The organism is Exiguobacterium sp. KKBO11 (genome assembly GCF_001644945.1).
Lineage (GTDB): Bacteria > Bacillota > Bacilli > Exiguobacteriales > Exiguobacteriaceae > Exiguobacterium_A > Exiguobacterium_A abrahamii.
In genome coordinates, this window is the sequence record NZ_LUCU01000060.1 from 1 (window position 1) to 41,990 (window position 41,990).

The 41,990-nt window shown below is 48.5% G+C and carries 43 protein-coding genes, 2 tRNA genes and 3 rRNA genes; 47 read left to right on the forward strand and 1 reads right to left on the reverse strand.

The window, feature by feature from the left end; translation table 11 throughout:
- The 11 genes from AYO36_RS16340 to rsmI all read left to right on the forward strand — a co-directional run.
- Positions 1-173, forward strand: a 23S ribosomal RNA gene (locus AYO36_RS16340); the annotation flags it as partial.
- Between the two features lie 47 nt (positions 174-220).
- A 5S ribosomal RNA gene (gene rrf / locus AYO36_RS16345) occupies positions 221-336 on the forward strand.
- Positions 337-405: 69 nt separating this feature from the next.
- Positions 406-1,824, forward strand: a complete 1,419-nt coding sequence (locus AYO36_RS16350; RefSeq protein WP_064301039.1) for an aminotransferase class I/II-fold pyridoxal phosphate-dependent enzyme — start codon at positions 406-408, stop codon at positions 1,822-1,824.
- Entirely contained in the window at positions 1,821-2,459 is a 639-nt protein-coding gene (gene tmk, locus AYO36_RS16355; RefSeq protein ID WP_064301040.1) for a dTMP kinase, read from the forward strand. Before AYO36_RS16350 ends, tmk begins: the two co-directional genes overlap by 4 nt.
- Positions 2,456-2,785 (forward strand): cyclic-di-AMP receptor, encoded by a 330-nt coding sequence (locus tag AYO36_RS16360; protein WP_023466519.1) that lies wholly within the window; start codon positions 2,456-2,458, stop codon positions 2,783-2,785. The genes tmk and AYO36_RS16360 overlap by 4 nt, the downstream gene beginning before the upstream one ends.
- Positions 2,785-3,777: a DNA polymerase gene (locus AYO36_RS16365; RefSeq protein ID WP_050677360.1), complete on the forward strand. Its 993-nt coding sequence runs from the start codon at positions 2,785-2,787 to the stop codon at positions 3,775-3,777. The genes AYO36_RS16360 and AYO36_RS16365 overlap by 1 nt, the downstream gene beginning before the upstream one ends.
- Before the next feature lie 6 nt (positions 3,778-3,783).
- Positions 3,784-4,614, forward strand: a complete 831-nt coding sequence (locus AYO36_RS16370; RefSeq protein WP_029343044.1) for a PSP1 domain-containing protein — start codon at positions 3,784-3,786, stop codon at positions 4,612-4,614.
- Between the two features lie 8 nt (positions 4,615-4,622).
- The gene (gene yabA, locus AYO36_RS16375; protein WP_119182633.1) at positions 4,623-4,973 is read left to right on the forward strand and encodes a DNA replication initiation control protein YabA; all 351 of its coding nucleotides are present in this window, start codon (positions 4,623-4,625) and stop codon (positions 4,971-4,973) included.
- 51 nt (positions 4,974-5,024) lie between these two features.
- Positions 5,025-5,762, forward strand: coding sequence for a tRNA1(Val) (adenine(37)-N6)-methyltransferase (locus tag AYO36_RS16380; RefSeq protein ID WP_064301041.1), 738 nt, complete (start codon positions 5,025-5,027; stop codon positions 5,760-5,762).
- Positions 5,755-6,009: a GIY-YIG nuclease family protein gene (locus AYO36_RS16385; protein WP_023466528.1), complete on the forward strand. Its 255-nt coding sequence runs from the start codon at positions 5,755-5,757 to the stop codon at positions 6,007-6,009. Before AYO36_RS16380 ends, AYO36_RS16385 begins: the two co-directional genes overlap by 8 nt.
- The gene (gene rsmI / locus AYO36_RS16390) at positions 6,006-6,863 is read left to right on the forward strand and encodes a 16S rRNA (cytidine(1402)-2'-O)-methyltransferase (protein WP_064301042.1); all 858 of its coding nucleotides are present in this window, start codon (positions 6,006-6,008) and stop codon (positions 6,861-6,863) included. Before AYO36_RS16385 ends, rsmI begins: the two co-directional genes overlap by 4 nt.
- 35 nt (positions 6,864-6,898) lie before the next feature.
- On the opposite strand, the gene AYO36_RS16395 is transcribed toward rsmI, so the two are convergent.
- Positions 6,899-7,195 (reverse strand): transition state genes transcriptional regulator AbrB, encoded by a 297-nt coding sequence (locus tag AYO36_RS16395; protein ID WP_023466531.1) that lies wholly within the window; start codon positions 7,193-7,195, stop codon positions 6,899-6,901.
- Between the two features lie 324 nt (positions 7,196-7,519).
- Here AYO36_RS16395 and metG point away from each other — a divergent pair, with 324 nt between their 5' ends.
- From metG to AYO36_RS16575, 36 genes are all read left to right on the forward strand, one after another.
- Positions 7,520-9,499 carry a methionine--tRNA ligase gene (metG, locus tag AYO36_RS16400; RefSeq protein WP_255359393.1) on the forward strand — a complete coding sequence of 660 codons (1,980 nt, stop codon included), beginning with the start codon at positions 7,520-7,522 and terminating at the stop codon, positions 9,497-9,499.
- Positions 9,500-9,558: 59 nt separating this feature from the next.
- On the forward strand, positions 9,559-10,326 hold the full coding sequence (locus AYO36_RS16405; protein ID WP_023466535.1) for a TatD family hydrolase: 768 nt from the start codon (positions 9,559-9,561) through the stop codon (positions 10,324-10,326).
- Positions 10,323-11,594: a 3D domain-containing protein gene (locus AYO36_RS17160; protein WP_064301044.1), complete on the forward strand. Its 1,272-nt coding sequence runs from the start codon at positions 10,323-10,325 to the stop codon at positions 11,592-11,594. Before AYO36_RS16405 ends, AYO36_RS17160 begins: the two co-directional genes overlap by 4 nt.
- Before the next feature lie 66 nt (positions 11,595-11,660).
- A complete protein-coding gene (rnmV, locus tag AYO36_RS16415) occupies positions 11,661-12,218 on the forward strand; it encodes a ribonuclease M5 (protein WP_064301045.1) in 558 nt (185 codons plus the stop codon).
- Complete coding sequence (gene rsmA, locus AYO36_RS16420) at positions 12,215-13,093, forward strand: 16S rRNA (adenine(1518)-N(6)/adenine(1519)-N(6))-dimethyltransferase RsmA (protein ID WP_023466540.1); 879 nt, start codon at positions 12,215-12,217, stop codon at positions 13,091-13,093. The genes rnmV and rsmA overlap by 4 nt, the downstream gene beginning before the upstream one ends.
- Positions 13,094-13,177: 84 nt before the next feature.
- Positions 13,178-13,417 carry a Veg family protein gene (locus tag AYO36_RS16425; protein WP_012368950.1) on the forward strand — a complete coding sequence of 80 codons (240 nt, stop codon included), beginning with the start codon at positions 13,178-13,180 and terminating at the stop codon, positions 13,415-13,417.
- Between the two features lie 95 nt (positions 13,418-13,512).
- The gene (gene ispE, locus AYO36_RS16430) at positions 13,513-14,373 is read left to right on the forward strand and encodes a 4-(cytidine 5'-diphospho)-2-C-methyl-D-erythritol kinase (RefSeq protein ID WP_023466542.1); all 861 of its coding nucleotides are present in this window, start codon (positions 13,513-13,515) and stop codon (positions 14,371-14,373) included.
- 69 nt (positions 14,374-14,442) lie between these two features.
- Positions 14,443-15,282 carry a pur operon repressor gene (gene purR, locus AYO36_RS16435; protein ID WP_023466544.1) on the forward strand — a complete coding sequence of 280 codons (840 nt, stop codon included), beginning with the start codon at positions 14,443-14,445 and terminating at the stop codon, positions 15,280-15,282.
- 158 nt (positions 15,283-15,440) lie between these two features.
- Positions 15,441-15,752 (forward strand): septation regulator SpoVG, encoded by a 312-nt coding sequence (gene spoVG / locus AYO36_RS16440; protein WP_064301046.1) that lies wholly within the window; start codon positions 15,441-15,443, stop codon positions 15,750-15,752.
- A 167-nt stretch (positions 15,753-15,919) separates the two neighbouring features.
- Positions 15,920-17,269, forward strand: coding sequence for a bifunctional UDP-N-acetylglucosamine diphosphorylase/glucosamine-1-phosphate N-acetyltransferase GlmU (gene glmU / locus AYO36_RS16445; RefSeq protein WP_064301047.1), 1,350 nt, complete (start codon positions 15,920-15,922; stop codon positions 17,267-17,269).
- Between the two features lie 55 nt (positions 17,270-17,324).
- Positions 17,325-18,281 (forward strand): ribose-phosphate diphosphokinase, encoded by a 957-nt coding sequence (locus AYO36_RS16450; protein ID WP_012368955.1) that lies wholly within the window; start codon positions 17,325-17,327, stop codon positions 18,279-18,281.
- Positions 18,282-18,369: 88 nt separating this feature from the next.
- A complete protein-coding gene (pth, locus tag AYO36_RS16455; RefSeq protein WP_023466549.1) occupies positions 18,370-18,927 on the forward strand; it encodes an aminoacyl-tRNA hydrolase in 558 nt (185 codons plus the stop codon).
- 56 nt (positions 18,928-18,983) lie between these two features.
- A complete protein-coding gene (gene mfd / locus AYO36_RS16460; RefSeq protein WP_064301048.1) occupies positions 18,984-22,499 on the forward strand; it encodes a transcription-repair coupling factor in 3,516 nt (1,171 codons plus the stop codon).
- Positions 22,496-24,043, forward strand: a complete 1,548-nt coding sequence (locus AYO36_RS16465; RefSeq protein ID WP_064301049.1) for a putative polysaccharide biosynthesis protein — start codon at positions 22,496-22,498, stop codon at positions 24,041-24,043. Before mfd ends, AYO36_RS16465 begins: the two co-directional genes overlap by 4 nt.
- A complete protein-coding gene (gene yabN, locus AYO36_RS16470) occupies positions 24,040-25,470 on the forward strand; it encodes a bifunctional methyltransferase/pyrophosphohydrolase YabN (protein WP_064301050.1) in 1,431 nt (476 codons plus the stop codon). Before AYO36_RS16465 ends, yabN begins: the two co-directional genes overlap by 4 nt.
- A complete protein-coding gene (locus AYO36_RS16475; RefSeq protein WP_023466556.1) occupies positions 25,467-25,739 on the forward strand; it encodes an RNA-binding S4 domain-containing protein in 273 nt (90 codons plus the stop codon). Before yabN ends, AYO36_RS16475 begins: the two co-directional genes overlap by 4 nt.
- Before the next feature lie 66 nt (positions 25,740-25,805).
- Positions 25,806-26,183, forward strand: coding sequence for an FtsB family cell division protein (locus AYO36_RS16480; RefSeq protein ID WP_023466557.1), 378 nt, complete (start codon positions 25,806-25,808; stop codon positions 26,181-26,183).
- Between the two features lie 83 nt (positions 26,184-26,266).
- Positions 26,267-26,782, forward strand: a complete 516-nt coding sequence (locus AYO36_RS16485; RefSeq protein WP_023466558.1) for a S1 domain-containing RNA-binding protein — start codon at positions 26,267-26,269, stop codon at positions 26,780-26,782.
- Positions 26,783-26,935: 153 nt separating this feature from the next.
- A tRNA-Met gene (locus AYO36_RS16490) sits at positions 26,936-27,012 on the forward strand.
- Positions 27,013-27,022: 10 nt separating this feature from the next.
- Positions 27,023-27,094: transfer RNA gene (locus tag AYO36_RS16495), tRNA-Glu, on the forward strand.
- A gap of 70 nt (positions 27,095-27,164) precedes the next feature.
- The gene (gene tilS, locus AYO36_RS16500) at positions 27,165-28,397 is read left to right on the forward strand and encodes a tRNA lysidine(34) synthetase TilS (RefSeq protein ID WP_064301051.1); all 1,233 of its coding nucleotides are present in this window, start codon (positions 27,165-27,167) and stop codon (positions 28,395-28,397) included.
- 33 nt (positions 28,398-28,430) lie between these two features.
- A complete protein-coding gene (gene hpt / locus AYO36_RS16505; RefSeq protein ID WP_023466560.1) occupies positions 28,431-28,976 on the forward strand; it encodes a hypoxanthine phosphoribosyltransferase in 546 nt (181 codons plus the stop codon).
- Between the two features lie 120 nt (positions 28,977-29,096).
- Positions 29,097-31,100 carry an ATP-dependent zinc metalloprotease FtsH gene (ftsH, locus tag AYO36_RS16510; RefSeq protein WP_050677371.1) on the forward strand — a complete coding sequence of 668 codons (2,004 nt, stop codon included), beginning with the start codon at positions 29,097-29,099 and terminating at the stop codon, positions 31,098-31,100.
- Positions 31,101-31,278: 178 nt separating this feature from the next.
- Positions 31,279-32,040: a type III pantothenate kinase gene (locus AYO36_RS16515; protein WP_029343061.1), complete on the forward strand. Its 762-nt coding sequence runs from the start codon at positions 31,279-31,281 to the stop codon at positions 32,038-32,040.
- 10 nt (positions 32,041-32,050) lie between these two features.
- Positions 32,051-32,974: an Hsp33 family molecular chaperone HslO gene (hslO, locus tag AYO36_RS16520; RefSeq protein ID WP_058266108.1), complete on the forward strand. Its 924-nt coding sequence runs from the start codon at positions 32,051-32,053 to the stop codon at positions 32,972-32,974.
- A gap of 12 nt (positions 32,975-32,986) precedes the next feature.
- Complete coding sequence (locus AYO36_RS16525; RefSeq protein WP_023466564.1) at positions 32,987-33,298, forward strand: SurA N-terminal domain-containing protein; 312 nt, start codon at positions 32,987-32,989, stop codon at positions 33,296-33,298.
- 80 nt (positions 33,299-33,378) lie between these two features.
- A complete protein-coding gene (cysK, locus tag AYO36_RS16530; RefSeq protein ID WP_064301052.1) occupies positions 33,379-34,323 on the forward strand; it encodes a cysteine synthase A in 945 nt (314 codons plus the stop codon).
- A gap of 87 nt (positions 34,324-34,410) precedes the next feature.
- On the forward strand, positions 34,411-35,796 hold the full coding sequence (locus AYO36_RS16535; RefSeq protein WP_064301053.1) for an anthranilate synthase component I family protein: 1,386 nt from the start codon (positions 34,411-34,413) through the stop codon (positions 35,794-35,796).
- The gene (locus tag AYO36_RS16540; protein ID WP_029343065.1) at positions 35,793-36,374 is read left to right on the forward strand and encodes an anthranilate synthase component II; all 582 of its coding nucleotides are present in this window, start codon (positions 35,793-35,795) and stop codon (positions 36,372-36,374) included. Before AYO36_RS16535 ends, AYO36_RS16540 begins: the two co-directional genes overlap by 4 nt.
- Positions 36,358-37,197 (forward strand): aminotransferase class IV, encoded by an 840-nt coding sequence (locus AYO36_RS16545; RefSeq protein WP_064301054.1) that lies wholly within the window; start codon positions 36,358-36,360, stop codon positions 37,195-37,197. The genes AYO36_RS16540 and AYO36_RS16545 overlap by 17 nt, the downstream gene beginning before the upstream one ends.
- Positions 37,194-37,979, forward strand: a complete 786-nt coding sequence (gene folP / locus AYO36_RS16550; RefSeq protein ID WP_064301055.1) for a dihydropteroate synthase — start codon at positions 37,194-37,196, stop codon at positions 37,977-37,979. Before AYO36_RS16545 ends, folP begins: the two co-directional genes overlap by 4 nt.
- Positions 37,980-37,981: 2 nt before the next feature.
- Positions 37,982-38,353 (forward strand): dihydroneopterin aldolase, encoded by a 372-nt coding sequence (folB, locus tag AYO36_RS16555; protein WP_064301056.1) that lies wholly within the window; start codon positions 37,982-37,984, stop codon positions 38,351-38,353.
- Positions 38,350-38,865, forward strand: a complete 516-nt coding sequence (gene folK, locus AYO36_RS16560) for a 2-amino-4-hydroxy-6-hydroxymethyldihydropteridine diphosphokinase (protein ID WP_064301057.1) — start codon at positions 38,350-38,352, stop codon at positions 38,863-38,865. The genes folB and folK overlap by 4 nt, the downstream gene beginning before the upstream one ends.
- The gene (gene dusB, locus AYO36_RS16565; RefSeq protein ID WP_064301058.1) at positions 38,865-39,857 is read left to right on the forward strand and encodes a tRNA dihydrouridine synthase DusB; all 993 of its coding nucleotides are present in this window, start codon (positions 38,865-38,867) and stop codon (positions 39,855-39,857) included. Before folK ends, dusB begins: the two co-directional genes overlap by 1 nt.
- Before the next feature lie 162 nt (positions 39,858-40,019).
- A complete protein-coding gene (gene lysS, locus AYO36_RS16570) occupies positions 40,020-41,501 on the forward strand; it encodes a lysine--tRNA ligase (protein WP_156501879.1) in 1,482 nt (493 codons plus the stop codon).
- A 380-nt stretch (positions 41,502-41,881) separates the two neighbouring features.
- Positions 41,882-41,990 (forward strand): 16S ribosomal RNA (locus tag AYO36_RS16575); the annotation flags it as partial.

Genomic DNA, 41,990 nt, shown 5'->3' on the forward strand with positions numbered 1-41,990 from the left:
GTGCGGACGGGATAAATGCTGAAAGCATCTAAGCATGAAGCCCCCTCCAAGATGAGATTTCCCTTTGAGTAATCAAGAAAGACCCCTCAGAGACGATGAGGTAGATAGGTCACGGGTGGAAGCATGGCGACATGTGGAGCTGAGTGATACTAATCGGTCGAGGCCTTGTTCTAGCAGATGCTTGTTGATGACTTCAGTTTTGAGGGCGCGAGCCCAATCGTCTGGTGACGATAGCCAAGTGGTCACACCCGTTCCCATGCCGAACACGGAAGTTAAGCACTTGAACGCCGAAAGTAGTTGGGGGCTTCCCCCTGTGAGGATAGGACGTTGCCAGGCACTTGACCGATCTGCAAATTGCAGGTCGGTCTTTTTGTGTAATCATTTTAGAGGAAAAGGAGTTTTTTCATGAAACACGAACTTCCTATTGTACATGCACTTCAACGCCATTTAGATCGAACGCCCATCTCATGGCATGTTCCTGGTCATAAGAATGGAACATTGACACATCTTCCTGACTTCTTTAAATGGGACGTCACAGAATTACCTGGTCTAGATGATTTTCATCATCCGGAAGAGGCCATTGCAGACGCGATAGCTTTGCTACAAAAAGTCTACGGTGCAAAAGCGAGTCATTTCCTTGTGAATGGTTCGACCGTTGGGAACTGGGCGATGCTTGCCGCTACAGCAACAAGAGGAGAGCGTGTTTATGTACAGCGTAATTCCCATAAATCGGTGTTCAATGCGTTAGAATGGCTGAGGATCGAACCGATCTTTCTAGAACCAGACATCCATGAGGAAACGGGAATCAGTGGACATGTTTCACGTGAAACATTAAAGGAAGCGTTTACGAAATACCCAGGAGGAGTCGGCGTGTTTATCACTTCACCGACCTATTACGGGGAAGCAGCTGATATCACGTCACTCGTTCAGCTCACAGCATCGCACGGGCTCCCTTTATTAGTGGATGAAGCACATGGCGCACACTTCGGTGAAGCATTTGGTGTACGCTCTGCATTTGAATTAGGAGCAACCGCTGTTGTCCAGTCTGCTCATAAAACACTTCCAGCACTGACGATGGGAGCATGGATGCATGAGCGATTTTCGGAAAAGATGAGAAGGAAGTTACAGCGAGCGCTTCAAGCGTTTCAGACTTCGAGTCCTTCATATTTACTGCTGGCTTCATTAGATTACGCCCGTTCCTATCGTGAACAATGGACAGTTAGAGGTATGTCAGAAGTTCAAGCTAGTCATAATGCATTCATCGAAGCACTTCAACGGTTTGATCATATGACGGTTCTGCGATTCGATGATTGGTCACGGATGACATTAACGTATGAGGGATATTCAGGAGATTCGTTGCTGCACGCGTTACGAGCTGTTCAACTCGATGCAGAATTTGCTTTAGGAGATCACGTCGTCTGTATTTTGCCACTTCGTCCGCTAGCAAAGTCTGAGCAGAATGACTGGGTCCACCGTGTCGAACGAGCCATTCAAATGATGAAATCAGAAGGAATTCCTTTGAAAAGGTATATCGAGCAACCAATTATGGGTAAAATACAGGTATCTGCTTTAGCTTGTTCTTATGAACAGTTAGAACAAGCAACAGGTATGTTCCGTCAGCTGGATGAGTGTATCGGTCATGTTTCACTCGAAACGATTATTCCGTACCCGCCCGGCATTCCGTTGATCGTCAGAGGCGAACGCATTACGGCGGAACAGGTACTACGTTTACGACATTATCAAACCGTAGCCGTTCATTTGCAAGGGGGCGAACAATTGCAACGAGGAGCGTTACGCGTCATAGAGGAAGGGTTTGAAGGATGAAAGGTACGTTCATTACTGTCGAAGGACCAGATGGTGCCGGTAAAACGACACAACTACAATTGCTTAGTGATGTGTTAAAAGAAAAAGGCTATAACGTCATGACGACCCGTGAGCCAGGTGGCACACGCGTTGGGAACGAAATTCGTTCGTTGATTTTGAATCCTGATTTTGAAGAGATGAAAGAGATGACAGAAATTCTGTTGTATGCAGCGTCTCGTGCCCAGCATGTCGAGGAATTGATTCGACCGGCGTTAGAGGCAGGCACAATCGTTTTATGTGACCGATTCGTTGATGCGTCACTTGCGTATCAAGGGTATGGTCTTGGACATCCGATTGATCTCGTGCGTCAAATCAATGATTCTGCAACAGGTGGGTTAGCGCCAGACCGAACGTATTTATTTGATTTAACGGTAACGGATTCTAAAAAACGAATGATGGACCGGGGAGCACTTGATCGAATCGAGCAGCGAGATGATGCGTTTCGTGCCCGCGTCTATGAAGGTTTCCAACAGATTGCAATATCGGATCCGGAACGGGTGCAGATCGTACAAGCCAATCGATCGATTGAAGCGATTCATCAGGACTTAGTGGAAGATGTCATTACGTATTTAGAAGAAAAGGAGAGATTCTCATGAAAATGGTCATTACGATCGTTCAAGATAAAGATAGCTTACGTTTGGCGGAAGCACTTGTCGAGCATGATTTCCGAGCAACGAAACTAGCAACGACAGGTGGTTTTCTTAAAGAAGGGAACACGACGTTCATGATTGGTGTACAGAGTGAGCGTCTCGATGATTTGTTGCGATTGATCAAAAAGAACTGTTCAAGCCGCGAACAGATGGTTTCTCCAATCTCACCAATGGGTGGTCATGCCGATTCGTATATCCCGTACCCTGTTGAAGTCCAGGTAGGCGGGGCAACGGTCTTCGTCTTACCAATCGAAGGGTTTCATCAATTCTGATGCAGACGTTTCATGAATTGGAACAGACACAATCGGTCATTTCGACGATTCTTCAAAATTCGTTACGAAACGATCGAATCAATCACGCTTATATCTTCACCGGAGACTATGAGCCGCTTCTACTTGAAGCGGCTCACTTGTTCGCGAAAAGCCTTTTTTGTGAGGCCCCGGTTGATGTAGAGCCATGTGGTGTCTGTCGTAGCTGTCGGCGAATGGAAAGTGGCAACTTGGTCGATTATTATGAAATCGAACCAGATGGCGCGACCATCAAAAAAGAACAGATTCAACAATTGATGCATGATCTCTCACTCCGAGGACTCGAAGGCGATCGTCAGATTTATGTCATTACCCAGTCCCATAAGATGACTCCCCAGGCAGCAAACAGTTTGCTGAAGTTCTTTGAGGAACCAGGAGAAGGAAAAGTGGCATTATTGTTGACGAATCAACCCCAGCTCCTTTTACCGACGATTCGATCGCGGGGACAGTTATTAAGTTTTCGTCCGGCGGATCGTCAAATGATTGGCGAGGTTTTATCTGAAAAAACGGGACGGGACCACGAGTTGACGCAATTGGCAGCGCGTGTCTATCCAAAAGTCGAGGATGCAGAAGAAGCATTACTCGAAGACTGGTTTGTAAATGCGCGAGCGTCAGTGTTACAATTGATGGAGGAATTAGCGAATCGTCCGGCTGATTTACCACTGTTCGTACAAGAGAAATGGATGGGACAATTCAAGAACCGTCAGGATGTCCGAATCGGTCTTGAACTCGTCACCTGTTTCTTTGAGGATGTCTTACGTCTGAAACTGAATCCGGCGTGGGAAGGTATGACCTATACGAATAGTAAACCCCAACTTGAACAGATGGGGTCCAAGAGCCAGACGACGATCACCCGCTGGTTGCAAGCTGTGCTTGCCGCAGTAAGACGGGTCGAAGCGAATGTTAATCCCCAATTAACAGTTGAGCGTCTCATGTTTGACTTACAGAAAGGGTAGAGCGACATGCTAGAAGTAGTAGGCGTTCGCTTTAAAGAAGCGGGCAAAATTTATTATTTTGCACCTGGACAAGAGTCATTATCACGAGGACAAGCAGTCATCGTTGAGACGGTACGGGGCATTGAATATGGCGAAGTGGTCATCGCCGATAAACAAATGGACGAAGAAGATGTGGTGTTGCCACTGAAATCCATTCTTCGGATTGCTGACGATAAGGATGCAATGATCGTCCGCGAAAATAAAGTCGCAGCGCTTGATGCGCATGCGGTATGTGTCGAAAAAATCCGTGAACATAAACTCGATATGAAATTGGTCGATGTCGAGTACACGTTTGACCGTAATAAGGTCATCTTCTACTTCACGGCAGAAGGACGTGTTGATTTCCGTGAGCTCGTCAAAGATTTAGCGGCGGTCTTCCGGACGCGTATCGAACTCCGTCAAATCGGTGTTCGGGATGAAGCGAAGTTACTGGGAGGCATCGGTCCGTGTGGTCGTGTCTTATGTTGTTCATCTTTCCTCGGTGAGTTCGAACCGGTTTCGATCAAGATGGCAAAAGATCAAAACCTGTCGTTGAATCCGACGAAGATTTCAGGAGTATGTGGTCGTTTGATGTGCTGCCTGAAATACGAGAACGATACGTATGAAGAAATGCGCCGTGATTTGCCGGACTACGGAAAACGTTTGACAGTACCTGAAGGCGAAGGACGCGTCGTTGGTTTGAACATCCTCGATCAAGTCGTTCAAATCGAACTGAAGGATCGTTCCCGCGTCTTGACGTATTCAATGGAAGAACTATTATCCGTTGGTGCCGTAAAACCAAAACGACCAAAAGAATAACGGGGTGCATACGCGTGGAGAGAGTCGATAAAAAAGAAATCATTACGCGTGTCGATGCGATTGAGCAACAGATTCATTTGCTGACTGAGCATCTGAGCGTGTTAAAGGATCAGCTGGCTTACATGATGGAAGAGAACCAACATCTGTATCTGGAGAATCATCATCTTCGGGAAAAAGTCGAACGCGATGAACAACAGCCGGTCACGGAAGCGGAAGAAGCGGAAGCGGGCGTCGGTGCGGGCTACGATAATCTCGGACGATTGTACCAGGAAGGGTTCCACATCTGTAACTTGCATTATGGACAAGTACGAAAAGACGGCGATTGTCTCTTTTGCTTATCCATGTTAACGAAACATTGAGAGGCTGACTTCTACATGAGTCAGTCTTTTTTTCGGAAAGGAAGGCACGACATGTTTGAACTATTACCAGACGAACGACTTGATTATCTCTTAGGACAGGAAGGGAAGATCATTCAAAGTCCATCCGTCTTCTCGTATTCACTCGACGCGGCACTGCTCGCACGATTTGCGTGGGTCCCGATTCAACAGGGACGGATTGCCGATCTCTGTTCAGGAAACGGTGCAATTCCACTCTTTTTATCCTACCGGACGAAAGGGCAGATCACGGGTCTTGAAATCCAGCCGCGACTAGCGGAGATGGCACGACGGAGCGTCACCTTGAATGAACTGAACGACCGGATTGAGATGATTGAAGGGGACGTCAAAGAGGCGGGTACGCGTCTTGGATACGGCATCTATGATGCTGTCACCTGTAATCCCCCTTATTTTTTAGCAAACGAGACATCGAACCAAAACCAAAGTGAACATTATACGATTGCAAGACATGAAGTTCTCTGTACCCTTGAAGACTGCATTCGAGGTGCATCTGATTTGTTGAAACAAGGCGGAAAGGCAGCGTTCGTTCATCGACCGGAACGACTGCTCGATATCGTTACCTTGATGCGGACGTATCGCTTGGAACCGAAACGGATGCAGCTGATTTATCCGAAAGCAGGGAAGGAAGCAAACATGCTGTTGATCGAGGGGATCAAGGATGCAAAACCTGGACTGAAGGTGCTTCCCCCGTTCATCGTCTATGAAGCGAACAACTCGTATGCGGCTCAGATGAAGGAACTGTTCAATGTCTGAGCATGCAGTCTATATCGTTCGTTGCCAAGATGATACGTATTATACGGGTTACGCTGTAGACGTCACGCAACGCATCGCGACACATAACGCAGGTAAGGGTGCGAAGTATACACGTGCCCGTCTACCGGTCGTCCTCGTTCATCAGGAGGTTTTTGCGACGAAGTCAGAGGCAATGAAGCGGGAATATGCGATTAAACAATTAACCCGTTCACAAAAAGAACGGTTGATTCAAGGAGGAACCTCATGAAAGCGACGAGTAGCTATCAACAGCAAGGAGCCGGTCTCTATATCGTCCCGACACCAATCGGCAATTTAGAAGACATGACGTATCGGGCCGTCCGGATCTTACAGGAATCCGATATCGTCGCAGCAGAAGATACCCGGCAGACGATGAAACTGTTTCGGCACTTTTCGATTGAGACAAAGCTTGTCAGTTATCATGAACACAATAAACAAACAAGCGGCGAACGACTCCTCGCTGATTTAGAGGCAGGAAAGCAAATCGCCCTCGTCTCCGACGCCGGTATGCCCGGTATCTCGGACCCGGGAAGCGACTTGATCCGTCAAGCGATTGCAGCAGACATTCCTGTCATCGTTCTTCCGGGTGCGAACGCTGCGTTGACCGCTCTTGTCGCGTCCGGATTATCGACGGAACGCTTTTTATATTACGGCTTTTTGCCACGGAAGAAAAAAGAACGTCGCGAAGCGTTGGAGCAATTGAAATACGAAACCGGAACGCTCATCTTTTATGAAGCACCACATCGATTGAAAGAGATGTTGCAAGGGATCGAGGAAGTACTCGGTGATCGCCAGGTGACGTTAGCCCGGGAATTAACAAAACGGTACGAGGAGTACATTCGGGGAAGCGTGAGTGAATTACGTGCTTGGGCAGCAGAAGACGTTCGAGGTGAGTTCGTCGTTCTTGTCGAAGGGTCAAACGAAGAACGACCGGATGCGGTCATTCAAGACAGTGATCCACTCGAGCAAATCCGTCGGTATATCGAAGAAGGCGAAAAGCCGAACGCGGCGTTGAAGCGTGTCGCCAAGGAACGGGGACTGGATCGTCAGGAACTATACCTTGCGTTTCACGAAGCAGATTAAAAAAAGGAAGCCCCGTCAGGAGCTTCCTTTTTTCCTTATTCGTTGCTTGCGTAATGACGATCGAGGAAATCTTTTAATTCAACGAGAACGCGTTGTGCGCCATCTGGTGAAAGAATCAATTTACCATCAGCCAATTTGAAGTTATCTTCTGATACTTCTCCTGTGACTTGGCAAGTCATGTTTGGTTTATATTTTTTAAGGATGATCTGTTCGTTGTCGACATAAATCTCGAGGGCATCCTTTTCTGCAATTTGAAGTGTACGGCGTAATTCGATTGGAATTACGACACGACCGAGCTCGTCTACTTTACGTACAATACCTGTTGATTTCATTTTGTTGTTCCTCCTTTGATGTCATGGATCTCTTTTTCTTTTGAAAAATCGTCAAAATTCGACATCGTTTCTATAGAATGTAGAATACTAGACTTTCCAAAAGTAGTCAACCAATCTGAATAGCTTGAAATCAAAATGTCATTTATTTCTCAAAAACACCATATTTGAAACGATTTATTAATACATTTTCCCTTTTTAAAGGAAATGAAACTATAGAGTGTGTTTTTTTGTAATTTGATGTCTGATGTCAAAAAATGTTTCGATTCGACAAAAAGTGAGTTTCGACATCAGTCCCGTAACAGCGTATAATAGCCTATAATGAAGATGGAAATCAGAGAACGGAGGAATAACATGGCAAAGACATTTTATATCACGACCCCGATTTATTATCCAAGTGCAAAACTACATATCGGTCACGCGTACACGACGGTGGCTGGAGATGCGATGGCACGGTACAAACGACTTCAAGGATTCGACGTCCGGTATTTGACAGGTAGCGATGAGCACGGCCAAAAGATCCAGGAAAAAGCAGCAGAAGCAGGGATTTCGGAACAGGCATTCGTCGACGGTGTCGTCGAACAGATTAAAGTCTTATGGGATCGTCTCGACATCTCGTACGATGATTATATCCGGACGACAGAACCACGTCACAAGAAAGTCGTCGAAAAAGTGTTCGAGACACTTCTTGAATCAGGCGATATCTATCTAGGTGAATACGAAGGATGGTATTCGATTCCGGATGAGACGTACTATACGGAATCACAACTCGTCGATGGGAAGAGCCCTGACAGTGGACACCCGGTCGAACTCGTTCGCGAAGAATGTTACTTCTTCCGGATCAGCAAGTACGCGGATCGTCTGCTTGAGTACTTTGAAGCGAATCCGTCATTCATCTTGCCAGAATCACGTAAACACGAAATGATCAATAACTTCATTAAACCAGGTCTTCAAGACTTAGCGGTCTCACGGACGACATTCAACTGGGGTGTACAAGTCCCGTCGAATCCAAAACACGTCGTCTACGTCTGGATCGATGCGTTGACGAACTACATCTCGTCACTCGGTTACGGTACGGACGATCACGGTAACTTCGATAAGTACTGGCCAGCAGATGTCCATCTCGTCGGAAAAGAAATCGTTCGTTTCCACACGATCATTTGGCCGGCACTCTTGATGGCGCTTGACCTTCCATTACCGAAGAAAGTCTTCGCACATGGTTGGTTGTTGATGAAAGACGGAAAAATGTCGAAATCAAAAGGAAACGTCGTCGATCCGATTCCATTGACGGATCGCTACGGTCTCGACGCCCTTCGTTACTACCTCTTACGAGAAGTGCCATTCGGTTCGGACGGTATGTTCACACCTGAAGCATTCGTTGAGCGGATGAACTACGATTTAGCGAACGATCTCGGGAACTTACTCAACCGGACGATCGCGATGGTCACGAAATACTTTGATGGTGAGATCCCAGCCTATAAAGGTAACGTGACACCGTTTGATGCGACACTGTCGGATCTTGCAAAAGAAACGGTCACGAAAGTCGAAGCATCGATGGAACACATGGAATTCTCTGTCGTACTGTCGAACATTTGGCAATTGATCAGCCGTGCCAATAAATATATTGATGAGACACAACCGTGGGTGCTTGCAAAAGACGAATCCAAAACGGCGGAACTCGGTTCTGTCATGGTGCATCTCGTCGGCGTCTTGCGTCACGTGGCGATCATGTTGCAACCGTTCATGACGCGTTCACCCAAAGAGATCTTCGCGCAACTGGGTCTCTCTGGACAAGCGATGGACTGGGCAGCGCTCAAGAAATTCGCAGACATCACACCAGGAACAAAAGTCGGTACAGCGACACCGATTTTCCCACGTCTCGACGTCAAAGAAGAAGTCGAAGCAATCGTCGACATGATGCGTCAAGCTTCTGCAGCACGTGTTGAGGAAGAAGAAGTTGAAGAAGAAGACGAAGATATTCGTCCAGAAACGACAATCGATGTCTTTGACCAGATCGAATTACGTGTCGGTGAAGTCGTGACGGCTGAAAAGATCAAAAAGGCGAAAAAACTATTGAAGCTACAAGTCGATATGGGCAAAGAAACACGCCAAATCGTCTCTGGTATCGCTCAGTGGTATGAGCCGGAAGATTTAGTCGGACGAAAAGTCATCGTCGTGGCGAACTTAAAACCGGTCACGTTACGTGGCGAACTCTCACAAGGAATGGTCCTTGCTGCTGAAAAAGCAGGAAAACTTGAACTAGCGACGGTCCCGTCAACGATGGCGAACGGCGCAAGCGTAAAATAAAACCGATGCCTGTGGACTTCATGTCACAGGCATTTTTTTAAAGAAGGAGTCGAACAGCTATGTTAATCGATACACACACTCACTTGAATGCAGACCAATTTGCGGACGACGTCCACGAGACGATCGAGCGGGCACGCGCGAACGGTGTCTCACCGATGATCGTCGTCGGATTTGATCACAAGACGATTGATCGTGCGATGGAACTCGTCGAAGCGTACGATGATCTTTATGCGGTCATCGGCTGGCATCCCGTCGACTCGATTGATTTTGACGAGGAAGCGTACCAAAAGGTCGAACGGTTGATGGATCACGAAAAAGTCGTTGCGCTCGGAGAAATTGGGCTCGATTATCACTGGGATACGTCACCGAAAGATGTGCAGCAAGAAGCTTTCCGCAAACAGATCCGTCTCGCGAAGCAGAAGAAAAAACCGATCGTCATCCATAACCGGGAAGCGACAGAAGATACGTTACGGATCCTTGAAGAAGAGGATGCAAAAGAAGTCGGAGGGATTCTGCATAGCTACAGCATGAGTGCTGAATTATTACCACGATGCCTGGCGATGAACTTCTACATTTCACTCGGAGGTCCCGTTACGTTCAAGAATGCGAAGATGCCGAAACGTGTCGCGCAGGAAGTCCCGCTCGATCGTCTACTCGTTGAGACGGATTGTCCGTACCTGACACCGACACCGCACCGCGGTAAACGCAACGAACCGGCTTACGTCCGATTCGTCGCCGAAGAGATCGCGCAGCTCCGTGGCATGATGTACGCTGACGTCGAAGCAGCGACGACGGAAAATGCAAAACGGGTCTTCCGTTTGCCATGATGCGTTCGTTGACGTTCATTACGATCGGGTGCAGCCTACTACTTGCGGCTGCACTCGTCTATGGGATGATGGATCATCCACAAACCGTGACTGTCTTGATTGATGGTCAAGAACAACAAATTGAAACGACAGCTGACTCTGTTTATGGAGCACTTGAAGAAGCCGGTATTACGACGCGTGACAATGATGTGATTGAACCGGCACTCAGTGCCGACCTGCCGGAAAAACGATTGATCGTCATTCAGCGGGCGAAAGAAATCACGCTGATCATGGGCTACGGTGAGTCCCGTCGCGTTCGAACGCAAGCACGCCAAGTAAAGGATTTGCTTGCAGAACGCGGCATCAAAAAAGCGGATACCGATGATATTTATCCGTCGTCTGACGCTGTGTTGACGAACGGAATGACGGTGCGGTACCGGGAAGCTTTTCCCGTTGATCTCGTCGTTGGTGGAAAAGCCCGACAAATCTACACGTATGAGACGTCAGTTCGGGAATTGTTAGCACGGGAAGGAATCCGTCTGCAAAAGGAAGACCGGGTCGCTCCGGATCCCGATACCCGCGTGACGGAAGGAACGTTGATCACGGTCAACACGACACGTCGTGCGACGTTGACGCAGGAACAGCTCGTGCCGTTTGAGATCGAAGAAGTCGAGGATCCAACTTTACCGGAAGGCGAACAACTCGTGACGGCATCAGGTCGTCCGGGTGTCCGAACGAAAAAGTATCAATTAACGCTCGCTGACGGTCTCAGTAAAGAGAAAAAACTGATTGGTGATCAAGTGACACAGACACCTGTCAAACAAGTCGTCAAAGTCGGGACAAAACCAATCGAGACGCCTACTGAAGCACCCGTCTTTAACGAAGAACAGGCGACGAATCCACTAACGGAAACACCAAAAGCCGATGCAGACCTTGATTTTTCGAGTGCGAAGAGTTTGATGGTCGAAGCGACGGCGTATACGAACGACCCAGCTTCGAACGGCAGTCGTTTGTACAACGGACGTGCCTTGACCGCGACCGGGTATGACGTGACGGATACGATCACCTATCAAGGGATGCCGATCATCGCGGTTGATCCGAAAGTCATTCCGCTCGGAACGAAAGTCTACGTCGAAGGAGTGGGGCTTGCGATCGCTCTCGATACCGGTGGCGCCATCAAAGGCAATAAGATCGATGTCTTGGTCGACGGAGAACAAACAGCGAAGACGTTCGGTCGAAAACAACTGCAAGTTTGGGTCATTCCTAGTGCAACGGAAGCGGACACGTGACGCTTCCTTGTTTTTTTCGTGGAAACAGGTACAATTACGAGAGTGTTTGAAGAAGGTGGAGAGATCATGCGGAAACGCTTAAAAGAAGTCATCGTCGTCGAAGGACGAGATGATACGACACGATTACAAGAAGTCTTTGATGTCGATACAATTGAAACGAACGGCTCAGCCGTTAATGAACAAACGATGCAACGCATCGAGAAGGCACTGGAACGACGCGGTGTCATCATTTTCACGGATCCTGATTTTCCAGGAGATCGTATCCGTGCCCGAATCAATGAGCGCGTACCAGGCTGTAAACATGCCTATCTTCCGCGTGCTCAAGCAAAAGATAAACGAGGGAAAATCGGTGTAGAACATGCCTCACCTGCCGCAATCGAAGAGGCGCTCGCTGCTGTCTATGAGACGGAAGAAGCACCGATTGCTGAAGTGACACGTGAAATGATTCTAGCAGCCGATTTGATTGGTGGACCAGCAGCCTCGATCCGTCGTCGTCGTCTCGGTCAGATTCTTGCGATTGGTGAACCAAATGCAAAACAACTCGTCAAACGCGTCGCATCGATTCGGATCACGCGGGCGGAATGGGAAGCGGCGTTGAAACAATTAGAGGAGGAAGAAGTTTGAAAGACATTGCTACATTGCACCGGACGAAGGAAATTTTAGCGAAACATGGCTTTTCGTTTAAAAAATCGTTGGGACAAAACTTTTTAATCGATTTAAACGTATTAGGAAACATCGTCGGGGCAGCTGGATTAACGCCTGAAAGCGGCGTACTCGAGATCGGACCAGGAATCGGCTCATTGACGGAACAATCGGCGAAACAGGCGAAAAAAGTCGTCGCTCTTGAAATCGATCAGCGGTTGCTACCGATTCTTGACGATACACTTTCACCGTATCCTCATACAAAGGTCATTCACGGCGATGCTCTTGAACTTGATCTTTCGACGATCGTCGCAGAAGAGTTCACGCAAGAAGGCATCACTGATATTGCCGTCGTCGCGAACCTCCCGTATTACGTCACGACACCAATCATCATGAGGATTCTCGAAGCGAAAGCACCGTTTCGGACGCTCGTCATGATGATTCAAAAGGAAGTCGCTGAACGAATCGGTGCAAAACCGGGCACGAAAGCATACGGTTCTCTATCGATCGCGATTCAGTATTATGCGGAAGCTGAAGTCTGCTTCACGGTTCCAAAACAAGTCTTCATTCCGGCACCAAATGTCGATTCAGCAGTCATCCGTTTGAACATTCGAAAAGAGCCGGCGGTACAGACACAGGATGAGGCATTATTCTTCGAAATCGTCCGAGCAAGTTTTGCACAACGCCGGAAAACGATTTTGAACAACTTGACGACACACTTCGGGAAGACGGAAAAGGCGGCGGTCGAAGCGGCATTGTTGGAAGCTGGAATCGAACCACGTCGTCGCGGAGAAACGCTCAGCCTGCAGGAATTCGCACAGTTAGCGGATGCACTTTTGCCAATTAAAAAACGTTGACGGATACGATTAGAACAGATATAATATTTCCCCTTTCTAATATTTATTTAATATGCTATAATAAATATTAGTGAGGTGAAGCGTATGCCAAAGACGTTGAACGAAATCAGACATGTTTTCGAAACACATGTTGGTGAAAGACTGACGCTAAAAGCAAGCGGCGGTCGTAAAAAGGTCGTAACCCGAATCGGAACGCTCGTTGAGACGTATCCTTCGGTGTTTGTAGTCAAGCTAGACGCAGAGCGCCACAATGTCGAGCGAGTTTCTTATAGCTACGCCGACGTGCTAACAGACTCCGTACAAATCGAATTTGCGAATTCGTAAACTTACCTTCCGAAGCGGACAAAATGTTCGCTTCTTTTTTTGTGGAAAGGTTGATACAATTCCTACAGGAAACGAACTAGAGGAGGAACGGCACGATGACGATTATTGTAAAGGCTCCGGCCAAGATCAACCTAGTCCTGGATGCGACAGCAAAGCGCCCGGACGGCTATCACGATGTACATATGGTGATGACGACAGTCGATTTGGCAGACCGTCTAGAATTGACGGAGCTGCCGTCAGGAGAAATTCGAATGAATGCCCAGCATGCTTACGTTCCGAACGACGAACGTAATCTTGCGTATAAAGCAGCAGCGATCTTAAAAGAAAAATACGACGTCAAGACAGGGGTCGAAATCTTCTTAGAAAAACACATCCCGGTCGCAGCGGGACTTGCAGGTGGTTCTAGTGACGCAGCAGCGACATTACGTGGTTTGAACGAGTTATGGCAACTCGGTTTGACGCTTGAAGAGTTGGCGGAAGTCGGGGCAGCGGTTGGCTCTGACGTCCCATTTTGTGTCATGGGAGGAACGGCGATTGCAACGGGTCGCGGAGAGAAGCTAGAAAAACTTGTCTCACCACCCCCATGCTGGGTCGTTCTTGCTAAACCGACGATTGGTGTCTCGACGGCTGACGTCTATGGTGCCCTTGACTTGAACACGGCAAAACGTCCGAACGTCGAAGCGATGATCGATGCGGTGAAGGCGCAAGATTTCCAAGGCATTTGCCAGTCACTCGGTAATGTTCTCGAATCGGTCACGTTGCCGATGCACCCGGAAGTCGAGCAGATCAAGGAATTCATGGCGAGTTGTGGCGCAGAAGGCGTCTTGATGAGCGGAAGTGGTCCGACGGTCTTTGCGTTGACGGAACACGAGAATCGGGCACAACGTCTCTATAATGGATTACGCGGCTTTTGTAACGAAGTCTACGTCGTTCGTCTTTTAGGCGAAAACCATTGATAATATCCGTATGAAAATGATATATTCACTATTGAATATTCGGAATTACGGAGAGGTGGAACAAAACAAATGAAAATTCGGAGAAGTGGTCGATTGGTCGACATGACGCGGTACTTGCTTGACCATCCCCATCATCTCGTCTCATTGACGATTTTTGCAGAACGCTATAAATCGGCGAAATCGTCGATCAGTGAAGATTTAGATATCGTCAGCGAGATGTTAGAGCATGAGGGAACGGGTCGTCTCGTCACGGTACCAGGTGCTGCGGGTGGCGTCATGTTCATCCCGACGTGGAGCAGTAAGAAGGCGTTACCGTTCATCGACGATCTATGTGAGCGTGTCGCACGTCCAGATCGACTGTTGCCAGGGGGATACCTTTATTTGACGGACTTACTCGGGGATCCGAAGATGGTCAAACAAATGGGGCAAGTGTTTGCATCTGTCTTTAGCCAAAAGAAAGTCGATGTCGTCATGACAATCGCGACGAAAGGGATTCCACTTGCTTATGCGGTCGCTGAGCAACTGGGTGTGCCGTTCGTCATCGTGCGTTCGGATAGTCGCGTGACAGAAGGTTCAACGGTCAGTATCAACTATGTCTCAGGTTCTTCAAAAGCGATTCGGACGATGGCACTTGCGCGCCGGAGTTTACCACGTGGGGCGAACGTCTTATTGATCGATGACTTCATGAAAGCCGGCGGAACGATTCGCGGAATGATGAGTCTCTTGAGCGAGTTCGAAGCAAAGGTCGCAGGTGTGGGTGTCTTGATCGAGGCAGAGGGTGCCGAGAAGAAGATGGTCAACGAATACGTCAGCTTAATGAAATTAGCGGACGTCGACGTCGATCTTGGTCAAATTCAAGTCAAGCGTGGAAACGTCGATCACTATTTCTCGGAAGCAGAGACTACCTGAAATTGACAGCCGCATGGATTGTAACTATACTGTAATTATCAAACTTTTGGAAATTATGCGTAAAAAGATTGGGAAAGACTAAACCTTTGTTTGTTTTAAGCCGTAAGTAGAAGTAGACAACGAAGAGTTGTGACAACGGTTAAAGGGGTGCGGACAAAATGAACGTTACGGACGTTAAAATTCGTCGCGTCGTGGCAGAGGGTCGAATGAAAGCACTTGCCTCTATTACGCTCGACCACGAATTCGTGGTACATGATTTGCGTGTGATCGAAGGGAACAGTGGTCTCTTCGTCGCCATGCCAAGCAAACGAACGCAAGAAGGTATCTTCCGGGATGTCGCTCATCCAATCAATGCATTAATGCGAAAAAAGGTCGAAGATTCAGTACTCGAAGCCTATGCGGCACGTGAGGATCAAGAAGAAGGTCTCGGTTACGAAGTCTCTTCTGCCCAAACTACAGATCAAGCATAAGAAAAAGACAGGTTTTCTCTTCTTGGGAAAACCTGTCTTTTTTCTCGTTTTTTCCTCGATTCCGCTTCGTCCCATCATTGAATAACGATGCCATTTTCGTTATAGTTGGAACGAGTGTACTATTTCAGAACGAAATCAACACTAATTTACGTGGAGGAGCGACAAGGATGAATCATTTCGCGGTAATTCTAGCAGCGGGTAAAGGAACTCGGATGAAATCGAAGCTTTACAAAGTACTTCACCCAGTCGCTGGGAAACCTATGGTACAGCACGTCGTCGATCAATTAGCGACGCTCGGCGTCAAGCGACAGGTCGTCATCGTCGGTCACGGTGCGGAATCCGTCAAAGAAGTGCTTGGCACATCGGTGGAATACGCACTTCAAAGTGAGCAGCTTGGCACAGGTCATGCTGTTCAAATGGCAGAACCCGTACTCGGGAACGAACAGGGAGCAACACTCGTCGTCTGTGGCGATACACCACTCTTGACGAGCGAGACACTGTCTTCATTGTTACAACATCATACGGATACGAACGCAAAAGTGACTGTCTTGACGGCACTCGCTGACGATCCGACAGGTTACGGACGAATCGTGCGTGGCGAAGATGGAAACGTCTCGAAAATCGTCGAGCATAAGGATGCGAATGCAGAAGAACTTGCACTTCGGGAAATCAATACCGGTACGTATGTATTTGATAACGAGATGTTGTTCGCAACGCTGAAGCAGGTCAAGAACGATAACGCGCAAGGTGAGTATTACTTACCAGACGTGATTGAGATTGCTAAAGCAGCAGGCGAAACGATCGCAGCGTATGCGGCACCTACGTTCGAAGAGACAATCGGTGTCAACGATCGCGTCGCACTTGCGCAAGCGGAAACATCGATGCGTAAGCGGACGAACGAGTACTGGATGCGTCAGGGTGTCACATTCGTTGATCCGTCTTCGACGTATATCGGACCGGACGTCACGATTGGTTCAGATACTGTTCTTTATCCGGGAACGCAATTACTCGGTCAGACGGTCATTGGTTCAGAATGTACGATTGGTCCGAACTCGGATATCCGAAATAGTGAAGTGGCAGATGGTGCTATTGTTCGTCAATCCGTCGTCACGGATAGCAAGATTGGTCCAGCGGCACAAGTCGGTCCATTCGCGCATTTACGTCAACAAGCGGTTCTCGGTGCGAACACACGCGTCGGAAACTTCGTTGAGATCAAGAAATCAACATTCGGTGAAGGTAGCAAATCAGCCCACCTGAGCTATGTCGGAGATGCGACGATCGGAGAGAACGTCAATCTCGGTTGTGGATCAATCACGGTCAACTACGATGGAAAAAATAAATTCCAGACGATCATTGAAGACGATGCCTTCATCGGCTGTAACGTCAACTTGATTGCACCGGTCACGGTCGGCAAGAACGCCCTTGTTGCTGCCGGATCAACCGTCACGGATGATGTGCCGGAAAACGGTCTCGCGATCGCACGGGAACGTCAAACGACGAAACCTGATTATCGTTAATTCATTACTTGTCGCTCTACTCGTCTAAACCCAAACAAATGGAGGCCACCTACACATGTCTACTGTCTTAGAACATGAAATTCGTATTTTCGCACTCAACTCGAACAAACCACTGGCAGAGGAAATCGCTAAAGTCATCGGAATCCCGGTGAGCGAAAGTTCAGTCAAACACTTCAGTGATGGCGAAATTTCGATGAACATCGAAGAAAGTGTCCGAGGGGATGATATTTACATCATTCAATCGACAAGCCAACCAGTCAACGAAAACCTGATGGAACTTCTCATCATGATCGATGCACTGAAACGGGCGTCTGCACGGACAATCAACGTCGTCATTCCATATTACGGTTATGCGCGTCAAGACCGCAAAGCACGTTCACGTGAGCCAATCACGGCGAAACTCGTTGCGAACTTGCTTGAAGTAGCAGGAGCGACACGCGTCGTGACGATGGATCTCCATGCAGCACAAATCCAAGGGTTCTTCGATATTCCAGTAGATCAATTGATGGGTGTACCGCTTCTCGCTTCATACTTCGAGAAAAAGAACATCGATCCAAACGAACTCGTCATCGTTTCTCCAGACCATGGCGGTGTCACACGGGCACGTAAATTAGCAGAACAACTAAAAGCACCGATCGCGATCATCGACAAACGCCGTCCGAAACCGAACGTCGCAGAAGTCATGAACATCGTCGGTCAAGTCGATGGCAAGATTGCCATCATCATCGATGACATCATCGATACAGCGGGTACGATCACACTTGCAGCGAACGCTTTGATCGAAAACGGAGCGAAACAAGTCTATGCATGTTGTACACACCCTGTTCTTTCGGGTCCAGCAATGGAACGGATTGAGAACTCAGCGATCGAAGAACTCGTCGTCTTGAACACGATCGACTTGACACAACGCGAATGTGCAAGCAAAATCAAACAAATCTCTGTGGCACGCTTGCTTGCAGAAGCAATCATCCGTGTACACGAACAGAAATCAATCAGCCCGCTCTTCAGCTGATTGCTTGATGCATACGAACGACGTGGTCCGGTTTATTGAAATCGGACCCTTGTTCGTTTACTTTTTTTAATAGAAATGAGGAATCGATATGAAATGTATCGTCGGATTAGGGAATCCTGGAGCGAAGTATGCGAATACGCGCCACAACATCGGTTTTCTTGCGATTGATGCCTTAGCGGAGAAGCACGGGATCAAGCTTTCAGAATCGAAGTTTAAAGCCCTCTTCGGAACGGGAATGATAAACGGAGAACGTGTCGTGCTCGTCAAGCCATTGACGTATATGAACTTATCAGGTGAAGCGGTGCGACCGTTACTTGATTTCTATAAAATCGCGGTCGAAGATGTGCTCGTCATCTATGACGATCTGGACTTGCCGCTTGAGAAACTACGGTTGCGTTCAAAAGGCAGTGCAGGCGGTCATAACGGCGTCAAGTCGTTGATCCAGCACCTCGGTACGCAGGAGATCAAGCGCCTTAAGCTCGGCGTCGGTCGACCACCGGCACCCATCCAAGTCATTGACTGGGTGTTAATGAATTTTTCGAAGGCGGAGCAAGGAAGTCTGCAACACGTACTCAATGCGTCTGTCGATGTAGCGACGGACTTCATAGACACACCGTTTCTCGCTTTGATGAATCGGTATAACTGAACGCAACGCTTTGGGGTTCCAAAGCGTTTTTGCTGTCGTGTTTTAGGAGGAAGAAGATGAAACAATTACAAGAACTCTTACTAGCGATTCCTGAAATCAAGACGGTTCGGGAACGTTTCCGGGACGGTGTCAACGCTCAGTTGATCACCGGTCTGATGAACAGTGGGAAAGCATTGTTCGTAGCCGGGATTTATCAGGAGACGAAACGTCGATTCGTACTCGTGACACATAATATGTTCCAAGCACAAAAACTGTACGATGATTTGATTGAACTCGTACCGGAAGAAGACGTCATGCTCTATCCGGTCGATGAGACGTTAGCAGCAGAACTTTCTTATGGCGCAAGTCCAGAACTGCGGGCGACGCGGATCGAGACCCGTCATCGTTTACTGACGACGGATGACGGAATTTTGATCATTCCGCTCGTCGGTTTACGTCGATATGTTCCGGATGCACAGACATTCCTGTCACACGTCAAACAAGTGAAGCCGGGCGACATCTTATCGATTCCGGACTTCGTCCAAGATTTAGTCGATGCGGGGTACGAACGGACAGCGACCGTGACGACGCCCGGTGAGTTTGCTGTTCGCGGAAGTATCATCGATATTTATCCGCTCACGGTCGAACGCCCGTACCGGCTCGATCTATTCGACGAGGAAGTCGACTCGATCTATACATTCGATGCGGAGACCCAACGTTCGCTCGGTGTCGTCGCAGAAGCATGTTTGATGCCAGCAGCGGAACACTTCGCGACGAAGGATCAGTTGAAGGACGCGGGTGAAAAAGTCCGTCGTCTTTATGAGGCGACGAAAGAGCGCGTCCAAAGTACGGAGGTCCTCGCGGCACTTGAAGAGGGAATCGCCTATGACGTCGAGTTGTTAGAAAACGGCGATCGTCCGAAACAGTTCGCGAAGTATGCACCGATCCTCTACACGTCGACGCTACGTCAAGACGTGAGGGGAAGCGTCTTGATCGTCGATGAAGTCGCACGGGTCGAAGAAGCGGCGGAAGTCCAGGATGCAGAGGAAGCAGAATGGATGGCGTCTCTCATTGAACGCGGACAAAGTGTCAGTGATTACGTCCTGTCCGTTCCGATGGCACATGTCTTTGAAGGACAGCCCTTGTTGTACCTCTCGCTCTTACCGACTCGCCGGAGTGGAGTACCAGAAAGTGCGGCAATCCATTTCAGCATCAAACCGATTGCACCGTTCCATGGTCAGATGGAACGCCTGAAGCAAGAAGTCGAGCGATATCGTCGCGCGGACATGTGGATGGTCTTCTTAGCGAGTAACCGAGAACGTGCCGAGCGGATGCGTCAGACGTTGTCCGACTATGGGGTCGAAGCGTCGATCGTAACAAAAGAAGGCATCACTCGTGGTCAACCCGCGATTCTGATTGGCGGAATCCATGGTGGATTCGAGATGACGAATGCGCGCCTCGTCGTCATCACGGAAGAAGAAGTCTTCAAGCAACCGGCGCGTCGCCGGAAGCAAACGACGAAGCTGACGAACGCTGAACGGATCAAGAGTTACCAAGAATTGAAGACAGGCGATTACGTCGTCCATATTCATCACGGGATTGGGCGGTACCACGGCATCAAGACGATTGATGTAGCCGGTAATCATCAGGATTATCTCCATCTCGTTTACGCGGGAGAGGACTCGTTGTATGTTCCTGTCGATCAGATCGACTTGATTCAAAAGTATGTCGGCGCTGAAGGAAAAGAGCCGAAGATCTATAAACTCGGTGGAACGGAATGGAAAAAGGTCAAAGCGAAGGTCCAAAAATCGGTCGAGGATATCGCTGACGAATTAATCAAGCTTTATGCGGCTCGCGAGGCTGCCGTCGGTTTTGCGTTCCCAGAGGACGACGATAACATGCAAGCATTCGAGGCTTCGTTCCCGTATGAGGAAACGGTCGATCAATTGCGATCGATTGCTGAAATCAAGAAGGATATGGAACGTCCGCGTCCGATGGATCGTCTATTATGTGGCGACGTCGGGTATGGGAAAACGGAAGTTGCGATTCGAGCGGCGTTCAAAGCGGTCATGTCTGGAAAACAAGTCGCGTTACTCGTACCGACGACCGTCCTTACGCAACAACACTACGAAACGATGCTTGAGCGATTCAGTGAATGGCCGATTCGTGTGTCGGTCATGAGCCGGTTCCGTTCGCCAGCAGAATTAAAGGCGACGAAACAAGGATTGAAAGAGGGAACGATCGATGTCGTCGTCGGGACACACCGTGTGCTGTCGAAAGACGTTCAGTTCGCTGATATCGGATTGTTGATCATTGATGAAGAGCAACGATTCGGCGTGAAACACAAAGAGCGTCTGAAACAGTTGAAGACGAACGTTGACGTCTTGACGTTGACGGCGACACCGATTCCACGGACATTGCACATGTCGATGATTGGGATCCGCGATCTCTCGGTCCTTGAGACCCCACCTGAAAACCGTTATCCGGTCCAGACGTATGTCATGGAATACGACGGAATCGTCATGCGAGAAGCACTTGAACGAGAACTTGGCCGGGGTGGACAAGCGTTCTTCCTTTATAACCGGGTCGAAGGCATCGAGCGAAAGGCAGAAGAGATTCGCGCGCTCGTACCGGAAGCACGGATTGTCACGGCGCACGGTCGGATGACGGAAACCGAACTCGAGAGTCAGTTGATCGCGTTCTTCGAAGGGGACGCGGATGTTCTTGTCAGTACGACGATCATCGAGACAGGAATCGACATTCCGAACGTCAATACGTTGATCGTTCATGACGCGGATCAAATGGGCTTATCGCAGCTGTATCAATTGCGCGGTCGTGTTGGTCGATCAAGTCGCGTTGCTTATTCGTACTTTACGTACCGTCCGCAAAAACGATTGACGGAAGTAGCAGAAAGTCGTCTACAGGCGATCAAGGAATTCACGGAGCTCGGTAGCGGCTTTAAGATCGCGATGCGCGACTTATCGATTCGTGGTGCCGGGAACTTACTCGGTTCCCAACAATCGGGCTTCATCGACTCCGTTGGTTTCGATCTTTATTCGCAGATGCTCGCAGAAGCGGTTGAAGAACGCAAAGAACGGATGAAAGGTAAAAAACGCGTCCAGAAATTCGTACCCGAGTTCACGTTCAGTCTTGATGCGTATATTCCATCACACTACATGACGGACTCCGAGCTGAAAATCGAGTTCTATAAACGCTTGAAATATGTCGATACCGTCGATAGTCTCGAACAACTTGAAACAGAGATGCTTGAACGATTCGGTGAGTTCCCTGATGAGGTTGCGCGTTTGATCCAATTGACACGGATGCGGATTTTTGCCGAGCGGGCGCGTGTCGAACGCGTCAAACAAACCGATCCGAAAATCGAGATCGTCTTGTCGCTTCAAGCAACACAGCAGCTTGACGTGGCGGACTTCGTTAAATGGACCGTTCCGCTTGGACGTGGTCTAGGGATGGGACAACAAGAACAGAAACTCGTCTTGACCCTGAACCGCAACAAGCAGTCGACGCAACAGATGACGATGCAGGCAGAACAGTTGCTAGCGGAGCTTGATCGTCGGCTCGTCGCACGATGAATAGACGAACGATTGCGCAAGGCGCAGCACTGCTTGCGATCTCTAGTTATATCTCGAAATTGCTCAGCTTCTTTTACCGGATTCCGTATCAGAACCTTGCTGGTGATTTCGGATTGTATGTCTATCAGACGGTCTATCCCTTATTCGCGATAGCGGCAGCGCTTGGAATTTATGCGCTGCCCGTCATCGTGGCGAAGTTGACGCTTCACCACCCGGATGAGAAACGAGAAGTCCTTTGGTCGATTTTTTATGTCTTACTTGCGATGACGGTCTTTTTTGGTCTGCTCGGATGGTGGATTGCCCCGACACTCGCGGGCTGGTTTGGGGACGACAAACTCGTTGTTCCGTTGCGAGCTGTCACGTGTACATTTTATTTACTACCGGTGATTGCCGTTCTTAGAGGCATGTTTCAAGCAGATCTTGAGATGCGACCGACGGCTGTATCCCAAGTCTCTGAAAATGCCGTCCGTGTCGGACTCTTGTTGCTCGTGACCTATATCGGCGTCTCGATGCAGGCTGACCCCTACTGGATTGGTGCCAGTGCCCATCTGACAGCGATCGGTGGCAGCATCGTTTCGTTATTCGTCCTGTTACGTTTTGCGAAAGGGAAGATCGGTCGTCCTGTGTTTTCAGGTATTCACGTACGTCGGGTCGGGAAAGTGCTCGTGACAAGCGGGGTGGCGGTCAGTATCGCCTCACTTGCCTTGTTACTAATGCAATTGATCGATGGATTGACGTTCGTTAACCTACTTGGCAATACGACGGAGACAAAAATTGAAAAAGGGGTGCTCGACCGTGGGTATCCGTTACTCCAATTCGCGATTCTGTTTGCGACATCGATGAGTCTTGCGAGCGTTCCGTCCTTATCAACCGCATACCGTAAACACGATCCGCAGATGATGCGTCAACAACTCGAGACATTACTCCGTTCCGGTCTATTGATTGCCGCTGCAGCGACGATCGGACTAATGGGTGTGATGCGTCCGCTCAATATTGCGTTATATCAAGATGACCAGGGAACAGCAGGGCTGATTTGGCTCGCGGCAACGGCATTTGCTGCTTCGATTGCGATGATGATCATCTCTTGTCTCCAGTCGGTCGATGCTGAAAAATATGCGCTCGTTGGTGTTCTTGTCGGATTAGGGGCGAAGCTCGCTCTGAATCTCTATTTCATTCCCCGATATGGTATGATCGGGGCGGGTATGGCGACATTTGGCGGCTTTGCCGTTATGGCGGCAGCACAATGGACTTTATTAAACCGAAAGTTCGGTCGCGTATCGGCAGGAAACACGTTCTACCGACGACTGGTCTTACCTGTGCTCGCCATGGGTGTGTTTCTGTATCTGATCGAAACGTTCTTCCAGCTGTTTGAGCTTGAGACACGAATCGGTGCGGCACTCGAAGTCGGCGTCCTTGTCGTCGGTGGTGCCATCATTTATGGCAGTATGGCATTACGCGTCCGTGCATTAACAGAACAAGAGTGGGCGCTATTGCCTTTAGGAGATAAGTTATATCAGATGTACCAACGTAGGAGGAGTATATGACACACCGAATTACGATCGTCGGCCTTGGCGTCGGCGAACTCGAACAATTGCCGTTTGGCATCTATCGATTATTAAAAAACACGACACAGCCTGTCTATTTACGGACAATGGATCATCCAGTCGTTTCAGAACTCGCAGCAGAGGGAATGAACTTTACATCATTTGACTCGGTTTACGAACGACATAGTCGGTTTGAAGACGTATACACAGAAATCGTTGAGGAATTGCTTCGCCTCTCAAAGACGACGGACATCATCTATGCCGTCCCAGGTCATCCACTGGTCGCTGAGAGTACCGTCCAACAGTTATTAGAGCGGACGGACGCGGTCGATGTTGTAGGCGGACAAAGTTTTCTTGATCCGATGTTCGCGGCGCTTGGTGTGGATCCGATTGAAGGATTCCAGTTGCTTGATGCGACGGCGTTTGCCGTCGATGAAGCACAGATCCGTCAACATTTGTTGATTGGACAAGTCTATGATGCGCTCGTCGCCGGTGACTTAAAGGTTCAGCTGATGGAACGTTATCCGGACGAACATCTTGTCACTTTGGTCACGGCAGCCGGTACAAGCAAACAAACTGTCCAAAGCGTGCCGTTATATGAACTCGATCATGTGACGACGCTCAGTAACCTGACGACAGTCTACGTGCCACCAGTCACGGATGAGCAGACGTTGAACCGTGACTTCGCGACATTAAAAGAGATCATCGCGCGATTACGTGGTGAAGGTGGTTGCCCATGGGATCAAGAGCAGACACATGAGTCCTTAAAACGTCATTTAATCGAAGAATCTTACGAATTACTGGAAGCAATCGATCTTCAGGACGATAACTTAATGATAGAAGAGCTAGGAGACGTCCTTTTACAGGTCATGCTCCACGCACAAATTGGTCTAGATGAAGGGTATTTCGACATTCGAGATGTCATCGGAAGCGTCAGTGATAAGATGATTCGTCGTCATCCACACGTCTTCGGAGAAACGATTGTCGATTCTTCAGCAGACGTCGTTTCGAACTGGCAAGACATCAAAGCACAAGAAAAACCGGAGCGAACTTCCTTGCTCGATGGCGTAACAAAAGGGGCACCTGCCTTGATGCGCGCAGAAGATATTCAAAAGAAAGTGGCGAAAGTCGGTTTTGAATGGAGTGACGTCGAGGGTGCACTTGAAAAAGTAATCGAAGAGTTACGTGAATTGAAGGAAGCCGCACCAGAAGAACGACTAGGTGAATTCGGAGACGTTCTGTTTTCGATGACACTCGTTGGGAAATACCTTGGTCTCTCGGCAGAAGAGGGGCTACAACAGACGAATGATAAATTCATCCGTCGCTTTACGCGAATGGAACAACTAGCGGACCGACCGCTCGTTGAGATGACGCTTGAAGAGCAAGATTCACTCTGGCATCAAGCGAAGCAGGAGGAACAGTCATGAGACTTGATAAATTTTTAAAAGTATCGCGTCTGATCAAACGACGGACGCTTGCCAAAGAAGTAGCCGATCAAGGTCGCATCACGATCAATGGTAATGTGGCGAAAGCAAGTAGCACGGTAGCAGCAGGTGATGAGATGACGATCCGGTTCGGAAACAAGATCGTCACAGTTGCGATTTCGAGCATTAAAGAACATGCCAAAAAAGAAGAAGCGTCTGATATGTATGAGATCATCCGTGAAGAAAAGGTGAATTCCGAAGAATCGATGTAATTTACCTGAAAAAGGAAGTATACTAAAGAGTGTCAGGGATGACCACTCAGAAAGAGGAGGGATGATATGCCAACACCGCTCGAATCAGGGCGTCCAGCGCCAAAGATCAAGCCGCTCAATGACCGTAAGAAGCAGTTGAGTCAGAATGCCATCGAAAACCGTCGACGCCTCAAAAATCGCTTTTTCTTGTGTCTGACCGTCTTTTTGCTCATCTTTTCCCTCATGGGGTGGTCATACATGGAAAAACGACAATTGATCGCTGAACAAAAACAGTCGTTTCAAGTCGCTGAACAGGAGCAGACGAAAGCAAAAAAAGAGACCGCCCGTCTGAAGGAAGAAATCAATCGTCTCAATGATAAAGAGTATGTAGCGAACTTAGCTCGGAGCGAGTTGCTCTATTCGAAAAAAGGGGAAACGATCTTCTACTTTTCACCGGAAGACTAATTGAAGGTTGCCGATTGATTGAAAAAAGAATGAATCACTCGTATAATAAGAAACGAATCAACTAAAAAGGAGCAATACAATTTATGTCGATTGAAGTAGGCAGCAAAGTGCAAGGGAAAGTAACAGGCATCACGAATTTCGGAGCGTTCGTTGAGTTACCAACAGGGAAAACTGGTCTTGTTCACATCAGTGAAGTGGCAGATTCTTACGTTAAAGACATCAATGATGTGTTGACGGTTGGTCAAGAAATCACCGTCAAAGTCTTAAGTGTTGAAAACGATGGTAAGATCGGTCTTTCCATCAAAAAAGCCGTCGATCGTCCAGAAGGCGAACGTCCTCGTCCTGCACGTCAGTTCGACCGTGGACCACGTCCAGCAGGACAAGATCGTGGACCACGTTCGTTCGATAACAAAGGACCACGTGGAGGCGGTAACCGTGGAGGCTTCAACAAAGGCGGCCGTGGTACACCACCACCGCGCAAAGAACAATCGTTCGATACGCTGATGTCTAGTTTCCTGAAAGATAGTGAAGATCGTCTTGCTACATTGAAACGTCAAACGGATTCAAAACGTGGCGGACGCGGCGCAAAACGTCAATAACTTGCTGACCTGTTCTTTATAAGAATAGAGATGGAATGACGCCGTTCATTCCATCTTTTATTTTTTTGAAATTATTTTTAGAAAAAGCGTTGACTTTCATTTGACCTGCCCGTATTATAGAAAATGTGCTTAAGACGCACGAGTTAAAAATATGGCGGTGTAGCTCAGCTGGCTAGAGCGTACGGTTCATACCCGTGAGGTCGTGGGTTCGACTCCCTCCGCCGCTACCATATTTTTTTTGGCCCGTTGGTCAAGCGGTTAAGACACCGCCCTTTCACGGCGGTAACACGGGTTCGAATCCCGTACGGGTCATTCTCAAAAGCTATCTCTATTATATAGAGATAGCTTTTTTTAGGTTTTGATGGAAAGGGGTGAAGTCGTTATGGAAGGTGTGCCGTTCGAACCACTTTTAGTAGGTGTGTCGGGAGGTTGTGATTCGATGGTACTCGTCGATCGGTTGTACAAAGAAGGTTACGATATCGCGATTGCGCATGTGCATCATGGATTACGAGAGGCGTCCGACGAAGAAGCACGCTTTATTAAGGAGTGGGCAACGGCCCGAAAGATATCTTTTTTCATGACGCGTTTAGAATGGATAGGACGTACGAGCTCTCAAGCAGCTTGTCGCGAAGAGAGATATGCGTTTTTTGAACGAATCATGGAAGAGACCGGGCGCTCGCGTCTGATTCTCGCCCATCATCAAGACGATCAAATTGAGACGCTACTCATTCAGCTCATTCGTGGAGAAGCGCAGGTTGATGGTATTCCCGTCGTTCGTCCGTTTGGTAACGGTTGGTTGCATCGCCCGTTGCTACATGAATCGAAGCAAACATTACGCGAGTATGCGTTGCAACATGAAGTTCCGTGGCGAGAAGATGCGTCAAATGCAGAAACTACTTATTTGCGTAATCAAATCCGGCATACGATTGTGCCGCCACTTCGAGAAATGCGGCCAGAGTTTGAACAAGCAACAGCAGCGGCAGCACATGCGCGACAGCAAATTATGCGTGAGCAGGCGACATTCGTCGCGACCTATCTCGACCGGTGCAAGGAAGCAAACGGAATTCCGGTAGCACGTATTTTAGAATTACCGACGGATTTACAGCGGCTTGTCTTGCCGACACTAACGAAAGAAACGTTTTCTTCAGAAACGATTCGTCACTTCATCATGTGGCTTCGGGTGGATAAGGGCTCGGACGAAGTGTATTATGGAAACTGGAGGATGCGACGTGCATATGGCTTTTTGATGCAGGATCGTGTGATACGGTCAATGAATGACGATTTACCGTTTCAAGTAGGGGAGAATTTGGGAACGTATCATTATGGTGAACAAATGGTTCGCTTCTCAATCGGAAACCAAGGTATCCCGCTGGACGCGATTACGTTCCCGTTGACGGTGCGTCCGCCACGTCCAGGAGATCGGATTCAGCTTGCTGTGGGTTCGAAAAAAGTCAGTCGAATTCTGATTGATGCTAAGGTTCCACGTTATCTCCGAGAACAGGTTCCGGTCGTCGTCGATGCAAATGGAGTGATTTTAGCCGTCATTGGACATCGAATTGCAATATTCGGGTCATTTGAACTCCTCGCAAAATCTTATTTAATGATAGAATGGTAATGTAGTGTTTATTATGGAGGAGGAATACCTAGCATGACCTTGATGAACGATATGGAAAAAGTACTGATTTCAGAAGAAGAGATCCAAAATAAAGTGGGCGAACTCGCCGGCGAATTGACAGCGGATTATCACGATCGTTTTCCGTTGCTTGTGTGTGTCTTAAAAGGCGCAATGCCTTTCATGTCTGATCTTGTGAAAAAGATGGATATGCACCTTGAAATGGACTTCATGGACGTTTCAACGTATCACGGTGGGACAACATCAACAGGTGAAGTCAAGATTGAAAAAGATTTGAACACATCGGTAGAAGGACGCGACATCTTGATTGTCGAAGATATCATCGACAGCGGATTGACGCTTGGCTACCTCGTCGACCTCTTCAAGTACCGGAAAGCGAAGTCCGTTAAGATCGTGACGTTGCTCGACAAACCAACAGGACGGAAGAATGACTTGCACGCAGATTACAGTGGCTTCGTCATTCCACACGAATTCGTCGTCGGTTATGGTCTGGATTACGAAGAGAAATACCGTAACCTTCCGTATGTAGGTGTCTTGAAACCTGCAGTCTACGGCGGCTAATTATTTTTAATCTCGTCTGTCCCATGATAAGATGAAACCAATTACAAAGCGCGCCCTGTCGCGCCAGGATTCGTATTCATCCACTAGAAAAACGAGATGGATGCGGAGAGGAGGCATAAGATGAACCGAGCAGTGAAGAATACCCTCGTGTTTGGGGTCATTTTTCTAGCTTTGATCTTGTTTCTGCAATACTTGCAGAGTCCAGTGAACAAAAGCAAAGAAATCAATTACACACAGTTTGTCGAGTCTGTTGAAAAAGGTGAAATCAAGACGGCTACCTTCCAATATGAAGGGCAGACGTATAATGTGACAGGAGATTTGCGTGAAAAAGATTCGACGTATGAGACGGTCGTACCGGCTGTTGATACGGAACTAACGGATCTCTATACGCAACTCAGAAGCCAAGGAGTCAAATTGGACTTCAAGGCAGCAGAAACGAATGGTGGTTGGATCGCGTTATTGACGACGATCGTTCCATTCATCATCATCTTCATCCTCTTCTTCTTCTTGATTAATCAAGCACAAGGTGGCGGTGGTGGCGGTCGCGTCATGAACTTCGGGAAATCGAAGGCACGCCTCTATGATACAGAGAAGAAAAAGATCACGTTTGATGATGTAGCCGGCGCAGACGAAGAGAAACAAGAACTCGTCGAAGTCGTTGAATTCTTGAAAGATCCGCGTAAATTCGCGAAACTCGGTGCCCGTATTCCGAAAGGGGTCCTCCTCGTAGGTCCTCCAGGTACAGGTAAGACGTTGCTCGCACGTGCTGCAGCTGGTGAAGCTGGCGTACCATTCTTCTCGATTTCAGGTTCTGACTTCGTTGAGATGTTCGTCGGTGTCGGGGCATCACGTGTCCGTGACTTGTTCGAAAACGCGAAGAAAAACGCACCATGTATCATCTTCATCGATGAAATCGATGCTGTCGGTCGTCAACGGGGCGCAGGTCTCGGTGGTGGACATGATGAGCGTGAGCAGACATTGAACCAACTTCTCGTCGAGATGGATGGATTCAGTGAAAACGAAGGTATCATCATGATCGCAGCAACGAACCGTGCTGATATTCTTGACCCAGCCTTACTCCGTCCAGGTCGTTTTGACCGTCAAATCACGGTTGATCGTCCAGATGTCGTCGGTCGTGAAGCAGTCTTGAAAGTTCACGCGCGGAACAAACCGCTTGATTCAACGGTTGATTTGAAAGCTATCGCACAGCGGACACCTGGATTCTCAGGTGCGGATCTTGAGAACCTTCTGAATGAAGCAGCACTTGTTGCAGCACGTTCAGACCGTGATAAAGTCTCGATCGTTGATCTCGAAGAAGCGATTGACCGTGTCATCGCAGGACCAGCGAAGAAGAGCCGGATCATCTCGCCGAAAGAGAAAAAGATTGTCGCATGGCACGAAGCAGGACATACGATCATTGGTGTCACGCTCGACGATGCGGATGAAGTACACAAAGTAACGATTGTTCCTCGTGGTAACGCGGGTGGATATGTCGTCATGTTGCCAAAAGAAGATCGTTACTTCATGACGAAGCCGGAACTCGAAGATAAGATTACTGGATTGCTCGGTGGTCGTGTCGCAGAGGATATCGTCTTCGGAGAAGTCTCGACTGGGGCAAGCAATGACTTCCAGCGTGCGACAGGTCTTGCACGGAAAATGGTCATGGAGTTCGGGATGAGTGAAAAACTCGGACCACTTCAATTTGGATCAGGTCAAAGTGGCAACGTCTTCCTCGGACGTGATTTCCAAAACGAACAGAACTACTCGGATGCAATCGCACACGAGATCGATACGGAAATCCAAGCGATCATCAACCGCTGTTACCAAAAAGCGAAAGATATCCTGACTGAGAAGCGCGATCAGCTCGACTTGATTGCAACGACGTTGCTTGAAGTCGAAACACTTGATCAAAAACAAATTCACCATCTCCTAGAGACGGGCGAATACAAAAAACATGAACCAGAAGCAACGACTCCAAAAGCAGAAGAGAAAGCACCGGAATCGACAGATGCAACTGTTGATCAACCGACGCAGTCTCCAACGCAAATGGGTTCAGTCGTTGACGAAGGGAAAAATGTAGATACGGATACACCAGACACGCCGCGTCGCGACGATCAAGTGTAAACGGATGGAACGGATTCGATCTCGCATCGAATCCGTTCTTTTTTGTGGCAGACCGAGCGAATACACATCGGTAGGTGTGACCATATGAGCATGGTATAATCACAACGTATATTATTCCGATCGTGAAACAACGGAATATAGAAGCATGAAAATCGAGAAGAAGCGGGGAAATAAGCAAATGATTTTAGTCATCGATGTCGGAAATACGAATATCGTCTTAGGTGTCTATCAGGGACAAGAGTTGATTGAGCATTGGCGGATTGCGACAGACCGGACACGGACGACGGACGAATACGGTATGCTCGTCAAAGCGTTGTTCCGTGACGCAGAGCTAAACGTGGAAGAAATCGAGGGAATCGTGTTATCATCTGTCGTACCCCCCGTCGTGTTTCCACTAGAAAATATGTGTGTGCGTTACTTTAAACGCCGTCCGTTCTTGATTGGACCAGGAATCAAGACAGGACTGGATTTAAAAGTCGATAATCCACGGGAAGTGGGAGCCGATCGAATCGTCAACGCAGTAGCGGCGACGGCGAAATACGAGGGACCGATGATCATCGTCGATTTCGGAACAGCGACGACGTATTGTTACATCGATGCACAAAAACGGTATTACGGCGGCATCATCTCACCCGGTGTGATGGTTGCAACCGAGGCACTCTATAATAAGGCAGCAAAATTGCCGCGAATCGAAATCGCGAAACCGCAGTCAGCCATCGGACGGAATACGATCCATGCGATGCAGTCGGGGACCTATTTCGGATATGTGGCACAGGTGGACGGACTCGTTCACCGGATGAAAGAAGAAATGGGAGAAGCGAAGGTCATTGCGACCGGCGGCTTAGCCCGATTAATCAGCGAGGAATCCACGATGATTGAGGTCGTCGATCCATTCTTGACGTTAGATGGATTACGGATTATCTACGAACGAAATAAGTGAGGGAATCAAGATGAAACGTGAAGAATTATTAGCACAATTAAAAGATGACTATTTAGTACGGGCGTTAGGCTTCAATGGAGAAGTCCGTGCGTTTGCAATCCGTTCGACGAAGACGGTCTATGAAGCACAACTGCGCCACCAGACGACACCTGTCGTCACAGCAGCGCTCGGTCGGACACTGACGATCGGTGCAATGATGGGTACGATGCAAAAAGGCGATACACGTGTCACATTAAAAGTCGAAGGCGATGGACCGATTGGGAAAATCATCGTCGATGCCGACGCAAAAGGTGTCGTACGTGGATATGTGAGTCGTCCCCGCGTCGAGATGGATACGTATGTCAATGCAGATGGTCTGACGAAACTAAAAGTCGGTGAAGCGGTCGGTCGCGGAAACATCTCTGTCATCAAAGACCTCGGGTTGCGTGACTTCGTCGGTGGTCAATCGCCGATTCAAACAGGTGAGATCAGCGAAGACTTCACGTATTACTTCGCTGTATCGGAACAAAGCCCATCGGTCGTTGGGGCTGGCGTTCTCGTTTATCCAGAAGACGAATCAGTCATCGCAGCAGGTGGCTTGATCGTTCAATTGATGCCAGGTGCATCGGAAGAGACGATTGTAGCACTCGAAAAACGTGTTGGAGCCCTAAAACCGATCTCGATTCTCGTCGGTGAGGAAAAAACACCAGAAGAAATGTTAGAACTCGTTCTCGGTGACTACGAACATCTTGATACGATTCCAGTATCATTCGAATGTACGTGTGACCGTGACAAATTAGCGACAGCGATCATCGCTCTTGGACCAGATGAGATTCAAGCGATGATTGATGAAGATGGTGGTGCGGAAGCCGTTTGTCACTTCTGTTCAGAGCATTATCACTATGATGTTCCAGAATTAGAGGAACTTCGCGAAAAATCACTCGAAAGAGCATAAGAGGGATCTAATATGGGGAATGTACAACCTAAGTACTTGTGGATGTTGATCTTCATCTTAATGTTGACGAATTTCATGACCGGTGCTTACGCCTTCATGGGTGAGCTCCCAAAGGTCGATTCTCCTAAAATCGTTCAAGACAGCATCGGTGGTCCGCTCGAGGATGTCGTCGCCGAAGTCGGTGATGAGAAAATCACGCGCGCGATGGTCTATCAGACGATGCGAACGGAACAGGAAAAACAGACGATTGATCGTTTGATTCAAGAAGCGGTCGAACGCCAGACGAAGGATGGAAAAAAGCCGGAAGTCAAACGCTTTGATTGACAGATTTCATCCAATCCGCTGATAATTAGTTTATCGGATTACTTGGAATTCAAGCGGTTCACTAATGAGGAGGAATGGTCATGCGTATTGCGAATTCAGTATTAGATTTAGTCGGTCGCACCCCGATCGTCAAGTTACATCATCTAACGGGTCCTGAGGATGCAGATGTGTATCTGAAATTGGAGTACATGAACCCTGGATCAAGCGTAAAAGACCGGATCGCGCTATCTATGATTGAGGCCGCAGAAGAAACGGGTCAACTTAAAGAAGGAGACACGATCATCGAGCCGACGAGTGGGAACACAGGTATCGGACTAGCGATGGTCGCTTCGGCGAAAGGATATCGCGCCATCCTCGTCATGCCGGAAACGATGAGCATGGAGCGCCGGACGTTGCTCCGCGCCTATGGTGCAGAATTGATTTTGACACCGGGACCTGAAGGAATGAAGGGTGCGATCGCTCGCGCGACAGCGGAAGCAGAAGAACACGGTTACTTCATGCCACAACAATTCAATAACGGTGCCAATCCAGTCGTTCATGAAAAAACGACAGGTCCTGAAATCGTCGAAGCGTTCGAAGGCATGCAACTCGATGCGTTCATCGCGGGAATTGGAACGGGTGGAACGATCACCGGTGCTGGTAAAGTGTTACGTGATGCTTTCCAAGGTATTGAAATCATTGCCGTCGAACCAACGGATTCACCGGTCTTATCAGGTGGTAAACCGGGACCGCACAAACTGCAAGGAATCGGTGCTGGATTCGTGCCGTCGATTCTCGATACAGAGATTTATGATGGTGTCGAGCAAATCACGACGGAAGAAGCATTCGATCACGCACGCCGAGCAGCGAAGACGAATGGTGTCTTAGGTGGTATCTCGTCAGGTGCTGCGATTGCAGCGGCGCTCAAGACAGCGAAACGTCTCGGTAAAGGGAAAAACGTTCTCGCAATCATTCCTTCGAATGGAGAGCGGTACTTAAGTACACCGCTGTATCAAATCGCGGAAGAAGCAGACCAATCGAAGTAATCAACTGGACGTACACGGAAGTCATTCGGCTTCCGTGTACTTTTTTGCGTATAATGAGAGCAGAATAGTGTGAAGTGAGGGACGCGTATGCGACAGACGAAATACAAAGCAGTACCATGGACGAAAGAACAATTCTACAATCGATATGTTGAACAGACGAATGGCACAACGGGACACGTCTGGCTCGAAAGCGGTCGAATCGGCCGGTATACGATGGCGGCGACTCGTCCTGTCGGATACGTCCGGACAAAAGACGGAACGACGACGATTGAGACAGATGGAAAAGTCGAGACATCGACGGCGAATCCGTTTGATGTACTCGAACAGCTCCGCGTCGACCGTGAATCGATCCGACCGGATGGAATGCCACCATTCTTTGGTGGGTTTGCCGGATACGTCAGTTATGATGCCGTCCGTTATTTAGAAAAACTACCGGAGCGAGCGACGGATGATCTGCAAACACCCGATCTGTCATTTTACTGGTACGATGAAGTCGCCGTGTTTGATGAGGAAACGAAGCAGTTGTTCATTGCCGTGACACGAGACACAGCAGAAGAAGCAGAGCGAGTTCTTGAAACGGAAGTCGCGCGTTGGTGCATCGAGACGGATGCACCTCAATTTACAGCGACTGGTTCATCAGGTGAGCGAGAACGGGCTTTCGGGCAGGAAGCGTTCATGACAGCGGCACACCGGATTAAATCCTATATTGAGGACGGTGACGTTTTCCAAGTTAATTTGTCCGTCCGCCAACAAGAACCGCTTGGGACGACAGCGGAACATTTGTATGATGTATTACGACAAGTCAATCCTTCTCCATACATGGGTTACTTTGCGGATGAAGATTTAACACTCGTGTCCGCCTCACCCGAGTTGCTCGTCGAAAAAATCGGCGATGCGTTAGCCACACGTCCGATTGCCGGAACACGACCGCGCGGGAAGGATGAAGCGGAGGATTTACGACTTGCGAAAACCTTACTCGATAATGAAAAAGAACGGGCAGAGCATGTGATGCTCGTTGATTTAGAGCGAAATGATTTAGGGCGCGTCAGTCGTTATGGTACGGTTCATGTCGATGAGCTGATGGTGATCGAGAAATACTCGCACGTACAACACATCGTCTCAAACGTCAGAGGGGAAGTAGCTCCGGAACACTCTGGGAGTCAGGTGCTCGCTGCGATGTTCCCAGGTGGTACGATCACTGGCGCACCAAAAATCCGGACGATGGAAATCATTGAAGAACTGGAACCGGTCCGGCGCGGTATCTATACTGGGTCGCTTGGCTTCATCAGTTGGGCGGATGATGTCATTTTCAACATCTTGATCCGGACACTCGTCGCAAAAGACGGGATGGCATATGTCCAAGCAGGTGCTGGAGTCGTCACGGACTCGGACGCAGCACGTGAATACGAAGAGTCACTTAGTAAAGCCAAAGCGTTATGGGTGACCAAAGAAACAGCGGAGGGAACGCAATGATTGTATTGATTGATAACTATGATTCCTTTACGTATAACTTAGTCCAGTATTTTGGCGAACTTGGACAAGACATCCGGGTATTTCGCAACGACGCGATTACGCTTGCGGAAATCGAAGCGTTGCAACCGGATCATCTGGTCATCTCACCGGGCCCCTGTACGCCGAATGAAGCGGGGATCAGTTTAGAAGCGATTGCTTATTTTGCTGGGAAGGTGCCGATACTAGGGGTCTGCTTAGGTCATCAAGCGATTGGACAAGTATTCGGTGGTAAAGTCGTCCGCGCGAAGGAATTGATGCACGGAAAAGTCTCGCCACTGACGCATGACGGACAAGGCATCTTTGAACGGATCCCACAAGCGACGCCGGTGACACGTTATCACTCGCTCGTCGTTGAACGCGAGACATTCCCGGAAGTGCTCGAAGTGACGGCGGAAGCCGGTGGAGAGATCATGGCACTCCGTCACCGGACGTTGCCGATTCTCGGTGTCCAGTTCCATCCGGAAGCGATTTTGACGCGAGACGGTAAGCAGATGTTAAAAAATTTCTTGGAGTTGACGCATTATGTATCTCTGGCATGACGGAACCATTAAACGAGAAGAAGAAGTACGCATCTCCCCGCTCGATCACGGATTCGTCTACGGGATGGGTGTATTCGAGACGTTTCGGACATATAACGGACATCCGTTTTTGTTCGATGATCATATTGAACGCTTACGGATGAGTTGTGTCGCACTCGGAATCCAGCTAGCATATGACCGGGAAACCTTATGGCAAGCAATCCAAGATTTGTATGAAGCATATGAGGCGAACGATTTATACATTCGGTTGAATGTCTCGGCCGGTCCACGCGAGATCGGGTTATCGATCGATCCTTACGACACGCCGACCGTGTTGATCTATGCGAAACCGATCGCTCCGCGAAAACAGGCGGAACGTGCACTCGAGACGATTCGTTTACCGCGCAGTACACCGGAGACGACATACCGCTTGAAGTCACATCATTACATGAACAATCTAGTGGCGAAACGCCAATTGTTCAATCCGGAAGCAGAAGGGCTGTTTTTAACGAAGGAAGGTCATGTCTGTGAGGGCATTACGTCAAACATCTTTTGGCGTTACGGAAGTACATGGTATACGTCACCGCTTGAAACCGGTGCACTGAACGGGATTACCCGTCAGTTCCTCATGCAACATGTACCGGTCGAAGAACGCTTGGCTTATTTACCGCAGCTCGAAGAAGCAGATGAGATCATCTATACGAATTCCGTTCAGGAAGCGGTCGCGATTTCGTCACTTGACGGACGCCCTTTCCCTGGAATCAACGGAACAGGATATGCACAAATCATGACGCTGTTCGATCAATCCGTCGAACAGGTGACGACAAGGAGAGAACAACGATGACTTACATCATGGGTATCTTGAACGTGACACCGGACTCCTTTTCGGACGGTGGACAATATGTCGATGTCGAGCAAGCGATGCGGCAAGCGCGTCAGCTCGTCGCGGATGGAGCAGATGCGATCGATGTCGGTGGAGAATCAACACGACCGGGTGCAGCATTCGTATCAGTCGAAGAAGAACTCGCCCGTGTTTTACCGATCATCAAGCGCATCAAACGAGAGCTGAACGTCCTCGTATCGATTGATACGTACAAACCGGTCGTCGCAGAGGCTGCTATTCAAGCGGGAGCAGATATCATCAACGATGTTTGGGGCTCGAAGTGGGGCGATCGTTCGATGGTCAACGTTGCTGCGCAGTATAAAGTACCCATCATTTTGATGCATAACCGGGAGACGGCGCATGGGACAGATATGCTTGCAGAAGTCCGGGCTGACCTTGAGGAATCGATTCGGTTAGCAAAACAGGCAGGCGTAGCGGAAGAGCACATTTGGCTCGACCCTGGGATTGGATTCATGAAGACGCATGAAGAGAACTTGTACCTGATGCGTCATCTATCGATCGTAACGGACTTCGGGTATCCGGTTTTACTCGGAACGTCCCGTAAATCGATGATCGGACTTGCGCTCGGATTACCGACAGAAGAACGACTCGAAGGAACGATTGCGACGGTTTGCTACGGGATTCAACAAGGATGTGACTGGATGCGTGTGCATGACGTCAAAGAAGTCAAACGGGCAGCGCAGATGATGGACATCATGTTGGCTGCGACGAAGGGGGAATAACGGTGGATCGAATTCATGTAACAGGAATGCGTTTTTATGGGTACCACGGTGTATTCGCAGAAGAGACAAAACTCGGTCAACGCTTTAATGTCGACTTATCGATCGGACTTGCATTGGCAGAAGCCGGTCGGACGGATGATTTGACGAAAAGTATCAATTACGCCGAATTGTATGAAGCGACGAAACGTGTCGTCGAAGGAGAACCGCTCCAACTCGTCGAAGCCTTGGCGGACCGTATTGCAAAAGCAGTATTTGCGTTAGACGAACGAATTCAAGAAGCGTCGATCAAGGTCATCAAACCGGATCCGCCGATTGCCGGTCATTATGAACATGTGGCGGTCGAGATCAATCGCCTTCGGGAGGACTATGCATGAAGGAAGCTTACATTGCACTCGGCTCGAACATCGGCGATAAAGCGGCTCACTTAAGAGCAGCGATTGCTCGACTGAGAGCATTACCGTCCGTTCATGATGTGAAGGCCTCTTCCATTTATGAGACTGTACCTGTCGGGTATCTCGAGCAGGATTTATTCTATAATATGGTCGTCGCAATCCAAACGACGGATGAGGCATCTGTCTTACTTGGGCGACTGCAGGAAATTGAACAGCTAGAAGGACGCGAGCGCCTGTTCAAAAATGGACCACGGACGCTTGACTTAGATATTTTGCTATATGAGGAAGAACGCATTGACCTCGAAGGATTAACCGTTCCGCATCCGCGGATGCAAGAGCGGGCATTCGTCCTCGCACCATTACGTGAACTCGCAGCAACATGCGTCATACCCGGTCTGGGACAAAGCGTCGAGCAGTTGTATCAGCAGTTACCGGAGACAGAACGAAACGGTGTACAACGGTTAGGTGGGCTTTTAGAAGCGGAGGAACAATAATGGAATTTAACATTGGCGATGTCAAACTGAAGAATCAAGTCATCTTGGCACCGATGGCAGGCGTCTGTAATCCGGCGTTTCGGTTAATTGCAAAGGAATTTGGTGCGGGACTCGTTTGTGCCGAGATGGTCAGCGATAAAGGGATCTTGTACGAGAACGAACGAACGCTTCAGATGCTGTACGTAGATGAGCGGGAAAAACCGCTGAGCCTTCAAATCTATGGGGGTTCAAAAGAGACACTCGTTCAAGCGGCGCGATATGTCGAGGCGAACACGAATGCCGACATCATTGATATCAACATGGGCTGTCCCGTTCCGAAAGTCACGAAAAGCGATGCTGGAGCGAAATGGTTGCTTGACCCGGATAAGGTGTACGAGATGGTCCATGCGGTGACGCAAGCGATCGATAAACCGGTTACGGTCAAGATGCGGACCGGCTGGGATAGTCATCACATCTATTGTGTTGATAATGTCAAAGCGGCGGAAGCGGGTGGTGCGAAAGCCGTTGCCATCCACGGACGGACGCGTTCGCAAAAGTATGAAGGGGTCGCAGACTGGAACATCATTGGCGAAGCGAAAAAAGCGGTCAACATCCCGATCATCGGAAATGGAGATGTTCAGACTCCACAAGATGCAAAACGGATGATTGATGAGATCGGCGTCGACGGTGTCATGATCGGACGGGCCGCTCTCGGGAACCCGTGGATGTTGTATCAGACGATCCAGTACCTCGAATCAGGAACACTTCCAGTAGAACCGACGGCGCGTGAGAAGATTGATATCTGTCTCTTGCACGCCAAACGACTAGTCGCGCTAAAGGGAGAAGAACTCGCCGTACGCGAAATGCGGACACATGTTGCCTGGTATTTAAAAGGAATGAAGGGGAACGGTCGCGTTCGCAATGCGTTATTCAATATCGACACACACGCAGGACTCGTCGAACTGTTACAGCAGTACTTGCAGACACTCGAAGAAGACGTAGCATATGCCTAACAGGTAAAGTATAGTCGGACAGAGTCGTTTTGTGGTACGCTAGTTGCATTGAAGATGAGCGTATCGGTTTTCTAAAAGGGCTGTCGGTCATTCCGACAGCTTTTTATTCGAGAGAATCGTCGTGAACCATTATTAAAAGGAGTGAAGACAGTGAGTCAGGATATGGAAATGAACGATCAAATGCAGGTGCGTCTCGGTAAGATGAACGCCATGCGTGAACAAGGTCTCGATCCATTCGGCGCACGTTTTGAACGTTCGACGGATACTGAGAGCATTCGTGCATCATTTGGTGAACATACAAAAGAAGAATTGGCTGAACTGAAACCGGAAGTTGCCATCGCGGGGCGTGTCATGACGACACGTCGTAAAGGGAAGGTCGGCTTTACGAACGTTCAGGATGTGCAAGGTCAAATTCAGTTGTATGTCCGTAAAGATGACGTCGGCGAAGAGGCGTATGAGATCTATAAGACATGTGACTTAGGCGACATCGTCGGAATTCAAGGATATGTGTTCAAGACGAATGTTGGTGAACTTTCTGTTCACGTCACAGCATTTACGTTATTAACGAAAGCATTACGTCCGCTTCCGGATAAATATCACGGATTAAAAGATATCGAGCAACGCTACCGTCAGCGTTACCTCGACCTTATTACGAACCAAGAATCACGTGAGACATTCATCGCGCGGAGTAAAGTCATTCGTGGAATTCGTCAATATCTCGATAACCTCGGATACTTGGAAGTCGAAACACCAATGTTGCATACGATTGCGGGTGGAGCATCGGCTCGTCCGTTCATCACGCATCATAATGCACTCGACATGACGCTTTACATGCGGATTGCGATCGAGCTCCATTTGAAACGTTTGATCGTCGGTGGACTTGAGAAAGTCTACGAAATCGGTCGTGTGTTCCGTAATGAAGGAATTTCAACACGCCATAACCCAGAGTTTACGATGATCGAACTCTATGAAGCGTATGCGGATTATAAAGACATCATGAACTTAACAGAGAATCTGATCGCTCACGTCGCACAAGAAGTACTCGGTACGACACAAGTCACTTACGGAGAAGACGTCATTGATCTATCTGTCGGTTGGAAACGAGCACACATGGTCGATCTCGTTAAAGAAGCGACAGGTGTTGACTTCTTTGAACAGATTTCAAACGAACGTGCCCTCGAACTAGCGCGTGAACACGGTGTTGAAGTTCAGTCACACATGACGACGGGACATATCTTGAATGAGTTCTTCGAACAAAAAGTAGAAGAAACACTCGTTCAACCAACATTCGTCTATGGTCATCCTGTTGAAGTATCACCGCTTGCGAAGAAAAATCCAGAGGATCCACGCTTTACGGATCGCTTTGAATTATTCATCGTCCGTCGTGAGCATGCGAATGCCTTCACGGAATTGAACGATCCAATCGATCAACGTGAACGTTTCGAAGCACAACTCGTCGAAAAAGAAGCAGGAAACGACGAAGCACATGAAATGGATACAGACTTCATTGAAGCACTCGAGTACGGTATGCCGCCAACGGGTGGTCTTGGGATCGGGATCGATCGTCTCGTCATGTTGTTGACGAATGCGCCATCGATTCGTGATGTATTACTCTTCCCAACGATGCGTCACCAACAAAATTAATGAGTGGAGCTCCGTTCTTTCTATACTGTATAGAAGGAATGGAGCATTCTTTTTGAAGTCAACACAGGGATAAACGAGTCGAAAAACGGGTAAATAAAAGTTTTTAAATGTTTTTCTAATAAAATGCTTGTACGATTCAAAAAGCCATGGTATATTACTTCTTGTGCCGCGAATGGTCGTGACACACAAAAATAAATATCAAAAAAGTTGTTGACAATCGGGTTGATAACTTGTTAAGATATTAAAGTCGCTGAAAACGACACGACGAACTTTGAAAACTGAACGATGAGGCAAAAATCGTATTCTACGGAATACAAAAACGAATGAAGCGCAAGCTTCGTCAATCGTGACTTCGGTCACACAACGAGCAAGTCAAACACTTCATGGAGAGTTTGATCCTGGCTCAGGACGAACGCTGGCGGCGTGCCTAATACATGCAAGTCGAGCGCAGGAAACTGACGGAACTCTTCGGAGGGAAGGCAGTGGAAT

Bases quoted from the DNA above. Each gene is read 5' to 3' on its own strand.
- AYO36_RS16350 (WP_064301039.1), top strand. From the start codon at position 406: ATGAAACACGAACTTCCTATTGTACATGCACTTCAACGCCATTTAGAT.
- tmk (WP_064301040.1), top strand. From the start codon at position 1,821: ATGAAAGGTACGTTCATTACTGTCGAAGGACCAGATGGTGCCGGTAAA.
- AYO36_RS16360 (WP_023466519.1), top strand. From the start codon at position 2,456: ATGAAAATGGTCATTACGATCGTTCAAGATAAAGATAGCTTACGTTTG.
- AYO36_RS16365 (WP_050677360.1), top strand. From the start codon at position 2,785: ATGCAGACGTTTCATGAATTGGAACAGACACAATCGGTCATTTCGACG.
- AYO36_RS16370 (WP_029343044.1), top strand. From the start codon at position 3,784: ATGCTAGAAGTAGTAGGCGTTCGCTTTAAAGAAGCGGGCAAAATTTAT.
- AYO36_RS16380 (WP_064301041.1), top strand. From the start codon at position 5,025: ATGTTTGAACTATTACCAGACGAACGACTTGATTATCTCTTAGGACAG.
- AYO36_RS16385 (WP_023466528.1), top strand. From the start codon at position 5,755: ATGTCTGAGCATGCAGTCTATATCGTTCGTTGCCAAGATGATACGTAT.
- rsmI (WP_064301042.1), top strand. From the start codon at position 6,006: ATGAAAGCGACGAGTAGCTATCAACAGCAAGGAGCCGGTCTCTATATC.
- AYO36_RS16395 (WP_023466531.1), bottom strand. From the start codon at position 7,195: ATGAAATCAACAGGTATTGTACGTAAAGTAGACGAGCTCGGTCGTGTC.
- metG (WP_255359393.1), top strand. From the start codon at position 7,520: ATGGAAATCAGAGAACGGAGGAATAACATGGCAAAGACATTTTATATC.
- AYO36_RS16405 (WP_023466535.1), top strand. From the start codon at position 9,559: ATGTTAATCGATACACACACTCACTTGAATGCAGACCAATTTGCGGAC.
- AYO36_RS17160 (WP_064301044.1), top strand. From the start codon at position 10,323: ATGATGCGTTCGTTGACGTTCATTACGATCGGGTGCAGCCTACTACTT.
- rnmV (WP_064301045.1), top strand. From the start codon at position 11,661: ATGCGGAAACGCTTAAAAGAAGTCATCGTCGTCGAAGGACGAGATGAT.
- AYO36_RS16425 (WP_012368950.1), top strand. From the start codon at position 13,178: ATGCCAAAGACGTTGAACGAAATCAGACATGTTTTCGAAACACATGTT.
- ispE (WP_023466542.1), top strand. From the start codon at position 13,513: ATGACGATTATTGTAAAGGCTCCGGCCAAGATCAACCTAGTCCTGGAT.
- purR (WP_023466544.1), top strand. From the start codon at position 14,443: ATGAAAATTCGGAGAAGTGGTCGATTGGTCGACATGACGCGGTACTTG.
- spoVG (WP_064301046.1), top strand. From the start codon at position 15,441: ATGAACGTTACGGACGTTAAAATTCGTCGCGTCGTGGCAGAGGGTCGA.
- glmU (WP_064301047.1), top strand. From the start codon at position 15,920: ATGAATCATTTCGCGGTAATTCTAGCAGCGGGTAAAGGAACTCGGATG.
- AYO36_RS16450 (WP_012368955.1), top strand. From the start codon at position 17,325: ATGTCTACTGTCTTAGAACATGAAATTCGTATTTTCGCACTCAACTCG.
- pth (WP_023466549.1), top strand. From the start codon at position 18,370: ATGAAATGTATCGTCGGATTAGGGAATCCTGGAGCGAAGTATGCGAAT.
- mfd (WP_064301048.1), top strand. From the start codon at position 18,984: ATGAAACAATTACAAGAACTCTTACTAGCGATTCCTGAAATCAAGACG.
- AYO36_RS16465 (WP_064301049.1), top strand. From the start codon at position 22,496: ATGAATAGACGAACGATTGCGCAAGGCGCAGCACTGCTTGCGATCTCT.
- yabN (WP_064301050.1), top strand. From the start codon at position 24,040: ATGACACACCGAATTACGATCGTCGGCCTTGGCGTCGGCGAACTCGAA.
- AYO36_RS16475 (WP_023466556.1), top strand. From the start codon at position 25,467: ATGAGACTTGATAAATTTTTAAAAGTATCGCGTCTGATCAAACGACGG.
- AYO36_RS16480 (WP_023466557.1), top strand. From the start codon at position 25,806: ATGCCAACACCGCTCGAATCAGGGCGTCCAGCGCCAAAGATCAAGCCG.
- AYO36_RS16485 (WP_023466558.1), top strand. From the start codon at position 26,267: ATGTCGATTGAAGTAGGCAGCAAAGTGCAAGGGAAAGTAACAGGCATC.
- tilS (WP_064301051.1), top strand. From the start codon at position 27,165: ATGGAAGGTGTGCCGTTCGAACCACTTTTAGTAGGTGTGTCGGGAGGT.
- hpt (WP_023466560.1), top strand. From the start codon at position 28,431: ATGACCTTGATGAACGATATGGAAAAAGTACTGATTTCAGAAGAAGAG.
- ftsH (WP_050677371.1), top strand. From the start codon at position 29,097: ATGAACCGAGCAGTGAAGAATACCCTCGTGTTTGGGGTCATTTTTCTA.
- AYO36_RS16515 (WP_029343061.1), top strand. From the start codon at position 31,279: ATGATTTTAGTCATCGATGTCGGAAATACGAATATCGTCTTAGGTGTC.
- hslO (WP_058266108.1), top strand. From the start codon at position 32,051: ATGAAACGTGAAGAATTATTAGCACAATTAAAAGATGACTATTTAGTA.
- AYO36_RS16525 (WP_023466564.1), top strand. From the start codon at position 32,987: ATGGGGAATGTACAACCTAAGTACTTGTGGATGTTGATCTTCATCTTA.
- cysK (WP_064301052.1), top strand. From the start codon at position 33,379: ATGCGTATTGCGAATTCAGTATTAGATTTAGTCGGTCGCACCCCGATC.
- AYO36_RS16535 (WP_064301053.1), top strand. From the start codon at position 34,411: ATGCGACAGACGAAATACAAAGCAGTACCATGGACGAAAGAACAATTC.
- AYO36_RS16540 (WP_029343065.1), top strand. From the start codon at position 35,793: ATGATTGTATTGATTGATAACTATGATTCCTTTACGTATAACTTAGTC.
- AYO36_RS16545 (WP_064301054.1), top strand. From the start codon at position 36,358: ATGTATCTCTGGCATGACGGAACCATTAAACGAGAAGAAGAAGTACGC.
- folP (WP_064301055.1), top strand. From the start codon at position 37,194: ATGACTTACATCATGGGTATCTTGAACGTGACACCGGACTCCTTTTCG.
- folK (WP_064301057.1), top strand. From the start codon at position 38,350: ATGAAGGAAGCTTACATTGCACTCGGCTCGAACATCGGCGATAAAGCG.
- dusB (WP_064301058.1), top strand. From the start codon at position 38,865: ATGGAATTTAACATTGGCGATGTCAAACTGAAGAATCAAGTCATCTTG.
- lysS (WP_156501879.1), top strand. From the start codon at position 40,020: ATGGAAATGAACGATCAAATGCAGGTGCGTCTCGGTAAGATGAACGCC.